General features: G+C 40.7%; 49 protein-coding genes and 1 pseudogene (1 of these 50 running past the window's edge). 12 read left to right on the top strand and 38 right to left on the bottom strand.

Going from position 1 to position 57,671, the window contains the following annotated elements; all coding sequences use genetic code 11:
* The 3 genes from ACT3QR_RS00250 to ACT3QR_RS00240 all read right to left on the bottom strand — a co-directional run.
* Positions 1 to 3,152 carry the 5' portion of a hypothetical protein gene (locus ACT3QR_RS00250; RefSeq protein WP_444519410.1) on the bottom strand. 1,522 nt of this gene lie to the left of the window's left edge, so 3,152 of the gene's 4,674 nt are visible here — the first part of the coding sequence; the start codon lies at positions 3,150 to 3,152; the stop codon falls past the left edge of the window.
* Positions 3,153 to 3,643: 491 nt separating this feature from the next.
* Positions 3,644 to 3,922, bottom strand: coding sequence for a hypothetical protein (locus tag ACT3QR_RS00245; RefSeq protein WP_296173466.1), 279 nt, complete (start codon positions 3,920 to 3,922; stop codon positions 3,644 to 3,646).
* A 226-nt stretch (positions 3,923 to 4,148) separates the two neighbouring features.
* Positions 4,149 to 4,358, bottom strand: a complete 210-nt coding sequence (locus tag ACT3QR_RS00240; RefSeq protein WP_020442990.1) for a helix-turn-helix domain-containing protein — start codon at positions 4,356 to 4,358, stop codon at positions 4,149 to 4,151.
* A gap of 136 nt (positions 4,359 to 4,494) precedes the next feature.
* Here ACT3QR_RS00240 and ACT3QR_RS00235 point away from each other — a divergent pair, with 136 nt between their 5' ends.
* The 5 genes from ACT3QR_RS00235 (at position 4,495) to ACT3QR_RS00215 (ending at position 12,294) form a co-directional block, all read left to right on the top strand.
* Positions 4,495 to 4,710, top strand: a complete 216-nt coding sequence (locus ACT3QR_RS00235) for a hypothetical protein (protein WP_021813684.1) — start codon at positions 4,495 to 4,497, stop codon at positions 4,708 to 4,710.
* A 2-nt stretch (positions 4,711 to 4,712) separates the two neighbouring features.
* Positions 4,713 to 5,888 carry an Arm DNA-binding domain-containing protein gene (locus ACT3QR_RS00230; RefSeq protein WP_444519409.1) on the top strand — a complete coding sequence of 392 codons (1,176 nt, stop codon included), beginning with the start codon at positions 4,713 to 4,715 and terminating at the stop codon, positions 5,886 to 5,888.
* A gap of 118 nt (positions 5,889 to 6,006) precedes the next feature.
* The gene (locus ACT3QR_RS00225; RefSeq protein ID WP_444519408.1) at positions 6,007 to 8,562 is read left to right on the top strand and encodes a hypothetical protein; all 2,556 of its coding nucleotides are present in this window, start codon (positions 6,007 to 6,009) and stop codon (positions 8,560 to 8,562) included.
* Positions 8,563 to 8,564: 2 nt separating this feature from the next.
* Positions 8,565 to 11,645, top strand: a complete 3,081-nt coding sequence (locus ACT3QR_RS00220) for a tyrosine-type recombinase/integrase (protein ID WP_444519407.1) — start codon at positions 8,565 to 8,567, stop codon at positions 11,643 to 11,645.
* 1 nt (position 11,646) lies between these two features.
* A complete protein-coding gene (locus ACT3QR_RS00215) occupies positions 11,647 to 12,294 on the top strand; it encodes a hypothetical protein (RefSeq protein WP_100749151.1) in 648 nt (215 codons plus the stop codon).
* Between the two features lie 230 nt (positions 12,295 to 12,524).
* On the opposite strand, the gene ACT3QR_RS00210 is transcribed toward ACT3QR_RS00215, so the two are convergent.
* From ACT3QR_RS00210 to kdpF, 7 genes are all read right to left on the bottom strand, one after another.
* Positions 12,525 to 13,067: a DUF3124 domain-containing protein gene (locus tag ACT3QR_RS00210; RefSeq protein ID WP_100749150.1), complete on the bottom strand. Its 543-nt coding sequence runs from the start codon at positions 13,065 to 13,067 to the stop codon at positions 12,525 to 12,527.
* Between the two features lie 76 nt (positions 13,068 to 13,143).
* Complete coding sequence (locus ACT3QR_RS00205) at positions 13,144 to 13,830, bottom strand: response regulator (RefSeq protein WP_020442997.1); 687 nt, start codon at positions 13,828 to 13,830, stop codon at positions 13,144 to 13,146.
* 43 nt (positions 13,831 to 13,873) lie between these two features.
* Positions 13,874 to 16,624 (bottom strand): DUF4118 domain-containing protein, encoded by a 2,751-nt coding sequence (locus ACT3QR_RS00200; RefSeq protein ID WP_443518049.1) that lies wholly within the window; start codon positions 16,622 to 16,624, stop codon positions 13,874 to 13,876.
* A gap of 88 nt (positions 16,625 to 16,712) precedes the next feature.
* Entirely contained in the window at positions 16,713 to 17,387 is a 675-nt protein-coding gene (kdpC, locus tag ACT3QR_RS00195; RefSeq protein WP_443518047.1) for a potassium-transporting ATPase subunit KdpC, read from the bottom strand.
* A gap of 21 nt (positions 17,388 to 17,408) precedes the next feature.
* A complete protein-coding gene (gene kdpB, locus ACT3QR_RS00190; protein ID WP_443548621.1) occupies positions 17,409 to 19,547 on the bottom strand; it encodes a potassium-transporting ATPase subunit KdpB in 2,139 nt (712 codons plus the stop codon).
* Positions 19,548 to 19,675: 128 nt separating this feature from the next.
* Positions 19,676 to 21,388 (bottom strand): potassium-transporting ATPase subunit KdpA, encoded by a 1,713-nt coding sequence (gene kdpA / locus ACT3QR_RS00185; RefSeq protein ID WP_444519406.1) that lies wholly within the window; start codon positions 21,386 to 21,388, stop codon positions 19,676 to 19,678.
* The gene (kdpF, locus tag ACT3QR_RS00180; protein WP_084674193.1) at positions 21,388 to 21,468 is read right to left on the bottom strand and encodes a K(+)-transporting ATPase subunit F; all 81 of its coding nucleotides are present in this window, start codon (positions 21,466 to 21,468) and stop codon (positions 21,388 to 21,390) included. Before kdpF ends, kdpA begins: the two co-directional genes overlap by 1 nt.
* A 181-nt stretch (positions 21,469 to 21,649) precedes the next feature.
* Between kdpF and ACT3QR_RS00175 the strand changes: the two genes are divergently transcribed.
* The gene (locus ACT3QR_RS00175) at positions 21,650 to 21,910 is read left to right on the top strand and encodes a hypothetical protein (RefSeq protein WP_444519405.1); all 261 of its coding nucleotides are present in this window, start codon (positions 21,650 to 21,652) and stop codon (positions 21,908 to 21,910) included.
* Positions 21,911 to 22,410: 500 nt separating this feature from the next.
* On the opposite strand, the gene modB is transcribed toward ACT3QR_RS00175, so the two are convergent.
* From modB to surE, 12 genes are all read right to left on the bottom strand, one after another.
* Positions 22,411 to 23,112: a molybdate ABC transporter permease subunit gene (gene modB, locus ACT3QR_RS00170; protein WP_444519404.1), complete on the bottom strand. Its 702-nt coding sequence runs from the start codon at positions 23,110 to 23,112 to the stop codon at positions 22,411 to 22,413.
* Positions 23,113 to 23,158: 46 nt separating this feature from the next.
* On the bottom strand, positions 23,159 to 24,022 hold the full coding sequence (modA, locus tag ACT3QR_RS00165; protein ID WP_444519403.1) for a molybdate ABC transporter substrate-binding protein: 864 nt from the start codon (positions 24,020 to 24,022) through the stop codon (positions 23,159 to 23,161).
* Complete coding sequence (locus ACT3QR_RS00160) at positions 24,015 to 24,506, bottom strand: molybdenum cofactor biosynthesis protein MoaE (RefSeq protein ID WP_444519402.1); 492 nt, start codon at positions 24,504 to 24,506, stop codon at positions 24,015 to 24,017. The genes modA and ACT3QR_RS00160 overlap by 8 nt, the downstream gene beginning before the upstream one ends.
* A 76-nt stretch (positions 24,507 to 24,582) precedes the next feature.
* Positions 24,583 to 24,852 (bottom strand): MoaD/ThiS family protein, encoded by a 270-nt coding sequence (locus tag ACT3QR_RS00155; RefSeq protein WP_444519401.1) that lies wholly within the window; start codon positions 24,850 to 24,852, stop codon positions 24,583 to 24,585.
* A gap of 81 nt (positions 24,853 to 24,933) precedes the next feature.
* A complete protein-coding gene (gene moaC / locus ACT3QR_RS00150) occupies positions 24,934 to 25,440 on the bottom strand; it encodes a cyclic pyranopterin monophosphate synthase MoaC (protein WP_444519400.1) in 507 nt (168 codons plus the stop codon).
* A 30-nt stretch (positions 25,441 to 25,470) separates the two neighbouring features.
* A complete protein-coding gene (gene mobA / locus ACT3QR_RS00145) occupies positions 25,471 to 26,199 on the bottom strand; it encodes a molybdenum cofactor guanylyltransferase (protein ID WP_444519399.1) in 729 nt (242 codons plus the stop codon).
* Between the two features lie 18 nt (positions 26,200 to 26,217).
* Entirely contained in the window at positions 26,218 to 26,748 is a 531-nt protein-coding gene (gene moaB / locus ACT3QR_RS00140) for a molybdenum cofactor biosynthesis protein B (protein WP_444519398.1), read from the bottom strand.
* Between the two features lie 128 nt (positions 26,749 to 26,876).
* Positions 26,877 to 27,977: a GTP 3',8-cyclase MoaA gene (gene moaA / locus ACT3QR_RS00135; RefSeq protein WP_444519397.1), complete on the bottom strand. Its 1,101-nt coding sequence runs from the start codon at positions 27,975 to 27,977 to the stop codon at positions 26,877 to 26,879.
* A gap of 130 nt (positions 27,978 to 28,107) precedes the next feature.
* Complete coding sequence (locus tag ACT3QR_RS00130) at positions 28,108 to 29,403, bottom strand: molybdopterin molybdotransferase MoeA (RefSeq protein ID WP_444519396.1); 1,296 nt, start codon at positions 29,401 to 29,403, stop codon at positions 28,108 to 28,110.
* 406 nt (positions 29,404 to 29,809) lie between these two features.
* Positions 29,810 to 31,108 carry a lytic murein transglycosylase gene (locus tag ACT3QR_RS00125; RefSeq protein WP_444519395.1) on the bottom strand — a complete coding sequence of 433 codons (1,299 nt, stop codon included), beginning with the start codon at positions 31,106 to 31,108 and terminating at the stop codon, positions 29,810 to 29,812.
* A 69-nt stretch (positions 31,109 to 31,177) separates the two neighbouring features.
* Entirely contained in the window at positions 31,178 to 31,966 is a 789-nt protein-coding gene (locus tag ACT3QR_RS00120; RefSeq protein ID WP_444519394.1) for a peptidoglycan DD-metalloendopeptidase family protein, read from the bottom strand.
* A 135-nt stretch (positions 31,967 to 32,101) separates the two neighbouring features.
* Entirely contained in the window at positions 32,102 to 32,920 is an 819-nt protein-coding gene (gene surE, locus ACT3QR_RS00115) for a 5'/3'-nucleotidase SurE (protein ID WP_444519393.1), read from the bottom strand.
* Between the two features lie 532 nt (positions 32,921 to 33,452).
* Between surE and ACT3QR_RS00110 the strand changes: the two genes are divergently transcribed.
* Positions 33,453 to 33,887, top strand: a complete 435-nt coding sequence (locus ACT3QR_RS00110) for an MCR_0457 family protein (RefSeq protein ID WP_444519392.1) — start codon at positions 33,453 to 33,455, stop codon at positions 33,885 to 33,887.
* A gap of 492 nt (positions 33,888 to 34,379) precedes the next feature.
* On the top strand, positions 34,380 to 35,546 hold the full coding sequence (locus ACT3QR_RS00105) for a D-alanyl-D-alanine carboxypeptidase family protein (protein ID WP_444519391.1): 1,167 nt from the start codon (positions 34,380 to 34,382) through the stop codon (positions 35,544 to 35,546).
* A gap of 197 nt (positions 35,547 to 35,743) precedes the next feature.
* On the opposite strand, the gene ACT3QR_RS00100 is transcribed toward ACT3QR_RS00105, so the two are convergent.
* The 12 genes from ACT3QR_RS00100 to ACT3QR_RS00045 form a co-directional block, all read right to left on the bottom strand.
* A complete protein-coding gene (locus tag ACT3QR_RS00100; RefSeq protein ID WP_444519390.1) occupies positions 35,744 to 37,702 on the bottom strand; it encodes a sensor histidine kinase in 1,959 nt (652 codons plus the stop codon).
* Between the two features lie 217 nt (positions 37,703 to 37,919).
* Positions 37,920 to 39,341, bottom strand: coding sequence for a ribosome biogenesis GTPase Der (gene der / locus ACT3QR_RS00095; RefSeq protein WP_444519389.1), 1,422 nt, complete (start codon positions 39,339 to 39,341; stop codon positions 37,920 to 37,922).
* Positions 39,342 to 39,724: 383 nt separating this feature from the next.
* A complete protein-coding gene (gene bamB, locus ACT3QR_RS00090; RefSeq protein WP_444519388.1) occupies positions 39,725 to 40,933 on the bottom strand; it encodes an outer membrane protein assembly factor BamB in 1,209 nt (402 codons plus the stop codon).
* Positions 40,934 to 41,079: 146 nt separating this feature from the next.
* Positions 41,080 to 41,874, bottom strand: coding sequence for a YfgM family protein (locus tag ACT3QR_RS00085; RefSeq protein ID WP_444519387.1), 795 nt, complete (start codon positions 41,872 to 41,874; stop codon positions 41,080 to 41,082).
* 70 nt (positions 41,875 to 41,944) lie between these two features.
* Positions 41,945 to 43,234 (bottom strand): histidine--tRNA ligase, encoded by a 1,290-nt coding sequence (gene hisS, locus ACT3QR_RS00080; protein ID WP_444519386.1) that lies wholly within the window; start codon positions 43,232 to 43,234, stop codon positions 41,945 to 41,947.
* A 123-nt stretch (positions 43,235 to 43,357) separates the two neighbouring features.
* Positions 43,358 to 44,473 (bottom strand): flavodoxin-dependent (E)-4-hydroxy-3-methylbut-2-enyl-diphosphate synthase, encoded by a 1,116-nt coding sequence (gene ispG / locus ACT3QR_RS00075; RefSeq protein WP_444519385.1) that lies wholly within the window; start codon positions 44,471 to 44,473, stop codon positions 43,358 to 43,360.
* A 116-nt stretch (positions 44,474 to 44,589) separates the two neighbouring features.
* Positions 44,590 to 45,402, bottom strand: a complete 813-nt coding sequence (locus ACT3QR_RS00070) for a helix-turn-helix domain-containing protein (protein WP_444519833.1) — start codon at positions 45,400 to 45,402, stop codon at positions 44,590 to 44,592.
* Positions 45,399 to 46,334 (bottom strand): type IV pilus biogenesis/stability protein PilW, encoded by a 936-nt coding sequence (pilW, locus tag ACT3QR_RS00065; protein WP_444519384.1) that lies wholly within the window; start codon positions 46,332 to 46,334, stop codon positions 45,399 to 45,401. Before pilW ends, ACT3QR_RS00070 begins: the two co-directional genes overlap by 4 nt.
* Positions 46,335 to 46,545: 211 nt before the next feature.
* Positions 46,546 to 47,775, bottom strand: a complete 1,230-nt coding sequence (rlmN, locus tag ACT3QR_RS00060) for a 23S rRNA (adenine(2503)-C(2))-methyltransferase RlmN (protein WP_444519383.1) — start codon at positions 47,773 to 47,775, stop codon at positions 46,546 to 46,548.
* A 423-nt stretch (positions 47,776 to 48,198) separates the two neighbouring features.
* The gene (ndk, locus tag ACT3QR_RS00055; protein WP_057759031.1) at positions 48,199 to 48,630 is read right to left on the bottom strand and encodes a nucleoside-diphosphate kinase; all 432 of its coding nucleotides are present in this window, start codon (positions 48,628 to 48,630) and stop codon (positions 48,199 to 48,201) included.
* A gap of 333 nt (positions 48,631 to 48,963) precedes the next feature.
* A complete protein-coding gene (locus tag ACT3QR_RS00050) occupies positions 48,964 to 50,253 on the bottom strand; it encodes an adenylosuccinate synthase (protein WP_444519382.1) in 1,290 nt (429 codons plus the stop codon).
* A 198-nt stretch (positions 50,254 to 50,451) separates the two neighbouring features.
* Positions 50,452 to 51,750 (bottom strand): ATP phosphoribosyltransferase regulatory subunit, encoded by a 1,299-nt coding sequence (locus ACT3QR_RS00045; protein ID WP_444519381.1) that lies wholly within the window; start codon positions 51,748 to 51,750, stop codon positions 50,452 to 50,454.
* Between the two features lie 273 nt (positions 51,751 to 52,023).
* Here ACT3QR_RS00045 and ACT3QR_RS00040 point away from each other — a divergent pair, with 273 nt between their 5' ends.
* From ACT3QR_RS00040 to corA, 3 genes are all read left to right on the top strand, one after another.
* Complete coding sequence (locus ACT3QR_RS00040; protein WP_444519380.1) at positions 52,024 to 52,290, top strand: hypothetical protein; 267 nt, start codon at positions 52,024 to 52,026, stop codon at positions 52,288 to 52,290.
* Positions 52,239 to 52,628: a DUF2237 family protein gene (locus ACT3QR_RS00035; RefSeq protein WP_444519379.1), complete on the top strand. Its 390-nt coding sequence runs from the start codon at positions 52,239 to 52,241 to the stop codon at positions 52,626 to 52,628. Before ACT3QR_RS00040 ends, ACT3QR_RS00035 begins: the two co-directional genes overlap by 52 nt.
* Before the next feature lie 145 nt (positions 52,629 to 52,773).
* Positions 52,774 to 53,928: a magnesium/cobalt transporter CorA gene (corA, locus tag ACT3QR_RS00030; RefSeq protein WP_444519832.1), complete on the top strand. Its 1,155-nt coding sequence runs from the start codon at positions 52,774 to 52,776 to the stop codon at positions 53,926 to 53,928.
* Between the two features lie 90 nt (positions 53,929 to 54,018).
* Here the strand turns inward: corA and ACT3QR_RS00025 are convergent, their stop codons facing one another.
* Both ACT3QR_RS00025 and folD read right to left on the bottom strand, forming a co-directional pair.
* On the bottom strand, positions 54,019 to 54,537 hold the full coding sequence (locus ACT3QR_RS00025) for a phosphate-starvation-inducible protein PsiE (protein ID WP_444519378.1): 519 nt from the start codon (positions 54,535 to 54,537) through the stop codon (positions 54,019 to 54,021).
* A gap of 100 nt (positions 54,538 to 54,637) precedes the next feature.
* On the bottom strand, positions 54,638 to 55,516 hold the full coding sequence (gene folD, locus ACT3QR_RS00020; protein WP_444519377.1) for a bifunctional methylenetetrahydrofolate dehydrogenase/methenyltetrahydrofolate cyclohydrolase FolD: 879 nt from the start codon (positions 55,514 to 55,516) through the stop codon (positions 54,638 to 54,640).
* A gap of 322 nt (positions 55,517 to 55,838) precedes the next feature.
* Between folD and rluB the strand changes: the two genes are divergently transcribed.
* Positions 55,839 to 56,765, top strand: coding sequence for a 23S rRNA pseudouridine(2605) synthase RluB (gene rluB, locus ACT3QR_RS00015; RefSeq protein ID WP_444519376.1), 927 nt, complete (start codon positions 55,839 to 55,841; stop codon positions 56,763 to 56,765).
* A gap of 140 nt (positions 56,766 to 56,905) precedes the next feature.
* Here rluB and ACT3QR_RS00010 read toward each other — a convergent pair whose 3' ends face one another.
* A complete protein-coding gene (locus tag ACT3QR_RS00010) occupies positions 56,906 to 57,451 on the bottom strand; it encodes a hypothetical protein (RefSeq protein ID WP_444519375.1) in 546 nt (181 codons plus the stop codon).
* A gap of 40 nt (positions 57,452 to 57,491) precedes the next feature.
* Positions 57,492 to 57,671, bottom strand: a pseudogene (locus ACT3QR_RS00005) (hypothetical protein); the annotation flags it as partial.

Genomic DNA, 57,671 nt, shown 5'->3' with positions numbered 1-57,671 from the left:
GAGTTTCCAGAGAAAAAATTTCTCGTATTAAATTTCTCAAATCGTCTTTCTAAAACATTATTTAAATCTATAGACTCCTCACTAACTCGATTAACATCCAGTTTTTTTAATAAAAAGTATTGCGCTTCTCCCCAATAACTACTATCAAAATATCCATGTCGTCTAGATTCAAAATAACAGCCAATACTCTCTATCTTTTTACTAATACCAATATTTATTATATTCTTTTCAAGAACATTGAAAAGTTTATTAGAACAATGTGGCGAGAATTTTTCAATTAGTTTGCCAGTCAGTACCCATTTAGGTTCTTCATAATTATTTCCACATGCTAACCTAGCTTCTGGATTATCGAGTAGCCATTCAATAATACGGTCAGAGTACTCAACGGAGAGGTTCAATAGTAAGTGAGCCATTACATATTCAACTATTACATCTCTGTTTAATAAATGTGTACTTAATAACTGATATAGTCTTTGCTTATTATTTGTAAATTGTTCACCTGCTAATATTAAGATATCGAGTATATTTTCAATTAAGTGCTCTCGAGGTTTATTAGAGGAAAAACGTGACTTGTCGAGCCAAAAATACTTTTTTTCTGTAGGCACAACTTGGTTACTGACAATGCCAAATATTTTTGGCATTGTCTCAGCTAATAACTCTTCTGCTGAAGTTACTGAAAGCTCTTTTAAACCTTCAAGTTGATATTGATGCCAAGATTGTCGTAAAAGCGAAAGACTTGTCTGTTCAGTACTATTAGCTTTAGAAGAAGTTACGTTATTTTTATATTCTTCAAGCATTATGTTCAAAATGTCGAGCATTCTATATGGTTGCTTTTTTATTAAGCTTTCCCAAGAAATATTCCTTACACTACAACTCAACATCCAGAGTCTTTTCCGTACTGCAAACATCTCTTCTGAATCATCCTGAATGTTCCAGTTTAAAGCAGAGTAGCATCTATTATTCCACTCCTCAGATACGCCGATAAATGGGTTAATCTCCTTGATAACTATGTCGGACGCTTTGCCAGCTACAGAACTTAATAATCGAATAGCTAGATCAATTTGCGAGTCAGATCCATTTAACCATTCAGAAATCACATTTTTTTCTGATAGTATCTCAACCATTTGCGGGTTTCCAAAACAAGCATGGTCAATAAAAGGTTGACTTAATTCTTCATCGTTTATAAGGTTCATAATCAAATTACGCATAGGTGCTTTAATAGTTTCGACCTCACCAATCACATTTATAGCTAAGTACTTAATATGGAAACGAATATCAGTACTATTAAGCAAAGCTAAAACGTTTTGACAAAATAAAGATTGTCTATACTGAGATAACAATTTTAAAGCATATTTAATATGTTCTCTTCGAGTTAATGTCTGTTCAGACTTAGAACCAATCTCTTCAAGCAGCGCATCATTTGACTGTCTAGCAGTATCAAAGAGACGTTTTCCTAAGTGATAATCGAATAAAGCTTGATGCTGAAAGCTGATTTGATTCTCATGCTTATGCAATATACCTACAGAGATTAGTGCCTCTAATGCATTAGGGTTAGGATTGCTAAGCAAACTTATAGGTATAGAAAACTGCATGTTTTGGCTTGCTTTTTCTACAAAATTATCAACAATTGAGTTAGCCAAACTCATATCAGTTAATATTTTACTCAGCTGTTTTATTCTATCTTCCCAGTACAAGCGAGTAAGGTCTATCTTACTGGTGAAGTCTGGATTGTCATGATTATCTTTAATAATTCGTAAATATAAATTTAACCATATCGGAATTCTCAGAATAGACTGTTTAATAGGTGATAAAGAGTCATAGTTCTCATAAGGGTCTAAAATTTCTTTGACTTGCTCAGCAGGTAACTCTGATAATTCTATATGAGCAACCTTATCATTGAGATCCAATATCCAATGTTGCAACTGTGGATCTTCTTTTAAGTCAAAATCTCTACAGGCAAGTACCAAACAGATATCATGATTACTTTCTCTTAATTGAATAACTTGTCTAGCAATCTCCTGACATACTTGCAACGCATTACTAGAGTGATTCGCTGTCCAACGTATTGCATCCAACTGATCTAAGATAATGACTGCTTTTGTATTACCCGCAAAAGTATTTAAGCAGAATACAGGTGAATGAGTTAATCCTAAATCACGCCCAAATGTGTCCGCGTTTTTTTCAGGGCGATTTCTATCTAGTCGTATAGGCAAAGATATGTATTCTTGCTCATTAAGGTAATTACAAAGCTGTAGTAGAAAAGCACTTTTACCCATACCTGCTTCTGCTTTGAGTAAGGTTATAGGATAGCTATTCATGAATTCAAGGCATTCTTCGAGTTCCGAACGTTTAATTAAGCTATCCTCAATGAGGAAGGGTTTTATAGTGGATTGAAAGTCACAATTAATCCTTTTTATCTCGGAAAACACCCTTTCATCATTTTCATAAACTCTTAGATTAAATCCCCGCATCTGCATATCATTCAGTAGTTGGGATGTAGTGATTGGCAAACGGAGTCTATTAGAGCTTATGGGATAGTTTTCTATGAAATCAAGAACATTATTTGGTGTATCAAGAAATAACCGTTTAGCTATTTTAACGAGTTTGTTCTGTGATTCAGAGTTGTTATGAAAAGCAACAACTTCGAAGTATTTTAAAAAATTAATAGCTTTAAGAATATCAGGTTTTTTATCAATGTCTAAATCTAATCTATAACATAACTCTCTAAAAAGTTTACGACGTCTTTCACTTTGGTTTACCTGCTCTTTGATAAAATCTTGAGGATCATCAGTCGTATTTTTAGCACTCAAACTTAGATGAGACAATTGTGTGAAAGACAATGGAGAGACGATCTTAAAAGTACATTTATCTCTTTTAATTTGATAAAACGCTTTTTTTAGCACGCCAGCTTGATCAAGTCTTGATAATGTCCATACATCTGCATCACTATTGCTAGATTTACATTGATGAAACTCTCTGTGACCATCTATTGCGCGGATAATCAAATCTACGCCTATTTCATCTTTACCCAATGGCTCAATGGTAACAGAAGCTATTTCTTCTTCAGCTAGCCTTAATAATTGCTCAGCAACCCAGTTTGACTCATAGCTATTGCCAAACTTATCTGCGAACCCACCACCTTCTAATGCCATAGCTGAATTACCTTCATTAATACCAGTATGTTGAAAATAGTAGCATGAAAGGATGTTTAAAGAAGATAAATGTAGAAATCTTCAATCAAAAAAAACCAGAGAGCATTAGCAATCTGGTTATTAAGTACTCTTTAAATTATTACCTACCAACTGTAAGCTGCCCGCCAGAAAAACTGATACATGATTCGCAGAACCAAGATGATTGTTTTCTGATGTAAGGTATATCCGCTGGCACATCAAGTTGATACGGCCGTCCACAGTACTCACAGTGCACATTATCTAAGTAAGCCTGGCACTCCGCTAGTACGCCAAACAAAATATGATAATCGATATGGTATTGTTTGCAGAGTATTTCTATATGCTCTACATACCGCCCATCATGGCCGTATGCCCAATAGTCTTCACATAGTTGTATGTCGGACTGATCTGCATTAGCGCTAAAAATAAGTTTTAAGCTCATGGCTATCTCCAAACCAAATAATTAACGTTAATCACAACGAATAAGAAATCTCGTAATGATTCATAATGGCCAAAAATTTGGTCTCAAGATTCGTTAAGGTATAACGATTCAGCGCTAATCCTTCATTTAGCTCTCGTTGCACCCATATCCTAACCGCTTCATCATTATAAAAAATGGGGTTAACACCTAGCATCTTTGCTAACTGTGAACCCTGTTGTATTTGCAGGTTTACCATAAGTTTGGTAGATAGCGATATCGCTTCGGCGCTTAGCCAAATTGAAGCATGCGGCGGTTTAATAAATGTGTTCATGGATAATCTCCTGTAGATTAATATTCATTTCCGTTAGTCGTAATGACTTTCTACAGATTAAATTATACATACATTTTGAGCTATTACAACTTAAAATAACCTTCTATAGAGCTTTTTATTACTTAATAGAACCTTTAACTTATTTGAGAGCTATAGTTTGCTGCGTATTATTTGGCGTAATAACTGATAAGCGCAGTATTATCTTGTGTTCTAAAAGGAGGAAGGTTTATTGTTCTTCCTTAACTATCTCATAAAGGTCGCCCACTTCAATATCCAAATATAAACATAGCTTCTCTACAACTTCTAGATCCACTCTTGTCGCTTCTTCGTTATACATACGTGTGATTGTGCCTCTATTTACATCCGTATCCCTAGACACATCAGCAATCTTTAACCTTTTCTCACCCATAATTCTAGATAAATTACACTTCACCATAACCTCCTCCATAATAAAATTACCTACTGTAGATAAAAATGTCTTGTAAAAGATTATTTTTAGTGTAAATTATGTTCTATAGCAGGTCATAAAGCTATCAGATAATAACACTTTAATCTTTAGTAAGGATTTTACTATGAGTTATACCTATTTAACAACCGAAGAGCTGTCACAACGCATTAAATATGACAGCAAGACTATACGCAATCAACTTAAGGATGCAGTATTCATTGAGGGCGTTCATTACATCAAACCATTTGGTGGCCGCAAGATTCTTTTTATTTGGCAAAAAATAGAAGAACTCATGCTGACAGGCTATGACGATAACATTCCATTTGCAGCGGGAGCGTAATCATGGCGAGTATCAATAGCCGTAATGGCAACCTGTATATAGATTTCCGATATATAGGTCAACGTTGTAGAGAGCAAACCTTACTGGCAGACACTAAGCCTAATCGAAAGCGTCTAGAAAATTTCGTTAGCAAGATGGAGGCAGACATTCAATTAGGTAGTTTTCGATATGAAAACTATTTTCCGCAAAGTAAAAAGCTTGAGCAGTTTCAAAGCTTAGAGCTTATGAAGTCAACGAATAGTCATAAGGACTCAAGCTCAGGCTTTGATAGTTTTAGCAAAGTTTGGTTAGAGGAGAAAAAGCCAGAATGGCGGGACTCTCAAATAAGTAATGTGGAAGATATATTTAGAATTTACCTAATTCCTCATTTTAGCAATTTACCGCTAAATACCATCAGCAAAGCCAAAATCATGACTTTTCGAGGCAAGTTAGTCAAAGATGGTAATAACGGACGAACTTTATCAGCGTCTCGCATTAATCATATCATGACGCCATTACGTATGGTGCTGACCGAAGCCTCTGAGCGTTTTGATTTTGACAGCCCTTGGAAGAATATAAAACCACTCAGTGAGCCTAAAAGTAATGTCAGTCCTTTTACTCTAGAAGAGGTCATGCTGATTATCAATAACGTGAGAGCAGATTATAAGCCTTACTATATCGTACGCTTTTTTACAGGTATGCGTACAGGTGAGATTGATGGCTTGCCTTGGAAAAATATAGATTTTGAGCGCCGACAAATCATCGTTGATCAAGCAGTCGTTAATGGTGTAATAGGCGAAACTAAAACCTCAGGTTCGAATCGTATCATTCAGATGAACCAACTGGTTTATGATGCATTAGTTGGTCAGCAGAAACTAACTAAACATCAAAGTGAGTTCGTGTTCTGCACAAAAGCGGGTACTCCTTTGAATCATCGTAATGTGACAAAGCGAGTTTGGTATCCGTTACTACGATATTTAGAGCTTGATAAGCGAAATCCTTACCAAAGTAGACATACGGCCGCGACGCTTTGGCTTGCTGCTGGTGAGTCGCCTGAATGGATTGCTGCGCAAATGGGTCATAGCAACACAAAAATGCTATTCACAGTGTATTCTCGCTATGTGCCAAACCTAACTCGTCAAGACGGAAGTGCTTTAGATAAGCTACTGATAGCACGAGGAATATTACAAAACATATGAACAACCCTATATTTAACAAAAAGACATCCAAACAGGTGTCTTTTTTTTGTTTTATCGCTGGATGCTTTATATAAATGGAGCTACAGTTAAGGAAATAGTTTGTAATGGTTACAGAACAATGGCTGATGAAGATAATCGCTCTAAAAATATCGAAGAATGGCTACAAAAAAACATTGTTGATTTTTCTGATCCTAATAGCGATGAAGCTTCATCCTTACTAATTGAGCTAAGGTTCTTGAAAAACACTTTGCCTGTACAATTTAAATCTGCCTTTAACAGGCAGTATAGTGCTTTAACTGAATGGATAAAAACAAAGGACATGGTTTCTACCTTAACTGAATCAGAGAAAATTCAGACATACGAAAGCGGTATTGACCAGAAAAACTTCCTGAAAAACTTAAAAACACGTCATAAATATCTCAAAAGTCTCTACCTCATTACTTTTTTAGCCAGTCGTTCAGACTCACCAAAAATAAATAGCATTCGTTCTCTCTACCTCTTTCTCTGTCTTAAAATGGTTGAGTTGACTGACTATGACAGTAGGATTGAAACCACACTTGATGAATGCCGATTTTTAACTAATAAAACCCGTGAGTTTTTGATCCCTTTCTTACCTGATTTAACGAAAATGGATAGCTTGGAGGATGTTCAGGATAACCTTATCCAAGCTCAAAATAACGATAATTACACCAGATGGCTTGATAACTCCCCTGATACCTTTAAGTCAGAAATAAAAAGGTATGGAAGCAAGTTACTGGATAAAAATACATTATTTCCTTCCAACGATGCTAGAAATGATATTAATGAGCGTATAGCCCAATATCTTTATGAGTATATTCTACCGATTGAAAACTACTTCAAAAATGATTCTGGTATTACTCGAGTAACCAGCACCCCTTATCAGGTTGTTAGTGGTCCCTCATATTATGACGACACGACAGGAAACATAATCAATGATCTAGCAAATATCTCTGAATCTACAAGTAATACAGATGCTTTTGAAGCTGGTGAACGCCAAGATAATGAGCAGGAATCCTTTGAGCAAGTAACTATAGATAATCCAAGTAATTATTATTTAGATCTGGTAAAAGCAGAGGGCCAATCAAACAGTCGTCGAAAAAATGCTATGAATCAGGTCACTGATGTTAATACGGCACATGAAGACGAAATAAAAAGGTTGGTCGAATATATAGCTAGCAAACTAAGCAGACTTGATTTTTTATCTATTGATAAAGAGTACGAATATGAGCATGAATATGAAGAGGGAAAGTTTAAATTCGATATATCTGATCAATCCGCATTATATTTATACATGCTCTTACTGACAGGTATTCATGATATATATACTTCCGAACAGCTAAGGCATGGAGCTAACGGTTATCGCTACCAACTCACGTTTTGTCCAGTACGTAGCCATATCGATGATGACTGGGATAAATCGTTGTGTACCTATAAATTAAATAAGTCGAATAAGCCAGACAGGCTGTATCTTTTTATGCCGTCCCCGTTAGGTGCAATGCATATTGAAATGATTGAAAGTACTGATGATAAAATAAGAGACTCTATTCACGAACAAGCAAAAGAGGATCTCCGTAAACTCAATAAAGAGTTTGGAATAAGACTGAGCATAAATAAGGTTAGAAACTACTTACCGCACTATTTAGCTCAAAAAAATATAGATAAAGCGCTCATAGAGGTGTTGACTAACTGTCCTGTTCATCACCTCTCAGCACTACCTTACTATAATGTCAGTCAATATGATTTATATCGATGTCAACGAGATTATATGGATCACTTGATAGAGCTACTTGAAGATAAATATGATCCAAATCAAACTAAAATATATATGCTTTTTGAATTACCCGATGAGATATCAACAAATTATTGGAATAAGACTATAGGGAGCGCATTAGCTGTTAATGAGTTTAGACTAGAAGATATTGTAGTTAAACTAAGACAAAAAGTAGAAGCCGCTACTGTAGATTTAAAGTTAAACAACTTAGACTCATTGGTTTGTCTTCATAACGGCTTTATGGACTATCTATACGTTTTGATGTCTGTTGCAAGTGGTTATCGACCTGTTACTGAGCCATTTGGCAGGTTGTCAGATATAGATACCAGAACTGGAGTCTATTTTATTAGCGATAAGGAAGTGCAAGCTGACACTATTGGCAGATTCATCTATCTACCAAACACCGTATGTCAGCAAATCAAGGAGTATGAAAAATTTATTAAAAGTAATGGCATTCTTTTTAATAAGTTAGGAAATAATATTGGTCAAATATACATGGGTATTTTGGATAGTCATATTGGACTGATAAGTTATCTAAAATTAGATGAGATAACCAATACTGTTATTCAGTTGAAGTTAAACAAAGTATTCATAAAAGAGCGCATGTCACAATATATATTGCTACCTCTTAATTGGCATAGACATTTTATACGCTCGCTAAAAAATATACATATTGGCAAATATTCATACAACTCAGACCTCAATGAAAGACCAATTGGATATGACGTTATTAGTGCTTGGATGGGACATTCTGATGAACTGGGATTCAACTTTTACGACCCTTTTAGCGGTTTGAAACGATCTGAACTTAGAGAGTTTGCAAATACACTAGATGAGCTTATCAAAGGTATTGGCTTTACAGTCATTCAATTGGAGCGCTAAAGATGGCACGTCAAAAATCTGGTATCAAGATACGAGAAGAAAAACGAGATAAACTAGAAGAAAAGCGCTTTTCGTTAGCTTGCGAACTAATAGACAAACACATCGACCTGACAAAAATTGCAGCTTCTGAAGATAAACAGCGAGCGTTTGACCTAATGTGGCTAAAGTTTGATACTAATTTATCTACTAATAAATATTTTAAAGATGTTAAGAGATATTCTACCTCATACAATCACGCCGTAAAATACTGTCAAAGTCGAATAGAAGATAAAAATATTGATATAGGTTTTCCTAAACTTATCATTCAATCATCTCGTGCCAAATCTTTTCGTACACAAGAATGGTTCAATGATGGTAAGCGTATACTAGATTTTTATCTAAACTGGGCTAAAGGTTTAGAAAATAAAAAAACTGTTGATATAACTGTAAGTGATATCTTATTCACTCTAATCTTTCACAGTGCAATCCTAAAGGCTCCTGTACTACAGGAGATATTAGATCAAATAATTGGGAAACGTCTAAAAATTGAACAAATTTCAGGTTTGCCAACCATCACTGTGATCGTTAAGGACAAGGCTTATCATACAAATACTTATAAAGAGTCAAAAGCAGTACATCAAGCACAGGTTTTTATTTCTCCACTATCAGCTCATATTATTCAGTCTTATATCAAAGAGCAGAAAAATAACGTTATTGATCGTGATAGAAATCTCACAATATACAAACGGTATCAAAGCATACAACTAATACAAGCAAATCAGGGAAATAATATAGAACTTGGTTTGAAACGTTTTTTGATGGGTGCAGTCTATGTGCTAGAAAATCACTTCCTCTTCGATCTCCCTGAACATACTTGGTACATTATAACGGGTAAAGAAAACACCTATAGCTTGCCAACTTCCAATTGGCAGTCTCTGATCTATAATATTCAACATAATGAAAATCAGAAACAAGAAGAATTTAATAGCGTTTTGACTAACATGGATAGTAATAGCCATGTAGAAAGTAGTCCTTGCTTAGTAGTAGAGATAGCGAAGTTACTTAGGAAAGACGTTAAAGAAAATAATGCCAAATTATCTGAAAAGAAATTAATTAAAGAGCTAGATGAAATTTATAATCGATTAAAAAGTGATCAAAGCTCTTTACAAGAAAAGGCAATAGTTGGCTGGCTATTATTGAAAGCACGTACCTGTAAAGTAAGCAGTGTTCAAACCTATAGTAATACCATCACTAGTCGCTGGCTAGCACTTACTCAAGATGCAAACCTACAAAGTTATCAGGAAGAAGATTTTATAACGCTATACAGTGAGATGACTGAACTCAGTAAGACCACGAAAGCAAAGAATTCAGTCGCTACATTAATTAATGAAATACACCAATACATGGTTAAACACTACCATATAGAACCTATAGCTCCATTGATTACAAGCGATAAACCCCATCATAAAGTTGGTTATATATCAGAGCAGATGTTCCAAGCTATCCTTGATAGGATTAATAGCCTTACTACAAATGTAGATGAAAAACAGGCTTTGAGCTTAGCGTTAATATTAGGACATCGGTGCGGGCTGAGAATTGGTGAAATAGTTAAAATAAGATTGCGTGATGTAGCCGAAACTCAGAATTATCTAGAGATTAGAAATAATAAGTTTGGAAACAATAAAAGCCTCTCTGCTTTACGTCGTGTATTACTTGCACAACTCTTAACAGAGTCTGATATTAAGTTAATTAAGCGTATTTACATCAAACGTTCAGGCGATAAAGGTCAAACGCTTATAGCCAGCCAAGATGGCATGTCTTACAACGCTCAAACAATATCAAAAATGCTTACACATCTTATAAAAGAGGTTACTGGCTTAAGCTATCTTACTACACATCATCTACGTCATAGTTGTCTAACTAATTTTCAGTTAATGTCATTTTTATACGATAAAGACTATCAATTTAATGGCCATCCAGGTGCAACGTTTTTAAAAGGCTTGCTACCCTACGAATCAGCTCAAGCTGCTAGCATCATCAATCATTTCGAAACGAATCTTGCGTACAAGAAAATATATGCTTTGGCAGGAATAGCAGGCCACGCTACCCCTAGTACAACATTTTCATCATATGTACATTTTACGGACATTCAGGTGGGATTATTATTATGGCAGACCAATTTTAAACTAGCTATGAAGCACAATCAGATACTAAAAATACCGAGAAGACAAAAATTTGAAACTAAAAATATGCATTTAAGACTAAATGAATATCTCATTGATAAGCTTAAACTGCCTTATTTTCCGAAACCTATGCACAGTAAAATACTGAATGATGATTTTGATGAAAAAATTGTAAAAGTTAAGAAATATTCTTTCGATGAAGTACATCAAGTTCTTGAAGCTTATACTCAGAAAGGTGATTATGAGAACCTCATGCATATCTATGATGTCAGTCAAGAAACTGTTGAAACATGGCATCGTAATGCAAAGCGACTAAGAGACGATTTAGAGTTTCAAACTAGGAAAGGCAACCCTAGGTTGTTTGATATCAATAATAAAGGAGGCTTATTACCTGTTAAGGATAGATATGATGATGATAGAAGAATCATGATGCAAATGACGGAAAAATTTCGTAGCCTTTACTTAGAGAGTGAGGACAAAAAACATATCCATCAATTTATATATCATACACTTACTCACTCTCAATATAATAAAAATTTTATTATATTTAACTGCGCAGTAGACCTCTATAACTACCTTCAAGTTATTCGTAAACTAGTCTATAAAAAAGATATTCGACTGAGCTACTACAACTATGCACAAGCTGCCGAAAAAGATCAGAATAATTGGAACGACGCTTTAAAAGATATACCTATTTCACAGAGAATAAATATGGATAATGAGCAAGAAGAGAATTTTTGCCAAAATCGAAGGCAGATCCGAGTAGAGCTCTCACTCGCTAGTCAGACTGAAGTTACAAGAATTCAAAATAGGGCAAACTCTGTTATACCTATAAAGCAGTGGAATGTGAGGACAATACAAATATTTTGTCACTATGTATTCATTATGATGGGTGACAGAATTAATAAGGAAGTAGCGTAATATGAAACTATCTGCTAAAACGATTAGTTTAAATAGCAACTCAATCGTAAAACTCCATCCTTTAGCCAGTAGGCTTCATCAAGTACTGATCAAAGCCTATATTAGTAGTGATAAGAGTACCTATCTCAAAAACGTACCTAACTATTTTGGCAGCAGAGTTGACATACCTATTCATAATATTTCTGTCATATTTAAAGACGGTTTATACGAAATCATCGGGGGCTGTTTTTCTCCTATATTTGATCTAAATGATATTTCTAATGAAAATACTGTGATTCTAAGTTATACAACATCTCAAGGTCATGATACAAAGAATAAAACTGATGAACAGATAAACAGAGTAAAAAAAAGAATTCAAGATAAGTTTGACCAAGACGTAATAGACTTTATATATATGGATTATATTAGGGCGATTTCTATTCTTTCACTTTCAAAACCAGGTGTCATGTATTCCGAAATTAGAGAGTTATCACAGGCTAAAGGCAAATATAGTAGCGCTATTTGGAACGAAATATTTGGTAATGAAGATGAATCTCCAATAAACTATCTTAGTCAGAAAGATTTTTCAATGCTTATCGATAAGACTCGAGGTACTGTGAATAATCATAACAAACTTAAAGGTTTCACATACCAAGCAAAGGATTCCTGAATTACTGCCAGATGTATTATTAATGGATACATTGCTACAATCTTTAGTAATATTCAAATAAAGAAGTCTTTTGAACATGCCTAAGTTCAGGTTAGAACAGAGCTATCAGATGAATCGTTATTGATCAAATGGACAATTTAAAGATAAAGAAGGTCACTTTTAAAATGTATTTTTGTGTTCCACCTTATGAGTTAACGAACGATATACATTGAATATAAAATGATTTTTTATCAGTGCATAACTGGTGTCCCTTGCGTGTTAAAAGCAAAAGCTTTATTATTAAAATTACCAATCATTACCGCCTCAATCACTGGTTTAACCGTATCATCTAAAGCTTCAACCTCAATGATAAAGTCTGCACCAGGACCCCCTTTATTTTCTTCTTTTTCAACGATATAGTTGAGGGTTGCCATAGGTGGCAGCTTAATTGAGTTCTTGATATATGATTTTATTAGCTCTCCGTTAGTACCGTAGTAATCAATTTTATTGATATATAGTGATTTTTCTAATGTGGTATTACGAATGCTCAAAGTCGCCGATAGCAATACTTTTTCATTGTACCTATCAATATAAATGTCTGAATAAATGGGCACATAAAAGGTTTGTTTATAACTTAATTGACGGGGATCGACGGCTGAGGTTATTTCAAGCTCTTTCATAGGATCTTTATTATTTTCTGAAAATACTATATTGGGATCTTTTATTGATTTATCACAACCTGATAACAGCACCAATATAGCAATGGCTATGGCGGACATATTGAGCTTGTTCATGATATTTCCCTCTTTTTTTTGCATCTTACCATCAGCTTAATATTCTAGTTAGGAGACTAAATACATTCATGTATTGTCAGTCTTTAGGTATATGTAGCTTGTAGCCGACACCGATTTCGGTTAAGAAGAAATTTGGTCGAGAAGGATTATCTTCTAGTTTCTGGCGTAAATTTGACATAAATATGCGAACATAATGTTCTTGATGGTTATGACCTTTACCCCAAACTTCATTAAGCAGTTGTTTATGGGTCAGTACTTTTTCCGCATAACGGATCAGGACAGTCAGCAAGCGATACTCAATAGGTGTTAAATGGACGTCTTTACCATTTTTCTTGACTTGTCTCTGCGTGAGATCGATGCTGACATTGCCAAGCTCTATCTGACTAGGTGCTTCGTAGCCAACCTGCCAGCGGCGCATATGTGCATTAACACGCGCAACCAATTCGCCCATACTAAAAGGTTTCACTAAATAATCATCCGCACCTAAATTGAGCGCTTTTATTTTATCCTGTTCATCACTGCGAGCTGATAATACTAAAATAGGTAATGAGGACCACGTCCTAATATCTGCAATGACGTCACAGCCATCACCGTCAGGTAAGCCAAGATCTAATATAAGTAAATCAGGACGGCGCGTCGCAGCTTCTATTAAGCCCCTGTGCGAGCTATCAGCGATATAAACTTGATAGCCTTCTTGCTCCATCGCTGTTTTAATAAATCGCGCAATATGGGCTTCATCTTCGATAATTAGTATGGTCTTCATTAGTGTGTTTTTCGCTATTAGTATTAACCTTATGATATAGCACTTATCGTGCTAAGTTTGCTGAATCAATGTTTGGGCTGCTTGCTATAAAGTCGTCACTCAATAAATCTTGTTCAGGCAAAGGTTGCCAAGGTAGCGTTATAATAAATTGTGCACCGTGAGGTTGTATATTATTAGCGCTTAACGTGCCACCCAGATGCTCAACTAAATCTCTGCTCAAAGCTAAGCCTAAACCCAATCCCGTTGTAGTACCTTCCGAATTCCCTCGAGTAAAGCGCTCAAATATTTGCGTCTCCATACCTACAGGTAGACCTTCTCCTGTGTCTGTCACCGTTATCAGGTATTGCCGATTATTATCAAGCATTGCTTTGATGCAAATACAGGCATTGTCTAGGGTATAATTGATTGCATTGGTTATTAAGTTATTTAAAATACGCGACAAAATCAATTCGTCGGTATAAATAAAGTCAATATTATGGGGAATGTCTATTTCTATCTGGCGCTCTTTTAAATAGTGCTCAAGCTGACGGATATTACTACCAACGATTTCTTCTAAGCTCACCCATTGCTTGTTTAGTTTCATGCCGCCAGACTGTAGCGAGACGTAATCTAAAATATTAATGACTAAACGCTGAATGACGTTTGCTTGCTGCTCAATATCGACTGCCAGTTGCTTCTGCTCACTTGCCGTTAAACTCTGGATAGCAAGAGAAGATGCTAAACCAGATAATACCGTTATTGGCGTTCGGATATCATGAGACAGGGCCGATAATAAAGTCCCACGCAGCCGCTCTGATTCTACCTTTATGAGCGCGGTTTGAGCCACTTTTGCGTAATATACCCGCTCTAAGGCTAGCGTTATTTGGGCAATGGCCATATCAAGGGTTCTTTGTTGTTCGGGTTGATTGAAACTCTCACTATCTGTAGGCATCAGTGCTAAAACACCGAGCACCTGATTTGATGTAGCGAGTGCCCGATAGTGCATCGTATTGGCGGTGAGTGTATTAGTTCCTAGTCCCGCGCTTTCGTTATGATCAAATACCCATCGGGTGACAACCCAGTTGAATTCTGCAGGTATCGTACAGTCAGTCATAACGACCAGTTTATTTTCCACGTCTGGCATCACTATAATTGCAGTGCTAGCAATATGCTGTGTTAGCCATGCTGCAGCTTGGCTGATGATGTCATTGTTTTTACGAGCAGCACTTAGGCTTTGAGCAAGATAGCTCATGGATATGGCCTGTTGTTCACGTTTACGGGCAGCTTGTGCCTGAAATCGCAGGCCAACTGCTAGGTTGTTAATGATTAAAGAGACGATAAGCATAACGGCAAAGGTGACTAAGTATTGGACATCACTGACATTAAATGACAGCTTAGGTTCAACAAAAAATAAATCAAAACTTAACACACTTAAAAAAGCAGCTAATATACCAGGCGCGCGTCCAAAGCGTACTGAGATAAAAACAATCACTAACAAGTACAGCATGACTACGTTGGCTAAATCAAACCAGCGCGTGAGAGCCACTAAGGTAACGGTTACTAATCCGCATCCCAAAATTGCCATGAGATAACCATTACGGTTATCTACCGATGATAATTCTGCCATGTTCCAAGACGGGGATTGACGCTCATTAATAGTTTTACTTAACTGCTTAGTTTGATTGACTAATATCAAGTCTAAATTAACATCCTGTTGTGAGATGCGCTTTACCAGCGATTGTCCCCAGTGATACGGTCTAGAGCGGTTAGCATGGTTTTGTCCAATAATAATACGGCCAATATTGAATTGATGGGCATAGCTGGCCAAACCCTCTGCCACAGTAATGGCACTAATCACTTCAGTTTTTGCACCCAAATCATCCGCTAAACGCAATGCCTCCAAAACTTTCTGCTTATTATTAACTGAACGATTTAAACCGCGTGGCGTATCGACATGTACCACATACCACTGTGAATGTAGACTACTGGCCAGCCTAGCAGCATGACGAATGAGGCGTTCACTGTTTGCCCCCGTACTGATTCCTACCAATAGCTGATCTGCGGTATTCCAAATAGGTGAAATTCGAGCTTGGTTACGATAATCTTGCATATCGGCATCGACCAAGTCTGCGGTTCGGCGTAATGCCAGCTCTCGCAGCGCGATCAAATTACCTTTACGAAAGAAGTTATTAATAGCGTGCTTGGCTTGGCTTGGAATGTATACTTTACCTTCGTGAAGACGCGCCAATAATTCATCTGGCGGTAAATCAACCAATACCACTTCATTTGCCTGATCAAAAAACCAGTCGGGCAAGGTTTCTTGAACCACGACTCCAGTAATTTGATTGACAACATCATTTAAGCTTTCTAAATGCTGAACGTTTAGGGTCGTGTAAACACTGATACCTGCTTTTAGTAACTCTTCAACATCGTGCCAACGTTTAGGATGGCGAGATCCTGGAATATTACTATGTGCCAACTCATCAACCAGCAAAATATCTGGATGACTGGCGAGAGCGGCATCAATGTCAAACTCTTGCAGCATCTGTCCACGATATTCAATCTCGCGTAGCGGCAGTACTGATAGCCCTTGTACCAGCGCTGCCGTTTCACTGCGGCCATGGGTCTCTACAATGCCAATCAATATATTACGGCCATGCGCTTGTGCTTGGTGGGCAGAGGTCAGCATGTCATACGTTTTACCAACCCCGGCCGACGCCCCAAAAAATATCTTTAACTTACCTCTATTGACCGTATACTCTTGCTGCTTGATTTGCTGCAATAACGCATCTGGGCTAGGGCGGTTAATATTCATAATGACCCTCGATAGCTCTTCAATAAAAGTAATTTAGGTAAGGTAGCGGCTTTTGGTTAATCCGATAGTGTTGGCTAATACTGTCTTACTATTTAACCGAGAGAGTAGATATCTCGTCTAAAGTTAAGTTAACTGCCAGCACATTGACACGCGGCTCGCCAAAGACATTAAACTGCTTACTATCGGTATTATCATTGATCGCTTTTTGTACTTGTTCGATACTTATCCCGCGTATACTTGCCACTCTATTGGCTTGCCACTGTGCCGCCGCAGGTGAGATATGTGGATCTAAACCACTTCCCGACATGGTCACCAAATCAATCGGTATCGGCGCTTTGTTCTGTGGATCAGCCGCCTTAAGCTTTTGCACTTGCGACTCAACATTGCTGGCAAGTTCAAGATTTAAAGGTCCCAAATTACTACCTGAAGATTGGGTGGCATCATAACCTTCACCCGCAGCAGAAGGTCGTGTCCATATATATTGTGGTTGGTCAAACTGTTGACCGATAAGCGCAGAGCCAACCAGCTGCCCCTCTTTTTCTATTAAGCTACCATTTGCCTGATTGGGCATAGTCACTTGCCCGACGCCAGTCATCAATAATGGGTAGCATAACCCTAAAATGATACCTAATAGTATAAATAGTAATACAGCAGGTTTGAGCATTGGCATATAAGTAGCAGCGTTATCTAGTGTGTTGCTGCTACCTGTTGCATCTTGTAGTGATGGCTTGGAGTCAGTATCTGGATGAGAATGAGTGTACATAGTAATATTCCTTATGAATGATTAGACCAATTGCAATACGTTAATGAGCATATCGATAACCTTTATTCCCACAAACGGTAGCAGTAGTCCGCCCAATCCATATATCAAGAGGTTCCGGCGCAATAGGTTAATAGCAGAGTTTGGACGATACTTGACGCCTCGCAGCGCTAGTGGAATTAGAAATACAATGATTAAAGCATTAAAAATAACCGCTGATAAAATAGCGCTCTTTGGGCTGCCCAAATGCATAATATTTAAAACGTTTAAGGCGGGATAAGTACCAGCAAAAGCTGCTGGAATAATCGCAAAGTATTTAGCGACGTCGTTAGCCAAGCTAAAAGTCGTCAGCGCCCCACGGGTCATCAGCATCTGCTTGCCGGTTTGCACCACTTCAATAAGCTTGGTCGGGTTTGAGTCCAAATCCACCATGTTTGCCGCTTCTTTGGCCGCTTGAGTCCCACTATTCATAGCAACGGCAATATCAGCCTGGGCAAGTGCTGGCGCGTCATTGGTACCATCACCAGTCATCGCCACCAGCTTACCTTGGCGCTGATAACTACGAATCAATTCAAGTTTTTGTTCTGGGGTAGCCTCCGCCATAAAGTCATCAACCCCAGCTTCAGCAGCGATAGCAGCAGCCGTTAAAGGGTTGTCACCAGTAATCATCACGGTAGTAATACCGATTTTTCGCAATTCAGCAAAGCGCTCTTTGATACCAGATTTCACCACGTCTTTGAGCTCAATAACGCCTAATATCTGTTGACCATCTGCAACTAACAGTGGTGTACTACCACGGCGAGCAACTTCTTCTACTTGTTGCTCTAGATTATTAGGCAGCGTACCACCTTGTTCTGTCACCCAATTTACAATGGCGTCATAAGCGCCCTTACGGATGCAGCGTTGCTCAATATCGGTACCACTCATGCGAGTTTGTGCGGTAAATTCGATAGTTTTAAATGGCTTTGATTTCCAGACATTCTCATCGATATCAAAACGGCTTTGGGCCAGTTTGACGATACTGCGACCTTCGGGCGTCTCATCGGTTAGCGAGCTAATCAATGCCACTTCAGCTAGCAAGTTCTCCTTAATACCGTTAGAAGGCAGAAATAAAGAAGCTTGACGGTTACCATAAGTAATAGTGCCGGTCTTATCGAGCAATAGTACATCGACGTCGCCAGCAGCTTCTACCGCACGTCCAGAGGTCGCAATGACATTGGCTTGCATCATACGACTCATACCTGCTACGCCAATAGCCGATAATAAACCGCCAATCGTTGTTGGAATAAGGCAGACCAGTAATGCGACTAAAATAACAATAGAGATGGGTTCGCCTTGACCTGATGCGAGCACTGCAAACTGAGAGAATGGCAACAGGGTGACGCAAACCATTAGAAATATCAGGGTTAATGCAATAAGCAAAATAGTCAGTGCAATCTCATTGGGCGTTTTAGTACGTTTGGCACCTTCTACCAAGGCAATCATACGATCCAAAAATCCTTGCCCCGGCGCTTGGGTGATACGAATAATCAGCCAGTCAGACAAGACCTTAGTACCGCCAGTGACTGCGTTAAAATCACCGCCACTTTCACGGATTACAGGAGCGGATTCACCAGTAATGGCTGATTCATCGACTGAAGCAAGACCTTCTATCACCTCACCATCCGCTGGAATGATTTCTCCCATTTGCACTAATACAATATCATCTTGATTAAGCTCAGTCGCCTGCACTATAGTAGCTGCGGATAATCGCTCGCTACTAGCAAGCTTACGCGCTTGCACATCTTGACGTGCCTGCTTAAGACTCGATGCTTGCGCTTTACTGCGACCTTCTGCCAAGGCTTCAGCAAAGTTGGCAAACAATAAGGTAAACCATAGCCAAAAGGTAATTAACAAAGTAAAGAGTAGTCCCGTTTGACCTTGGATTAACATGTTAATGGCTAATATGGTCGTCAACCATGAGCCGATATAAACGACGAACATCACGGGATTACGCCACTGAACGCGAGGATCAAGCTTGAGTAGCGCATCTTTTAGCGCCGGTTTAATCAACGCCGGATCTAGGAGGCCTTGGGAAGGTTTTTCGGGTAAATCAGAGTTATCAGGCTCTTGCTGAGGGGGCACATCTAAGTCTTTATTATTAGCATCTATTGAAACATTCATGGTCTTTATTCCTAACATAATCATAAAAAGGGAGCAATTCACCACTAAAAAGGTAAGTGTCTATTTATCAAATTATCAAATCTATCGACTTTGGCAAATTTGCTGAAGTCTAGACAAATAGGCAGCGGCTAACCTTTCATCATCCATATATGCTCTACAATAGGTCCAAGCGCTAACGCAGGAATGAAAGTCAATGCGCCAATCATCAGCACAGTTCCGACTAATAGACCCACAAATAATGGCGTGGTCGTCGGTAAAGTACCGCTATTGACTTCAAGTCTTGGTTTTTTCGCCAACGATCCTGCCAAAGCCAGTACTGGAATGATGACCCCAAAACGCCCAACCACCATCGCAAGCCCAAGCATGGAGTTATAAAAGACCGAATTGGCCCCCAACCCTGCAAAAGCAGAACCATTATTATTGGCAGCAGAGCTAAAGGCATACAGCACTTCACTGAAACCATGGGCGCTAGGATTAAAAATCCCTGCTTGACCATTCGTAGTCATCACACTAATCGCCGTTCCCATTAGCACCATAGTGGGTGCTGCAAGTAATGCTAATACAACCATTTTCATCTCAAATGGTTCAATCTTTTTACCAAGATATTCTGGTGTCCGTCCAATCATGAGCCCTGATACGAATACCGCCAATATCGCAAAGAGCAACATGCCGTACAGTCCAGCTCCGACACCGCCAAATACCACTTCACCTAACTGCATCTGTAACATCAAACCAAAGCCGCCCATGGGCGTAAATGAGTCATGCATCGCATTTACCGCACCACATGATGCTGCAGTAGTAATAGTGGCAAATAACGATGAAGCCACAATACCAAAGCGCACTTCTTTACCTTCCATATTTCCACTGACATCAGCAGCGGTTAGCCCTGACACTTGTGACGTTAACCAAGGATTACCAGTAAGCTCGCTGCTCACCGTTAATGAATACATACCGACAAACAATACGGTCATGGCTGCTAATATCGCCACCCCTTGCTTCAGGTTGCCGCTCATCTTACCGAGACAAAAACACAGTGAAGTAGGAATAAGAAAAATAGCGAGCATCTGAATTAAATTAGAAAAAGGCGTTGGATTTTCAAACGGGTGGGCAGAGTTAGCGTTAAAGAAACCACCGCCGTTAGTACCTAACATTTTAATCGCTTCTTGTGACGCGACTGGTCCTAAGGCGATAGTTTGGGTATCACCTTGAAGGGTTTGCACGTCCATATAGGTCGATAAGGTTTGTACGACACCTTGACTCATTAATAGAAGCGCGATGATTGTCGCTATCGGTAATAGGATATAAATATTACAGCGCCATAAATCGACCCACGCATTACCAAGGTGAGCGCTTTTCTTAAATATCAAGCCACGCATCAAGGCAAAAGCGACGGCAATACCTGTTGCTGCTGACAAAAAGTTTTGTAGCGACATACCCATCATTTGGGTGAGATAACTCATGGTGCTTTCGCCACCATAAGCCTGCCAGTTGGTATTGGTCATAAAACTGATGGCCGTATTCATGGCCAAGTCCCAAGTAACTCCGGTCATCGCTTGCGGATTGAGCGGTAGATTGCCTTGCACCAGTTGCAATATAAATAGCGCCAAAAAGCCAATGATGTTAAATAAGACAATAGCGAGTGCATACTGTTTCCAGTTCATCCCCGACGCAACATTACCTTTGCTATCTCGTCCAAGCATACCGAGTGTAGTAAAACTGCGTGATTCAAGACGGGATATCGGTGCCTGCATACGCTGCATGATGTAACCGGATAAAAAATAGCCCAAAGTAAATAAGATGAGAAGATAAATAATCAACTGAGATAAGGCCTGGATGGTCATTAGAACGCCTCCGGTTTAATCAGTACGTATAGCAAATAGACAAATAAACCTAGGGCGATAAGCCCTGAAAATACTTCCATAGCACTCTCCTAACACCAAGATCAGTCAATTAATTGCCGCAAGATTACTAAGACCTTGCTGCTCATTGGATAATGTCATTAGTATGCTGAGAGAAGTATAAAAGTGTTATTAAGATAAATAGGCAGGATATAAAGAAAGTATAAAGATGAGAGTTAGCTAGTAGATAGGCAGATATTAAGTGTGGATAACTGTCTTGCTTTAGCTAGGGACAATGAAGAGGTAACGACTAAAGACAACACTTATTTACTGGCACTGGAAGACACTTCTTTTTCTTGGGATGCGGATACAGAGATTCTGACCTTTGAAGAAAAACCGTATAAAATCGGAGATGAGCTTTATCTTGGCGGTACTGTATTTACTTATCCTAACGCGAATATTACCGATCAGATAAAAGTAAAATGGATAGATTATGGTTTGGATAAAGGGTGGCTTGTTGGTTGAACTGGATAGACCATTCCTTAAACTTTAGAAGCTAATTTTCCAGATATATCTAATAGATAATAATCTAAAAACGGTAATACAAATAATAAACGCAAAAAAAATATGTATAATTATTATACGTTTTTTAAATACTAATGTGCAATAATTACACATTTTAAGTGACCAAAATATGGAATATAGCTCACGTAAAATGTCTTGAATTGCGCTAAATGTCATAGCTATTTATTGACTTAAGATATTGATATGTATATTTTTATAGGTTAATATAACTTAATAACGATTTATAAAGTTTAGTGGTTCTAGCCTGTCACGCCGGGGGTCGCGGGTTCGAGTCCCGTCCGCTGCGCCATATTTAAAACGAATTTAGACTTTCGAGTTTAAGCAAGTTTCGCCTCAAGCATTAGATTGTTTGAGGTTTTTTTGTGTCTGCATATTCTGTTTAGGCATTATTTATATAGCTTTGCTAGCTAATACTTAACTCGCATTCAAATACTTCAGCCCTATGAGCGCTGACTAACTCGACTCACACTAGCGATCAACGCTACCATCACTATACCCATGATAATCAAAATACCAGACATCATGTGCGCTGCCTCATAGTTGAGCGCCTCTACTTGCTCATATATCGCAATCGATACCACCTTAGTCTTGCCTGAGATGCTGCCGCCTATCATCAGTACGACCCCAAACTCCCCAATGGTGTGAGCAAAGCTCACCAAACTCCCCAAAATGATGCCCACACGCGCTTGCGGTAAGGCCACTTTCATAAACCGTCGCATACGGCTTGGTTCTAAAAGATGAGCGACCTCCGTGACACTTTTCGGAATACGTAAAAACTGTGCATACACGGGTTGTATATAAAAAGGTAATGAGTAAATAATTGAACCGATGACCAGACCTTCAAAGGTAAAAATCAATGGGCTGATGTTATGCTCGCTCAACCATTTACCAATGCCCATGCTAGGACTGAGCAATAACAATAGATAAAAACCAATCACGGTAGGTGGTAGCACCAGAGGCATTGCAATGATGCCCATGAGCAGTATCTTGAGACGTCCTATTGCTTTTATACGACTCGGCTTAGCCAACCAATAAGCGATAGGCGTCGCAAATAGCAATAGACATAAAGTGGTCACACAAGCTAGCTTGATGCTCACCCAAAATGGACTGAGCATATCTGACATAAGAGACTGGTCAATCATATAATGTCACTGCTCGTTCTATGATGAGAGGGGTTAGTCTAACGTATTACTGGACGGCCAGATAGCCTGCTTGTAAGAAGTGCTGCTGCCCTGCTTTTGAGCGCAGGTAGTCGGTGAAGTCTGCTGCTTGGTCAGTGTTATGAATGATTATCCCATCTTGTAAGATAGCTGGATAAGACTCTGGCAGCAAAGTAATAAATTGCTCAGGCTTGGCTTTAATTGCAACAAGCTGAGACTGTGCGACAAAACCATAGTCCACACTACCCGTATGCGCATATTGAAATGCTTGACCGATATTCTCTGACTGTATCAAAACTTTTTGAGCATTCAACTTATCATATATATTCTGTGATTGCAGATAGGCTTTTGCAGAGGCACCATAAGGAGCAAGGTCAGGGTTAGCAATAGCTACCTTGCTGTCCTGAGTAAAGTCAGCACTGGTAAACACATCACCTAGCGATGTTGGCGTAAAATTATTTAAAGGTTTGGTGACACTATAGAGCGCTAATTGACCTCTGGTATACGTAAAAGGCTTGGTTAGTTTACGTTCTTCACTAGTAGCACCAGCTGAATTTTCATCGGCCAATTTAGCAGGGAAATCTTGATTGGCAGATAAGAATATATCATAAGGTGCCCCTGCTTTGATTTGTGCATATAACTTACCAGAAGAAGCATAAGTAACTTCAATCTCTGAAATATTTTGGGCAGGCGAGCTATTATCAGTCTGATAGCTGTCAATAATATGAGGTAGTACATCAGATAAGTTAGCGGCCGCAGCAATACGCAAAATCTGGGCTGGTTCAGTGATATCAGCAGCAAGCGTCGTATTGGCGTCTTTGTCTTGCGTACAAGCATTTAGTGACAATAGAAAACAAGCAGTTACACAGACAGTAGCTAATGACTTAACCATTATTGCTGAGCCATTTAGACGAGTCGTCTTCGTAGTATTCTTGCTTCCACACAGGAATGTCCGCTTTGATGGTATCTAATATCCAGCGACAAGCATCAAATGCTGGATAACGATGCGCTGATACTACCCCAACCCACACAGCCACATCGCCAATCTCTAGTGCACCAATTCGATGTATTGCAATAGCATGTGTAATTTCAAAACGCTTTTTGGCTTCTTCTATAATGGCACGGCCCTGATTGATTGCCAAATCCTCATAACCATAATAGGTAAGACGATCAACGCTGGTGGCATTATTATGATTACGCACTCGCCCTTCAAAGCAGACAAATGCACCGCAGCTGTCATCGTCTAACGTGCTTTTTAGCCTATCCTCATCTATAGCAATATCTAGTAGCGCAAAACCATCGCGCTCAGCTGTTAGGTAAGCTTCGTCAGTACTACGTTTGATGGTCATTGAATGATCGTGGACGTTGTCGGGCATTTTTTTCTCTATTTATTATTTTTTCTTTGTAACCACTAAATAGCTACTGACAAAATGGACACTAATAAACGCTTATCTAACCACCAGCGACTGGCGTGATGAAAACCACGCTATCACCATCATTTATCTGGTCAGTCCATTTAGCAAAGTAGTCATTTACTGCAACGCGTAGCTCTGACTGCGGACGGCTAAAGCGATGCTTTTGGTTAAGCTGTTCGTATAGTTCAGTTAGTGACGTATCCTGCTGTACGCTAACTGTCTCTTGCTGACACTTGGCCTCGTCAGCCAAACTGGCAAAATACATGACATTGATATTCATCGTTGATTCGATATCGATAGCACTCATAAACTTCTCCATCTTATACAAGCTTCCTTGCTTATTATTTAGCATACTTTTATTGATGACGCACTCTACAATTTTATCATTTTAAGCATGACTGTAATCTGACTTGCCACCTGTCTTTTTCACCAGATGAATATCATCTATAACGATGTCATGCGATAGCGCTTTGGTCATATCATAGATAGTCAAGCAAGCAACGCTAACCGCTGTCAACGCCTCCATCTCAACTCCTGTTTTATGCGTGACTTTGAGCACCGCACTGACCGTGATGCTGCTGAGCGCGTCGTTGTAATCAAAGCTTAAGCCTATCTTATCTAGCGGTAGTGGATGACAAAGCGGTATAAGGTCATGAGTGCGCTTGGCCGCCATAATACCAGCGATATGAGCTGTTTGTGTGATGCTGCCTTTTTTAGTCATTCCATCAGCCGCTTTAATCTGCGCATAAATCTCATCAGGAAAGCGTACCTGACCAGTAGCATTAGCTTCTCGCGTCGTTGCTGTCTTACCACTGACATCAACCATGGTAATATCACCATCACTGTCTAAGTGAGATAAAGTAGATTGCTGATTTATCTGAACGCTGTCACTCATTTATATAACCTTTCTTATGTGATATTTTTATTATTTTGGTAGAGCGGCACATGCCTGCTCAAAATCTTCAGGCGTATTGAAGTTGGTTAGGTTTTGCCACGCTTTGCTAAATGGTACAGGTTGCACAGTCGGCTCAATAAACTGCATTACCTTACGCTGTCCGCTATCTATATAGACCTTTAAATCAGGTTCGATGTTTAACTGATACAGCCCTAACAATGGATATAGGTGACTGTCGTCTTTTAGGCAAATTACTTTCTCATCAGCGGCAAGGCTTATTTTACCTTGTAATTTCTGCCACAAGTCAGTTGCTGGTATTAAGCTATCACAGCTGATAACCAGCAACCACGATACTTGTACATTTTTTGATACGCCTGAATCATTCAAACCGACCAATGTTTGTAAGGCTGATTCGATAGCGACCAATGCGCCGCCGGTATCGATCTGCTTATCAGAATCAGAGCCGTAATCACTAATATGTATAACAGGCAAATTAGAGTTCTCTAGATTTATATCTGAACCAACTTGAAAACCACGCCCATTATCTGCAATCAATATAGGAGTATTTAACTTGCTCGCATGACGAACATGATAATCTAGCAGCTGCTCACCTGACGGTAGCGTCAGCATAGCCTTGGCCGTTCCCATACGTCTAGATGCGCCGCCTGCCAAGATAACCACGCCTGCCAAACTATCCAGATTATTTGAGCAATCTGTCACTATGCTATTACCTGTCAAGCTTGATGGTATATCACTCATAGCTCAATTACTTATAACTCAATCATGGCTAGGATTTTGTGCCAAAAAATGCGGCACGAAGTTACACGGACGAGTACGACTATCAAACTGATCTTTTAAGATATTTTCCCAACCAGTACGGCACGCACCAGAAGAACCTGGTAGACAGAATATACCCGTACCATTGGCCATGCCAGCAACTGCTCGTGATTGTACGGTAGACATACCGATCTCATCTTTTGAGATTAGACGGAACATTTCACCAAAACCATCAATTGATTTATCAAATAGTACACTCACAGCTTCTGGCATGCTATCTCTAATAAAGAACCCTGTGCCACCAGTGGTAATAACCGCATGAACGTCTGAGCTAGCAATCCAACCACTAATGACTGCGCGAATTTGGTAAATATCGTCGGTGATTAATTGACGATCTGCTAAACGATGACCTGCTTCGGTCAAGCTATCTACTAAGTACTGGCCTGACGTATCTTCTGATAGCGTACGGCTATCAGAAACGGTCAATACAGCAATATTAAGCGGTGTAAATTGTGCAGCAGGCTTACTCATAAATAATCCTTTATAGATGTCATTTTATAATTGTATTAAAAGTGGTTGTATCAAAAAAAGCTATGTTGAAAAACGATTGCGTTGGAAAACAGTCTCTATCAGCGTCATGATTGCAGACTCAAGGTGTTTTACCCACCGATTATCGATAGATTGTGCATGATGCCACTGTTAGAGTCATGCAAATGATGATGCTCAGGTTTGATCGGCATAAAGCTATGTAAAGTGTTCACCAGTCCTTGTATATCGTCTTGCTGTAAGTATGGACGGATATCGTAGTTGCCTTGATCAAACAGACACAAATGCACCTTGCCTTGACTGCTTACCCGCAAGCGATTACAGGTATCACAGAAGTGCGCCGCATATGGGGCAATCATACCGATACGACCGACATACTCAGGGTGGCTGTACTCTACTGCTGGGCCATCGGCACTACCGCGCTCGTGCGGCTGCCACCCATTCTCTAACAAGTAATCGGTGATAATATCAGACTGAGCATGCTGAGCAAAAAATAAATCGCTATTATCACTGGTCTGCATAAATTCGATAAAGCGATAAGTCACTTGTCTATCTTTGACATAGTCGATCGCCGTGACTAAGTTCTCAAAGGCAGTCTCTGCCATTAGGACACTATTTATTTTCAGTTTAATATCAGTCGTTTCTAGCAATGTATCCATGTCAGCCAATATTTGCGGCAAGGTATCAAAGCCTGTCATCTTGTGAAAAGTAGCGGCATCGAAGCTGTCCATACTGATATTAAGCTGATCGAGTCCAGCAGCTTGCCAGTTGGCTATATGTTTACCTAATTTGTAGCCGTTACTGGTCATCGCAACCGTCTCAATACCGTCAGTTTGTTTAATCGTTTTGATAATTTCGACAACATCACGACGAATAGAAGGCTCACCACCCGTGATTCTAACTTTCTTGGTACCTACTTGGGCAAAGCCGCGCACCAAGGTCGCAATTTCAGAGATACTCAGCTCATCATCAGGGCGCTTACCTTGATAACCATTTGGTAAGCAATATTCGCAGCGAAAATTACAGAAGTCAGTAATCGACAAGCGCAAATAAGTCAACCGGCGTGAAAACCCATCGGTCAACGGCTGGTGGTATTCACTCATCTTTTCAATAGGCACGACTGAGAAAGGCTCTATATAGCTATCAGATAATGCAGGTTCCAAGCTCGGTGAATACAGTTGTGGGCTATCTATTTTATGTTTGTCATCAATCATATGTTACTGCCATCAGTACTGCTTACTATAAGCACTACTTTGTTATTCGTGTTTAGCATACCAGTGTAAGGTTATAGAATGGCTCTTTCACTTTGTACAACCACCTTACAATAAATTGGCAAACGATGAATTAGCGATGTAGCCAAGGAAACGGTTGTACAACGACGTCATGACTAGCTGCTACGTTCCCACTGTCTTTGTCCAATACAATAAAGCAATTGGCGCGGCTCAGCTGCTTGATTCTATGTGACTGCTGCCTTGAGAAGCACTCAACTTGATAATGACCTTTCTCGTCTCGTGACAATATACCGCGCTGAAAGTCTTTGCGACCAGGAGATTTTCTGATTTCACTGATGAGTTTGGCTTTGATAGTTAGTGGCATCGGCTGCTCCGACACGCTAGCACCTGACATTTGCCATAATGCAGGTATCACAAACTGTAGCGTACCCACGACCGTAGAGAGCGGGTTACCTGGTAGACCAAAATACAATACTGGCTTATCGAGGTGTTTGTTTAATTCACCAAATACAAAAGGCTTACCAGGCTTCATTGCCACTTTATAATGGTTAATCTGACCTAACATTTCAATTACAGTCGTTAAAAAATCATAATCACCAACTGACACACCTGCAGTAGAAACCAGTACATCACAGTCTTGCATGGCTTCATGAATCGCGATCGTTGTCTGCTCTAAGTTATCAGGAATAATGCCATAATCACGAATGGTGATAGGCAGATCTGATAGCAGGCTTTTGAGCGTTGGGGTATTAGAATTATATATTTGGGCGAGGCTTTGCAGCTCATTACCAATAGCTACAAGTTCATCACCTGTTGCCAACACACCGACGACGAGCGGTTGAAACACGTTAACTTGGCTAACACCAAGGTTCGCAAGTAAGCTAATATCTGCAGGATTCAGGCGCTTGCCAATTTTTAAAACGGCTTCACCAGACTCAATTTCCTCACCTTGTGAGCGAATATTGTTGTCAACTTTAGCAGCCTGTGTGAGCGTGATGTTGTAAGGTCGAGATTTATCAACGGTCGCTCTGATATCTGCAAAGTTCGTATTCTCTTGCATAATAACTGTATCACAGCAATCTGGTACGATTGCACCAGTAAAAATGCGCACCCCTTGCCCCGCTGCTGTTTCACCAGTATAAGCACTGCCAGCTTGCGACTCACCAACGATTTCTATCGTACTTTTTTCTGATAACTCACTACCTATGGCAATCGCATAGCCATCCATCGCAGACAGGTTTTGTCTCGGCACATCGAAGGGCGAAGCAATATCTTGAGCCAGTATATGATTTAGGCTGTCTAGCAACTCTAGAGTGTAAACGGCTCTTTTTTGTAGCGGAAAGTCGGTAATATGATAATTATCTATCCGTTGCTGTATCGCAGCTTGTAATTCTTCCATGGTAATCATAAGGTCACGCTCTTTCTGTCGTTCTAATTATTCGTAATCGAAACTGTTATTAAAAATGGTCTTTGTAAAATGTCATTGGAAACTATGAGTAAAAGTCATCGTTAAAGAACACATTATCTAGAGTCTATCATTCAAAGTATCAACTTTCTTGTATTAACCTTGTCCTGATAAGTTTTAGATGAAATCAGATTGAACTGGTCTCAGTATTTGATATTTATTGCATTATTCATTGAGTTAAAGATGTCGGTAAAATCAAACATAGATTGAGACAAAAAAAGCACCTAGGCAAGGTGCTTTTTATAGAACAAAGTAAACTAACGCCTAATGACCAGTGGCTAATAAACAATGACTAAGTACAATTAAAAATAGTCACCTTTATCCACTGTATCATCGCAGCTATCTTAGCTCACCAAGACGCTAATGAAGACGCACTTTTTTGAGTAATGAATCCATCTGGCGTCTGACCATTATCTGCTTGCCAGCGCTGGAACGCCATGCGAGTATTGGTACCTACGATACCATCAGCACCTTTGGTATCATAACCCATACTAGTCAAACGACGTTGTAAGTTAGTCACTTGCGTGGTCGATAATGGACGCTCATAACGAGGCCATGACTTTCGTAGACCGCTTTGTCCATCAATTGACTTACCAAGCAAGCTTACTCCTAGTGCATAGCTAGATGAGTTGTTATAGACTTTAATTACATCAAAATTTGGGCTCAACAGCAATACTGGACCGTCCTTACCGGCTGGCAACCATAGCTCCATTTGAGTATTGGCATCTAAGTAAACATCCTCTATCGTATCGACGCCCATCGCAGCCCATCTGGCAGCAGGTTGTTTGCTACCAACTACTGAGTAATCAAACGAAGCTGGTACGGTTGCCTCGTAAAATGGCGCTAAGCCACGAACCCAACCTGAGTTACTGAGATAGTTGGCCGTTGACGCTAGTGCATCACCAGTGGCCCAAGGGTTACGATGTCCATTGCCATCACCATCGACACCTTGTTTGAGCCAAGTCTCAGGGATAAACTGTGTTTGCCCCATACCGCCAGCCCAAGAGCCATCGAGCTGTGACCATGATACGTCACCACGTTGTAGCAGGGTCGCTAACGATAGTAGCTGCGTTTCAGCGAACGCTTGACGACGACCGTCATAAGCAAGGCTAGCAAGCGAACTTGGCAAATCACTATTACCCGTCACAGCACCAAACGATGACTCCATACCCCATATCGCAGCGATAATCTCTGCATTAACCCCATACTGAGACTCTAGCTGAGACAAATAAGCACGCTGCTCGGCAAATTTTCGCTTCCCTACACTAACACGTCCACTTGATACAGCAGAATCTACGTATTCCCATGGCATCTTAGAAAACTCAGGCTGGCCCGAGTCTAACGATATCACTTGCTGATTTAGATAAGCAGAATCGAGTAATCGACTGATCACTTGGGTATCATAGCCTGACGATACGGCACGCGTAGAAAAGTCTGACTTCCAATCAGAAAAGCTAGTATAGCTAGGTTTGGGTGCAGGCTGCGGCTTGACCACTGGTGCAGGTGTTGGCTTGACCTGAACGGTTTGAGTTTGAGTAATCTCAACGCCGCCTTGACGAACAGGTTTACTCTGCATTGCTTGCTGACTCGTACACCCAACCATCACTAATGCTGGTACAAAGGTGAGGTATTGCTTTTTTAATCTCATAAAAAATCTCAAACATGAATAAATAAAATGGCTCACAGTCGCCAAGCTATCCGTAGCTATTATTTAAATCTAACGCCCAAGTACGCTACGCGGGTCAATAGGATTACCATTTAAGCGAACTTGAAACTCTAAGCCTACCTCATTGGTTTGACCACTGCTACCCATACTAGCAATACGTTGACCACGCTGTACTGTATCGCCTTCTTTTACTAGCAATTGACTGTTATGCGCGTAAGCTGTGATGTAATCATCGCTATGACGAATCATAATTAGATTGCCATATTCTGGTAAACCATTGCCTGAGTAAAGCACAGTTCCCGATTGGCTGGCAAGTACTGGATCACCAACTTTACCTGCAAACCACATACCCATATTACCTGCAGCAGGGTCAATATTACGCGTCACTGGATTGCGCGTAGGATAGTCATAACCAGAGGTTGAGTTGGCAGTGGCTTCATAGGCTGGTGTTTGAGATTGGGTCACAGGTGGCGTATAAGTTGGTTGAGATTGAACTGGGGCACTGTAGCGATTGTTGCTTGCAGTAGTTGCCGCATTGCCTTGCCACAGTTTAAGCCATTGACCACTATAAATCGTGTATTTACTATCTAAATTGTTCATCGCCCCAATTTGACGATAGTTCAATCGATAGCGCCCTGCAATTTGGCTGACCGTATCGCCGCGTTGTACACGATGATAGTTAGGGACGCCTTGCGCGTTAGTAATAATCTTAGGACCTGCCTGGTTCGCTGATTGATAGGTAGGCTTAGTTGCACAACCGACTACAGATAGAGTAGCGACTGCCATAGTACCGATCAACGCGGCTTTAACAAGGTGCGCTCCAGCTATGATTTTTTTCATACAAGGTTCCTATTCTTTGTGTTGCTCTTTCATGGTTTAATCATTCAAAAGCTCTTGATATCACTCAAAAGTTTTTTGACATTCTCATAACACGGTTGTGTTTAGTAAGCTGGTGTGGATGATATCTTATAGTGTTTATAGCGCAAGTGTTGATAATCTATCTAGCGCTACCGCTGGCGTATGATGTAGACGTACTGGTGACAAGCTGACACACCCTGCCTCTATGGCTTGATAATCCGTCATTGCATCCTGATTCACCTGCATCGTATCAACTGACGTCTCTAATGGTCGCGCACTTTTACATTTGCGTAGAGACAACCAATACGCATCCCGGCCCCGAGGATCTATCATGTGACGTACTGGCTGAGCAACTTGCTTATGACCTAATGAGGTTATTTTTTGACCTTTGATATCATCGGTATGCTGCACGTCAGGAATATTAACGTTTAATACATGATAGGGCAAATTTTTGAGAGCCTCTAAAATCGAAGTTTCAGTAAGCAATTTGACAATTTCATGTGCGGCCACTTTATAATCACTGGCTGATTCTTGTCCGCCATTTTTGACGCCCCCACCTACCAAAGACGTTGCAATAGCAGGAATACCAGATAGTTGCGCAGTCAATGCAGCACCGAACGTACCAGAGAACATCACATCTTGCCCCAAGTTAGCCCCTGAGTTAATGCCTGTAATTACACAGTCAAAATCAGTATCACGATATAACTCATGTAATGCTAAATAAATACAATCAGCTGGTGAACCGTTTACCGCTACAAACTTAGAGGGCAGCTGGTGCGTATGCAGTGGTCTTGAGACACTCAACGCGCTAGCATAACCGCTTTGTTCATCATTGGGGGCGACGACGATTACTTCACCAATAGCTGATAATGCTTGAGACAGTGCCAATAACCCTGGCGCATATACACCGTCATCATTACTAATTAAAAATCTCATTTCTACTCAATATGTGGTTAATATTTTATTACTTACATTTCTATTGAATGATTCTGCTATCGTACAGTCTCTGATTAAAACAGCCATCAAATGACGATAACCATATTCAAAGTAAAAACATATTACTTTAATTTTCCAACAACATGACGCTTCAGTCTAGTAAAAAATAATCATTTTGATGGCATAGGCGATTATAACTGAATAATATAAAGACACGAACCCTGTCTTGAGCAAAGTATCATTCTTAGTATTACGCTGATGATTATATGATAAAAATGACGTGACAAAATCTGTGTCAAATAGACAGTAATCACTCGATTAAGCATCGCGTTACAATACGCAACACCCTACAACAATACAAACCGATGTAATGATACTGAAGTAACGTCATTAGGATATGCTACTGATATGTTGCTAAAAAATGGTTTTGGCTCACAAGATATCTACACATAAATCAATATTTTATGTGACTTTTGTTTTCTTACCGATTAACATATGACCATTAAATAAAGACGAGCGAGTGTAATACTGAATGAATAAACAATCGATATTATCTATAGCTTCTGTGATAGCAAACACTGCCTCAAAAGTTGGGATTGCAGGATTGATAACGTCTGTTGCTATGCTGTCTCAAGCTTCTAATGCTGCAAATGATTCTGGTACGACCATTCCGCTAGACCTATCTGGTATCAACATTACTAAGCACGAAATTGCAGTAATGCAGGTGCTATCAGAAATATGCCCACCAATGCTAAACGGCAAGCAAAAACAGCGGTTTTATAAGTCGTATACTGTCCAATTGCATGAACTGATGCCGACTTTAGAAGATCCAAAAGCGGCTATTCAATATTTGTCTACACAACAAGACTATCGTCAGATACTTCAAGGTATTCGCGGTTGGACGATGGGATTCTCGAAGCAAGAAAACAAAGCACTATGTCAAGATTTAGCGAACGCAGACTACTAAACACTTAGTTAGCTTGGTTCTGTTACTAGCATTATAGTTTTCGAATGACGATATCAATAATAACAAAACAAACGCTATATACCTTTTATAACGTTGACTAGGCAAACCTCATCAACTAATTATTTAAGTATTTATAGCATCAAAGCTTGCTGTCACTTCACTTGTTAATCACAAGCAGTGCAGCAGGCTTTTTTATGAGCGTTAAATTTTCTGTCATAGAAATTAGTCAGATTATAGTTACGACGAATATATGATAGGCCTTTGTTTTTCTTTTCAAGCTGATCTTATTTTTGCATTTATCGATTCCCCATCGGTAGTCATTTTGCTAAGATAAGGCGTTAATTTTATGTCTATTGTGTAGGCGTCACTATTTTTGCTAATACATTATTTTAAACACTGCATCTAAGACATGCTGCTTAAAATAATGTATGAAAATAGGTACAAAACATAAGCGATAAATACATTTGGTTCCATGATGCGGTGTAATGATATATGACAGTAAAGCGTGTGAAAAACCAGCTGATACAGCTGGTAATTGGTGTAAGTATCTCGACGAGTGCAGTAATGGCAAACGCAGCCATACAACCACCTGAGATGGATAATACAGCCTACGTGTTGATGGACTATAACACTGGCGAAATTTTGGCCCAAAAAAACGCCAATGAGGCATTGCCGCCAGCATCTCTAACTAAGATGATGACCAGTTATATCATTGAGCAGCGCTTGGAGTCAGGTGATCTGAAAGAGGATGATCAGGTATTGATGAGTCCAAACGCATGGTGCCGTGGTAGTAGTAGCCAATCTTGTATGTATGTGCCTGTGAACAAAACCGCCAGCGTCATCGACATGCTACGCGGTATTATCATTCAATCAGGTAATGATGCATCAAAAGCCATGGCTGAACATATCGCTGGCAGTGAGGAATCATTTGCAATCCTGATGAACGAACAAGCAGAAAAAATTGGCATGGAGAACTCTAACTTTGTCAATGCTACTGGTATGCCTGATGAAGGCCATTTAGCATCCGCTTTGGATTTGTCTAAACTTGCTCGCGCTATTATCAAAAACAGTGGCGACTACTATAGTATCTACGCAGAAAAAGAGTTTACCTATAATGGCATTACTCAAGGTAACCGTAATGCTTTGCTCATTACTGACCCAACAGTTGACGGCCTAAAAACTGGCCATACAAATGCCGCAGGTTACTGCTTAGTCGCCTCTAGTAACCGTGAAGGCATGCGCTTAATATCTGTCATTATGGGTACAAAGAGCCAACAGGCGCGCGCTGATCAATCACGTGAGCTACTTAACTGGGGCTTCGGGCACTTTACAACCGTTACCAAAGCACCCACTGGACAGTTTGTCAGCAAGCTTCCAGTATGGTTTGGAGAAGCTGACGAAGTAGAATTGGCAACTGGCGACAACTTGCAAATTCTAACCAGCAAAACACAGAAAAATAAAATTACAACGGTGGTTGACGTTCCTGAGAGCTTAGAAGCACCGATCAAGAAAGGTCAGGAAGTTGGTAAAATGATGGCTGTCATTGATGGTAAAGCGGTAGCTTCAGTTCCTATCATTGCAACCAATGATATCGAACAGTCAGGCTTTATGAGCCGTACTTGGGAACATATCGTACGCTGGGTCAAGAATCTTTTCTAAGAGGATTTTTAGAAAGTAATACTGGTCAAAAACCGTTTAAAAAGACGCCGCAAAGTAGGCGTCTTTTTTCTTTTTATATGTATTCTAATGAGAAAAAGCATTGGTAGTGAGGTGATAGTGAAAAGACGAAAGACATTCTTAGTAGAATGTCTATAACTGACGACCAGAGAAAACGGATTTTATAAATAGTAATACGACTAAACCAACCACTGTTTTAATAGGTCGCTTAACGCTTTTTCTTTATAAGTAGCAATATGACAGTAATCAACGCCAGCTGCTTTTAAACCATACTCAAAACTATCTACATAGCGCGCTCGATGCTGTGGATACCAATATACTAATAACGCGCGACGCTCACTCTGACTATCCTCATTACGTTCATACTGACGTACTCGCTTGGCCAGTAGTTCTGCATTTTCTGGAAAAACATCTTCAGCAAACATCACCATGTCAACTTTTTGCTTACGCATTCCCTCTATGACAAGTTGAGAGCTTTGACGACAAATAATCGTAGCCCCTAGATACTCCAGTTCATCCAATAAAGAGCCTGTCTCATGATAGTAATAATAAATAATTGTTAGACCAGACAATAAGCGCTGCTGTTTTGATTGCTGTTGATTGGGCATCGCTATGGTCAGCGTAAATTGTGTACCTACGCCAAGTATACTATCAACATCAATAGTGGCGCCCATAAGCTGCACCATTTGCTTAACAATCGGTAAGCCAACTCCCGAGCCTTCGTACTGGCGAGTTTGCGACGAATCTACCTGAAAGAACGGATTAAATATATCGTCTAGGTGTTCATTATCGATACCAATACCCGTATCCTTCACGCTAATCTGCCACCGATTACTCTTATTAAAGTGTGTTAGTTGCGACGTAATCGTAACTTCTCCGACAGGCGTAAATTTAATGGCATTATTGAGCAGTATTGATAGTATCTGATATATTTTTTCTGAATCACCGTATAAGCTATAGTCTATATGATGAATATTACTGATTAATCTCAAACCCTTTTGATTAGCTGTATTTTCAAACTTGGCTAGCAGATCAGCGATTAACTGTAACGGGTTAAACTCATTTTTATGGATTTTTATCTGACCTTTTTGGATTTGGTTTAACTGTATAATATGATCTAAAGACAATACCAATTTGTCACTGCCACTACTGATAATCTCTATCGCGTCTTTTTGCTCTGTGCTCAGAGTCTCATGTTCCAATAGTTGTAAACCGCCTACAATTGCATTCAATGACGTTTTTAACTCATGAGAAATCATGCTTTGAAAATTGTGCAACTGCACATCAAGTGACACATCTTTGTTGTGCAATTGCTGTTCAAAAGCCGCAAGAGTCTCATAACCTTGTCTTGCTTCTTGCAGACGATTAAACAACACGATCAATGCTTTTCTAATTTGGGTCAGTTCTTGAAAATTGAATTGCTGTTGAATAACTGGAAGTTGCTCTAGATCTGCGTTATTTGTGACAATATCACAAACATGAGTCAATGCTTCAATATCCTTAACTGGCCAATTAAGCTTCCTAAATATATATAAAGCAAAAGCAACAATCATCATCACTATTGCCAGCCATAACCAAAGGATATTCTGGAACCAATGTAAACGTAGCAACTCTACATCCATCGTAATATTGATATAACCAATCAACGTACTATTTTCAGTCACCACCCCAGACGACGAATCTGGCGCTGATGATTCGCTCATAATATCTGATATAGCCACTGTGATCTGTTGATTAGAGTCAGAATTACTAGAGACTACACTACCAATATCTTTGCTAATCACTGGATAATTAAAGCTGACAGTATGCGCAAATAGAGCATTTTTCCAGTCATCAAGCGAGGGATTTACCTCTCCGATTGCCTCAGAAGTTGCATAAAATACAATACTTTGAATAGTCGGCTCGCTTTCCAACAAGATATTAACTTGTTCAGCCACAACATCTGCCCCATCAGCAGTCGATGCGCTAATCGTTAATAAGGATGCTAGCTGTTGAATATGCTGGCTTTTTTCTTGATAGTGATGCACCAAACCATAAATAAAAGGCAATAAAAAACCTGCTAGCACTGCCAATACGACAGCTTGTATGACAGAACGCCAGATAAGTACAGGAATGGTTTGAGACGAACGGTTGTTCATATCACTCTACTGAGTCGCGGGCAGCTTTCATTTATAGTACAGGTATTTTAAAGATGTGATAAGTAAAACATTTGAATAATTTTTAAGGCGCTAAGGCTAAGCAAGATAACTACTTAAGAGCTCAAACTATAGCGTGTTAATAGAAAAATGTCATCACGCTATCGAACGCAATGACATTAATCACAAAAATTAAGATATAAAGCCTAAAATAATAGGATTAACGAGGCTTTTTGTCCTTGGTGGTAAATTTCTGTGATCGATTACGCTCACGTTGACGCAATTGCTGTGCTTTGGCTTTAGTCGGCGTATCGCTCTTGTTAGCATATGGATTATCATTTTGCTTCAAAATCACGTTAAGCGGTGTGCCTTCTAGCTTAAATACTTGACGGAATTGATTCTCTAAATAACGTTGATAGCTCTTAGGAAGCGCGCTGGTTTGGTTCCCGTGAATCACAATAACGGGTGGATTGTGGCCACCAATATGCGCATAACGCAACTTAATACGACGACCAGCAATGGTCGGTGGCGGATTGGCTGTCACAGCATCTTGCAAAATCTGGGTCAAACGGTTGGTCGATACTTCAAACATCGAAGATTTATGTGCACGCAAGATAGACGGGTATAAATTACCGACACCTGTACCATGCAATGCTGAAATCAAATGTATTTTCACATAAGGAATAAAGCTGAAACGGCGATCCATTTCAAGTTTGATATAGTCTCTTTGATCTTGCGTTAGACCATCCCATTTATTGATCGTAACGACCAATGCTCGACCAGCATCAAGCGCATAACCAATCATGTGCAAATCTTGATCAACGATACCTTCATGCGCATCAATTACAATGACGGTTACGTTAGAGTCTTCGATCGCCTGCAAAGTCTTGATGACAGAGAATTTTTCTACTTTTTCATCAATTTTACCACGGCGGCGTACACCAGCAGTGTCAATTAAGACATAGTCTCGACCTTCACGCTGATAAGGAATATAAATACTATCACGCGTCGTACCTGGCATATCGTACACCACTACTCGGTCTTCGCCTAACAAGCGATTTACCAGCGTCGACTTACCAACGTTTGGACGACCGATAATGGCAAGCTTCAAGCCTCTTGGCTCTACTACGTTATCTTGCTCAGGCATATCAGCCGTTAGCACTTCAAGCAAATTGCCCACACCGCGACCATGACTGGCTGCCATTGGATACGGCTCGCCCAAACCTAAGGCATAAAACTCAGCAGGCGCAGCATCGTGTACGCCATCGACTTTGTTGGCTACGACATAGACAGGCTTGCCTAATGTATGCAAAAACTTACCAATTTCAGCATCAGCACCAATCATACCCGCACGAGCGTCAACGACAAATACAATGATGTCGGCTTCATGGATCGCTGTATGCGATTGCTCAGACATATAGTCATCGATATTGCCGCTACCATCGTCAGCTTCACCGATACCACCTGTATCTACAACGATAAAGGATTTGTCCTCATAAACTGCATCACCGTACTGACGGTCACGAGTCAATCCTGAAAGGTCGGCGACCAATGCCTGCCGACTCTTTGTGAACTGATTAAATAAGGTGGATTTACCGACGTTTGGACGACCAATTAAGGCGACCACAGGCTTGATACTCATGGGTTACTCTCAGTGAAAGACACAATGACGGGCAGTACAGTTACTCTTATAACCAGTGACATAACAATAGTAATAGATATGCTGCAATTGACCGTGAATTAAAATGAATGATAGAACAATACCAAAAACAATAGATGGCTATTTTAAGATTAGAAATAATATATAGGATGGCTCATTATACATAAATAAGTAGTATATATGGATAACACATCGGTCGCATAGAGTACGCGAAAGCCTGTGTTTAAACAAGCAATTTACACAAGGCACTAAACGCTGACTAAGCAGCGTTTGTTTTTCATAAATGACAATCAAGAATAGGCTTAACAGTTATAATGCAATATTACACTTCGTTAATTACCAATAAGAACTCATTTGTACAAGTATTAGCGTACTAACTGCCAGATGGCAACTTGTCCTGAAGTACTTTGAGTCATTAAGCGACTACCTTGAACCTGCAAGTTGGTCAGCTTACCTTTTGTCTCTACGCGGCTAACGATACTACCCGTAGCAGGATCAAATAAATGCACCACACCATCGAGGTCGCCAATGGCGATATAGCTTCCAATCATCACAGGATTGGTTAGGTCACGATAAGCCAATTCGTCACTTTCCCATAGTGTCTCGCCACTGTTGCGATCATAAGCAACTACTTTGCCTTCTAGACTAGTAGCAATGACTTGCTGAGTATTTACTGCAAGTGATTTGAGGCTCGCAATTTCATTAACAAACATCACTTGACGCGAGGCCAAATCAATACCTAATAGCTGACCACTATAACTAATCGCAAACAACTGATTTTTATCTACGATAGGTTTGCCATCGACATCACTCATGCGCTCAACTTCACTACTACCAGTGCCTACACCAACACGTCTTGACCATAGCGGAAGACCATTATCGACGGTAATTGCATGCAGACGACCATCAGCGGTAGCCAAAAGTGCTGTTTCATTGTCTAATAGAGTTGGCGCAGCGCTACCGCGAACGCTAATAGCAGGTACTTGAGTCGCAAACTGCCATACTGATTGTCCAGTTTGTAGCGACAAACCATGTAAGAAACCATCGTTCGCTGATAGTACGACACGGTTATTAGTAATCAGTGCTGGCGTCAAAACCGAACCTGACAACTGCTGCTGCCAACGCTTTGCACCAGTCGTGCTATCAAACGCCATGACCTTGCCACCACGAGTACTAATAATAGCTGTCTGACTCAGCTCGTCCACTGCAACACCGCCAGTGATTTGGTCTTCAATATTGATTGACCATATACGCTCGCCTGTACTATTAAATCCTGATAGCTCACCACCGCGCGAGGCAGTAACGATTTGACTACTAGCGTAACCAACTTGCAAATCTAACGGATCTTTTTTACTGGCTTTTTTGTTGCCAACATCTGTACTAAAAACAGGCTGTAGTACGCTAATCGGCTGAGCGATTTGTACCAACTCTACTGGATCATTAACAACAGGCTTAATACCGCGATTACATCCAATCACTGCTGTGCTCATGACTGCCAGTACAGCCATATGCATGACTGTCTTTTTGATAGTTTTCGTGTTTAACATTTTGCTAGAGCGAATAGATTGAGTCATTGTATGTTCTCACTACAGATAAATTATTATTAATTGGTAAATTGGCCAACAGCAAATTAGTAATCATTAGGTTATATGAAAAAAGAGCTTTGGGTGATTACCAACTCTCAATAATATACTACTGACTTAATGTCTAGCCTGCTAACTTACTGTCCTGCTTCGACAGCGACTTCATTCGAACTATCCATCACCAGCGACGGCTCAGGAGCAGATGGTTCTTGAATAAGGCTGGTCTGCTCAGCAATTGGTTCAGCCGTGATACCCAAGCTCTCCATCTTTAATGCCAATACTGCACGCGTTTCTTGGCGACTACGTAATAGCTCCCACGCGTTACTATAAGATTTAATCGCTGAGTCTTTATTATCTTGCGCTAAGTAAATATCCCCTAGTAGCTCCTGCTGACTTGCTTCGAACGAGCTTGGCATGTCATTGTTTGCTTCTGCCAGTGCAGCATCTGTATCGCCTGCGGCCAACAGCGTCTTTGCATAGCGTAGACGAGTAATCGCTTCTAAACCAGCATCACCCAAATCGATAGCCAATGCTTTTTTGAAGGTCTCAGTCGCTGCTACAAAATCATCGCTGTCGACTTGTTGACGTGCTTTTATCATCAGCGCTTGCCATGCATAAACCGACTCACCATGCGTGTTGACCAAAGTATCGATATCTTTGTCTAGCTGGCTACGACTCTGGGTAAGCGCTTCTTGAGCTTCTGCTTCCAAATCTGGATTTTGTGAAGCTAAGTTGACTTCTTCATTTAGCTGCTGAATATCAGCATACTGATCGGCGGCGACGGTATCTACTCGCGCATGATTGTCTTGCCAGTATGTCCAGCCAAAATAGGCGGCCAATGCTAACAAGATCGCAGTGACGATATAACTACCATATTGCTTTAAGTTTTGCATGGAGTTATCTGCATTCGGCGAATTAGGTGTCAGAGCCATATATATTTACCTGATAAAGTTTACATTAAATTGCTGATGCCACAAATAAAGCTAATTGGTCAAAAACCGACTAGTGACGAGAAAAGTTATCTGTAGTCGATAGCCAATCTTGTGCGACCGTCTTTTGCTCACCTGTCTGCATATCTTTAATACTAATCGTATTATCATCCAGCTCTTGCTGTGCAATGATGACTGTCAGTGCCGCGCCTGACTTATCCGCCTTCTTCATTTGTGCCTTTAGACTCGTAGCACTAGCCATCTTTACTCGTACGTCTGGACGACTGTGACGCAAGTTTTGTGCATAGCTTATACCAGCACTGTATACCTCAGGATGAGCAACAACAAATACATCACAAGCTGGTATATCAGCAATCGGCGCTACTGCTTCTATCAGTAGTAATAGACGCTCAAGTCCCATTGCAAAACCAACACCAGGCTCAGATTTGACTGGCTTATTACCATCTGTACCGATTGATTTCAACTGACCTACTAACCCATCATAACGACCACCAGCACAAACGGTAGCTTGGCTTCCAAGCTTATCTGTAACCCACTCAAATACCGTTTTATTATAATAATCAAGGCCGCGCACCAAGTGCGGATTGATTTCAAAATCGATATTCAGCGCAGTCAGATAGGTTTTGACCTGCTCAAAATGCACCACACTCTCTTCACCCAAGAAGTCAGCAAGCTTTGGCGCATCCGCCAATACTGCTTGCGTACTCGAGTCTTTACTATCCAAGATACGCAAAGGGTTGGTCGTTAGACGGCGTTTGCTATCTTCGTCTAGCTGGTCCTTTTTATCAGTCAAATAAGTGACCAATGCTTCACGATAAGCATAGCGTTCATCCAGCTCACCCAAACTGTTCAGTTGCAAACGCATCTCGTTGTTAAGACCTAATTCTTTCCACATCAAATGAGTCATCGCAATCAGTTCAGCGTCAGCATCTGGTAATGCACTACCAAAACTCTCGACACCCAATTGATGGAACTGGCGATAGCGGCCTTTCTGTGGACGCTCATAGCGGAACATCGGGCCAATGTACCAAAGCTTGGGCGTATCACCACGTAGCAAATTATGTTCAATAACTGCGCGTACTGCACCTGCTGTACCTTCAGGACGTAGTGCTAATGGTGTTGGTGGCTCAGACTTGTCAGTGAAACTATACATTTCTTTTTCGACGATGTCCGTAGCGCCGCCAATAGCACGGGCAAACAAATCAGTTTGTTCAACGATAGGCAAGCGAATATGCTCGTAACCATACCTACCAAGTACATCAGCCAATATCGCTTCTAGATGCAGCCACTTTGCTGATTGGTCAGGCAAAATATCATTAAAACCTTTGATAGCTTTGATCATGGTACGGTCGTATCCTTAAATGTTTAACAGGTATTCTATTATTGTCGTTTGTATACTCAGATAAGCGTTATATCTTACTGATATTGTGACGGTATAATCTGACGTATCAATCTATTCTATGGCTTATTTTACGCGAATGATTTCATTCTCACGCTTTTTCGCCAAATCTTCTGCATGGGCGCGAACCATACCTTCTATTTCATCGACCAGATTGCCTGTGTCGATAAGGTGGCTTTTTTCACCCATACGATAGACCAATGATCTAGGTGCAGCACCAACGATACCAATATCCGCTTCTTTTGCCTCTCCTGGACCATTAACCTTGCAGCCAATCACAGATAGGTCCATCGGTTCACGAATATCTTCTAAACGCGACTCTAATGCTGTCATGACTTTAATCACATCAAACTCTTGACGTGAGCAGCTTGGACAGGCGATAAAGTTTACACCGTTCGAACGAATATTAAGCGATTTTAAGATATCAAAACCAATCTTAATCTCTTCTTCAGGCTCGGCTGCCAAGGAGATACGGATAGTGTCGCCAATACCATCTAGCAATAACCCACCTAGTGCGATAGCTGATTTAACGGCACCAGTACGATAGACACCTGCTTCTGTCACACCCAAGTGTAATGGGTTATCAATTTGCGCTGATATTAAGCGATAAGCATCCAGTGTCAAAAACACATTGCTAGCTTTGACAGATACTTTGTACTGGTCAAAATTCAGACGCTCTAAAATATCAATGTGGCGCATTGCCGACTCTAGCATTGCCTCGCCAGTTGGCTCAGTATATTTACGCTGTATGTCTTTTTCTAAAGAGCCAGCATTCACGCCAATACGTATCGGAATATTGTGATATTTGGCACAAGCGACCACTTCACGTACCTTAGCATCGCTACCAATGTTACCAGGATTGATACGTAAACAGTCAGCGCCCGCTTCAGCAACTGCCAAAGCTATTTTGTGATCAAAATGCACATCAGCGATCAAAGGAACGCTTACCAGTTTGCGAATTTCGCCAAATGCTTTGACGGTATCCATTGTTGGTGTTGATACGCGCATCAGATCCGCACCTGCCTCGACACAGCGCTCGATCTGAGCGACCGTCGCTGCTACATCACAGGTATCAGTGTTGGTCATGCTCTGTACGCTAATTGGTGCATCACCACCAACCGCGACATCACCGACATAGATTTTTTTGGTCTGACGACGATTAATAGGCGATGGCATTGACATACATAAATCCTTGAATCAAAAATAGAAAAGCCCTAGGCCTTTGTATATATAATATAAACCAGCTCAATCAACACATTCATATGTGATTTACTCAAATTTGGCGCTTATATAACTGACTATGGCGCCAATTCGAAAGTAGCCTGCTTATCTGTTGCATACATATCTAGTGCAACTGGTTGTTGATTGAGCATCAAACTCACATTGTCGATATTATCAATTTGTACATTAAACGGTGGCATACCAGATAAGTCGTAATTACCCGCAGACTGGGCACCATTTATAAGACTGTTTTCGTCAGCATCCGTGATGCTAACCACAGCGTCATCTGTCAATATAAGGTTTAGGTTAGCAGTCGTTGCAGCATCACCTAGATTCAATGCAGAGCCAGAAGCACCAACGCCACTTGCATCATTGTTTATGGCGGCACCTTGTGCTTGCTCTATTGCTGACATATCCTCAACAGCTGATACAGGCTCTTGGGTATTTTCTTTGCTAGCGTTACTCACCATGCGGAATAGGAATACCGCCAAGATAATCAATCCGATAACACCTATGATCAGTAGAGGGTTAAAGCGGATGCGGTTGTGAGTGTCACGCTGCAAAGTTCCCATTGGACGTAGTGGCGTGTCGATATTGCTGGCTGACTTGGCCTTTAACTCGTTGGGATAAGCGGCATCAAAACTACTAGCAATTTTAGCTGAATCTAAGCCCAAATACTTGGCATAGTTAATCGCAAAACCACGAGCAAACGCAGCCTGTGGTAGCTCCGCGAAGTTTTCATTCTCTAGTGCTTCTAGATGACGCTTTAGAATAAACAGCTCGGCCGCCGCTACCTCTAAAGTTACTTGCTTATTTTTACGGGCTTGCTGCAACACGGCACCAAATGATCCCTGCGCGTTAGATTGAGTGTTAGATGATGGGGTGATCATTTCCATGGTGCCTCTGGATTGTTAAGCCAAGTCTTAAGTTGTTTTGCTTCATCACTTAACGGGTAAGCGGATAAAAGCTGCTGTGCCAATTGCTGGCGCGTAGTTATGTTGTTTTGTGCTGCTGCAAGCTTGATACCTTGTAAAAGCAAGCGCGGACTAACACCCTGCCCCTGCACCAATATCAGCGTCTCATCATACAGTCTCTGTGCCTGCGGTACACGCTGTTGTTCAAGCAATAAATCTACCAATTCGATATGAGCAATAATACTATTACGATTGCCATCAAGTGCACGTAAAAATGCTTTTGAAGCGGCACTATTATCACCTAATTGTAGATAAGTACGACCTAGGTTCTCTAGCGCACCAATACGACCTTCATAGCCTAGCGACGCGCCTGCAATCTCGAACTGTTCTGCCGCTTCACGGTAGCGCTTTGTCTGTGACAGATATACGCCATAATTATTGTGTGCTTGTACAAAGTCTCTATCTAGCGCGATAGCTTTTTTGAAGTACTCATCAGCTTTGGCTAGATTAATACGGCTGCCTTCTTGCTGCAACAAAACGCCCATCATATCATAGGCTGGCGCATAACGGCTATCAGCAGCAAAGGCTTTTTCAAGCTGCTGCTGCGCAGTGTCGAGTTCATTTTTGCGGATGTATTGCGCGGCAAGTGAGGTACGCACACGGGCGATTTCCTGCTGATCTAAATTTCGATCATTGCTAGCGCGCGTAGATGTTTGATAAGGAGAGTTGCCTAGCAAATCATTAGTCGGTGTGTTCTGGCAACCACTTAATAAAAAGACGCCAAACACTGCCGATAGTGCTGCACGCTTTGGCAAAGCGGTGTAAACAGCACTGATACTTAACTGCTTATAAGACTTAGAAAATGATTTTTGATGTTTGAACTGACAAGAATTTTTAGAAGTCATCATAGCCGCCATCATAAAACTGGGATTCAATGCGTTCGATCAAAGAAACATCAGTTTAATAGATTTAACCCCTTTAAGTACAATTTAGTTGTTATTAATTGCCGCATTCTATAGTCTCGACCGTCATTGCTACATTTTCTTACCATTGCGACAGAAAAAAGACAGTTAAAATGCAATATCAGTCAGATATAACGCTCATTTGCTAGAAAACTTACTAAACACTTTCACGATCTTTGATACTCTGCTGCCATGCGGCTGAGCGTCTAGTGCGATCGGCAACTTGTCCAACCAACTGACCACAAGCGGCATCAATGTCATCACCACGGGTTTGACGAATCGTACAAACAAAACCAGCTTCGCTTAATATATTACTAAACGCATGGATGCGGTTGTTGCTTGATTTGTCATACGGTGCATGTGGGAACGGATTGAACGGAATAAGATTAATCTTGCTTGGTAACCCGTCCAATAACGCAACCAACTGATGCGCATGCTCATTGCTATCATTGACGCCGTCAAGCATCACATACTCAATCGTGACGTGTTTCTTATGACGTGGATTAACATCATAAACATAGTTTTTTGCCGCTGCAATCAGCTCTTCTAGCGGATATTTTTTGTTAATAGGTACTAGCTCATTACGCAGTTCATCATTTGGTGCATGTAATGAAATAGCCAATGCCACATCGATGTCTTGTGCGAGCTGATACATTTTCGGGACAACACCAGAAGTCGATAATGTAACACGGCGCTTTGACAATCCGTAAGCATGATCGCTTAGCATCAGCTCCATTGAGCCAACCACAGGTTTATAGTTCAATAGCGGCTCACCCATACCCATCATCACCACATTGGTAACGTTATTTTCCCATAGGCTATGATCAACGTTTTCTAAGCTTTCATTTTCATCTGTCATATATGACGCATTAGCGACCCATAATTGACCGATAATTTCAGCCGCACTCAAGTCACGCTCAAACCCTTGCTTGCCTGTACTACAGAAGCTACAGTCTAGTGCACAGCCTACTTGCGAAGACACGCATAGTGTTTTGCGACCATTTGACTTACTGTCATCTGCAGGAATAAGTACTGTCTCAACCAATGAGCCACCAGTAACTTCAAATACCCACTTACGCGTACCATCATCACTATATTGACGATGAATCACTTTGGGCGGAACCACACAAGCATTAAGTGACAGTTTGTCCCGCAATGACTTGCTCAAATTCGTCATTTGCTCAAAATCTGTCACGCCATGCTGATATATCCACTTAATTACCTGAGTGGAACGAAATGGTTTTTCACCAATGCTCTTGAAGTAATCAGCCAGTTGCGCTTGTGACATACCCAATAGATTGGTTTTGGCATGTGCCTCATCTACTAGCTTAATACTATCAGTAATCTTAGCAGGTACGTGCTGAGTAGGTGCTTGAACAGTTGACATAATAGGTAACCTTTTTGCAGAAGCTTAGATAAGCGGTGCAATTATTTATATGGGCTTTGCCATACATACATGGGTGCATGAGCAATCCGCTATGAGCGCAGTTTTCCAGTTTGACAAATACTAATTAATAAATTGTCCATTGATCAAAAATATGCTGATAAGGGATTGATAACGCTAAGTAAAATTAATAATGAGGTAAGTCATCGACAATTTCAATGAATAATAGCTAAAACGGCCTATACCCATAAGATATAAGCCGTCTCGCAAACCAATTACAAACAACCAATGTTGTCAATAATTCGTCTATATCCAAGTAAACATAAAACTTATACAAGCAAGATTAGCTTAAATCGTAGCTGTCTTATTATAGCAGTTACTACAAACAAATCGAACGCCGTAAAAGCTTATCGTTTATTTGCTATATTAGCGTGTACGTGCACAAACTTCATCATCGCTGAAGAAGTAGCTGATTTCACGTGCTGCTGATTCAGCTGAATCTGAACCATGTACTGCGTTTTCGTCGATGCTGCTAGCGAAATCAGCACGGATAGTGCCTTCAGCAGCTTCTTTTGGGTTAGTTGCACCCATGATTTCACGATGCTGAGCGATAGCATTTTCGCCTTCTAGTACTGATACCAATACTGGACCTGACATCATGAAAGATTTTAGATCGTTGTAAAATGGACGCTCAGCGTGCTCAGCGTAAAAACCGCCTGCTTTTTCATCATCAAGTTGTAACATTTTAGCTGCAACGATTTTTAGACCAGCTTGTTCAAAACGGCTATAGATAGCACCGATGTGGTTGCCAGCAACTGCGTCAGGTTTGATGATAGATAAAGTACGTTCGTTAGCCATGAGAAGCTCCTAATAAATGATAAATTTAATAAAATATATAAAAATTAATGCGTTGTTTTTGCTTTGGCCACAATGTTGACTTGGACTGTTTTGCACAACTCATGGTATATCAATGTATAACCATAAGCGCCAACATAGGATTGCTGCCTATTATAATGATTAAGGCTACAAATGATAGGGTTAATTTATGACCATACCTTGCAAAAAAGTAAATTTATTCTGCATTAGTCGTTGATAATGCTATAAGTTCTAACAAAAGCAAAAACCCCAATGCTCGGCATTGGGGTTTTATCACTAATACTAGAAACTATTTAATCAAGTTTATAGTAAAAATTAAGCGTCGTACGGATCACGTAATACGATTGTCTCTTCACGATCAGGACCGGTTGAGATGATATCAACTGGGCAGCCGATCAACGCTTCAATGCGCTTGATATATTTTTTAGCGTTTTCTGGAAGCTCATCATAGTTCGTAATACCAACGGTAGACTCGCTCCAGCCTTGCATTGTTTCGTACTTAGGCGTAACTGATTCATAGAATTCAGCATCATGTGCGCCTGCACACTCAGTCTCAGGTAAGTTGTAACCCACACCGATTAGAAGCTCTTCAAGACCATCTAGTACGTCAAGCTTGGTCAAGCAGATACCTGACATAGAGTTAAGTACTACTGCACGGCGTAATGCTTCAGCATCAAACCAACCACAGCGACGAGCACGGCCAGTTGTCGCACCAAACTCATGACCGACTTTAGCTAAGTGAGCACCAACATCATCGAACAGTTCAGTTGGGAACGGACCACTACCAACGCGCGTGGTATATGCTTTCGTGATACCAAGTACGTAATCTAAATATAGTGGACCAATACCAGTACCAGTAGACACACCACCAGCGGTTACGCTTGAGCTAGTAACAAACGGATACGTACCATGATCGATATCTAGCAATGTACCTTGAGCACCTTCAAACATCAGATGTTTGTCAGCTAGACGCAACTGATTTAGGTCTTCAGTTACATCAGTAACCATACCTTTAATTTCTTCTTTCCACTCTTTACAAAGCTTGAGTGTCTCATCAAAATCAATTGCTTCAACTTTATAGTACTCAGTTAGTTGGAAGTTATGATACTCGATTAGGTTACGTAGCTTTTCTTCTAGATCTTCACGGAACAAATCAGCCAGTTTAATCGCACGACGTGCTACTTTGTCTTCGTATGCAGGGCCGATACCGCGACCTGTTGTACCGATCTTACCAGTGCCGCGCTTGGCTTCGCGAGCTTGGTCAAGTGCCACATGGTAAGGCATGATAAGTGGGCAGTTAGGAGAGATACGTAGGCGCTCACGTACAGGTACGTTGTTTGCTTCTAGTTCTTTCATCTCTTTTAGTAGTGCGTCAGGTGCTAACACCACGCCATTACCGATGAAGCAAGTGACGCCTTCACGCAAGATACCTGACGGAATCAAATGCAAGACAGTGGTTTTGCCATCGACAACCAACGTGTGACCAGCATTATGACCGCCTTGAAAGCGGGCTACTGCTGAGGCTTTTTCGGTAAGTAAATCAACGATTTTACCCTTACCTTCGTCGCCCCATTGGCTACCCAAAACTACAACATTCTTACCCATGATCAATCCTTACCTTATGTATTGAGGTGTGTGCAATAAAAGCTGGAAAACTAAACTAACTTTCTTAGCTATATCTTTGTATCTCAGTGATTCATGAAATAGAAACCCTGAGATATCTAACGAATAATTCTGCGTTCTCGTAATGTGTACTGAATACTTTTGGCTGTGTGTGCCATTCAGTGGTCTATTATCAGAGCGCTAAACAGTCTGTAGTTGCCATTGATTGTCATCAGACATACTCAAACAATGCGTAACATCATCTGGACTGTCCTGGGCATCTAACGGCATAGTGACGCGATAACCTTGCTGACGTAGACTTTCCACTTGCTGTAATAGCGTCTGCATCTCATCTGTATTTGCATTAGTCAAAGCGGCGAAATCAACCAAGACAACGGTTGGCGCATCTAGCTGTGTATGCGCCAGCAAGCGGCTGACATCCATACTGAAGCCCGTGGCCGCGCGTAACGTTTGCGTCTGACTTTGCATACCATCAAAACGACCACCACGTACTAATGGCTGCGTTTCGCTATTGATATAACCATTAAATACGATACCAGTATGATAGTGATAACCTGATAGCTCAGTCACATCGATACTGACTGGGCACTGCCATTGATCTTGTAGATAGATTTTCAAACGCTGTAGCTCGTCGATTGCTGTCGCAATCTGACTGTCTTGCTGCGCTGTATTTGATAATTTGGTCAATAGGTTTGCGATATCGTGACCAAAGCGTGCCAACACATAAAAATCATCACCCATTGGTAAGCTACGGCAAACACGCTTTAGCTCTGGCAAGTTTTTATTGGCATATAAGTACATCAATTGCTCAGTATCACTATCTGACAACTCGGCCAATTCAGCCAAGCGTTTGAATATCGCTACGTGACCCAAATCGATATGAAGCGCTGCACTCATATTGAGCTTATTCACCATCGTAAACAGCACGTCTATCAGCTCTATATCTGCCGCTAGTGACGCACAGCCAAATATCTCAGCACCCAATTGCAATGGCGTACGTGAGCCAAACAGACCTGATGGCAAGGTATGAATCACATCACCAACATAGCAATAGCGCGCAATACCCGTACCGCCCCAATGCGCATCTATACGCAAAATCTGCGGCGTAATATCAGCGCGTACGCCCATTAGACGACCCGTCAACTGATCGATAATTTTAAAGGTTTGACGTTTTAGATCTTCTGATGCATCACTTAGCAAAGACTCAGTAAACTCAATCATCGGTGGGCAAACCAACTGATAACCATGAGTAATAAGCTGCTCGATTAACTGATGTCTAAGCACTTCTTGCTTATGCGCATCTTCAAACAGGACATCAACTACCCCATCAGGTAACAGCCAACTATTGGCAACATCACTGCCAAAGTTGCTCAGGTATGGCATGCGATTGGGTACAGCACTGTTTTCGACAGGCTGAGACACTGTTTCGTTGGTAGAATTTGGCTGGGCAGGTTTTGCAGAATCAGAACTAACAGACACAATAAATCCTTGTTTGGCGTATCGCTTACCAAAAACGCGGTACTGATGCGGTACTTAAAGAGTGATTTTCCGGGTATTGACGCTGTATATGTTTATTTTTAACGCGCAACATCATTGACCCAATTATTTATAAACAAACCAGGTAACCGCAAAAGGGTGAATAATAAGTATAATTTAGAATGATAAGACGAGTATCTTTATGCGCTAAAAAATCGCGACAAATAATCAAGGCACTTTATGCTTTAGTTTAGCATAGCGCTCAAGGTTCGCCTAGTGACAATTAGCCACAATCACTATCTAATTACAGTTCAATTGCCGCTTATTAGCTTAGCAGATGTAACAGTCATCATTGATGTATTTGGCTCAATATTAGGTGAATGGTCGAGAGGTTTATTTTTTGTTAATCATAAGGTAATGAGCGCGATTACGGCAGCGTCTTCGGTACAGACTCATGATACACTAACACATATTTTTATCTCGGAAGCCTTATGTCATCTGATTACCACCCAAACCCTGCCATCAACCAAACCAATGTCTTAGGCACTGCACTTGCCAGTTGTTGCTTTGATCCTATCACTGGCTATTATCGCAATGGTTTTTGTCATACTGGCAATCATGATGTCGGTCAACATACTGTTTGCGCCAAGATGACCAGCGAGTTTTTAAACTTCTCTGCCAGTCGCGGTAATGACCTGATCACCCCGCTACCTGAGTACAACTTTTCTGGTCTCAAACCTGGCGACTACTGGTGTATCTGCGCCCTGCGTTGGGTTGAAGCATTAGACTTCGACATCGCACCGCAAATAAAGCTAGAAGCGTGTCACGAAAGTCTATTGGCATTGGTAGATATCGATACGCTAAAAAGCTATGCCCTATAGATAATATCGGCATATGATAAAACCATAGCAGCGCTCACGGTATATTTGGATTATTGAAGTTTTTTGTTATATGACAGGAAAGTATATGGAAAATGATAATAATCAACTGATAAAAAAAGCAGCTCATATTGCCCCTGATTCTAATATGAATCATATCTATGCCAATATGAATGACAAGCATCTTTATTTGGACGATGATGATAGTTATATTTATGGGGATGTGGACGCTACTACTGAGGATACTATCGAGACCATGACAGTCTACGATCCTGACTCAGAACGCTATGAAGATATTGATTCATCAAGTGCAGATGAGGTGGTCAATTGCTACGCTTACTCACGTAAAACAGGTGAAAATCTTAATAGAGTGGCACTCAATGATGTGAGTCGTACGCTAGGTAATAATGGCCAATTTATTTGGCTTGGGCTATACGATCCAAGCTTAGAGACTATGGTCAAAGTAAAAGAAGCCTTTGACCTACATGAGCTAGCGATTGAAGATGCTTTTGCCGATCATCAACGTGCCAAGGTCGAAAACTACGACAATGATATGGTTTTTGTAGTACTACGTACAGCCAAACTCGAAGACAATGTCATTCGTTATGGTACGACTGCGATATTCATGGGTAAGAACTACCTCATTACAATTCGCAATGGCCCTTCAAATTCTTATGCGCCAGTACGTGAGCATTGTCACCGTCGCCCCGAAAAGCTACGCATGGGCCCTATCTTTGTACTGCACGCTATCCTCGATTTTATCGTTGATAACTATATGCCAATTACCGATCGATTGGGCCGCTACCTGCGCGAACAGGAGGGCTATGTATTTACTTCTGAGTTTGATAAAGGCACGCTAAAAAACCTCTACGAGCTCAAGTCGCAACTGGTACATATGCGCGCTATTATTTTACCTGTACAAGACATCTGTAGCTTTTTCATCAATCACAAAAAGAGTGAAATTGTTTCTGGCTTTTCTCAAGCAGCTAAGCCTTACTTTCGTGATGTTAACGATCACCTCTTGCACTCAATAGATGCAATTAACGGTCTCAATGAAATGTTGAGCGTGGTGATGAATACCTATATGGCGATGGTCAATATGGGTCAGAATGAAGTCGTGCGTAAGCTCGCTGCATGGGCAGGTATCCTAGCCGTACCAACAGCCATTGCTGGTATCTATGGTATGAACTTTGATTTTATGCCTGAGCTGCATTGGAAGTATTCGTATCTTGTCATCATGGCCATTATTATCGCCTTGTGTAGCTACCTGTATTACAATTTTAAAAGACTTAAATGGTTGTAGTACTAAATACTTCTCATAGGACTAAGTAGCATAAAAAAGAGCAACCACTGGTCGCTCTTTTTTATGCTGCTATCTAATTGTTCACAGCGATTATTCGCGGCGATGCTTGGTATGGCTATCGGGCGATTGAGCATTATCAGGCAATAGTGCTTTAACCGTTAGGTTTGCATGCTGTTTATCCAGATTATCCTCTGGACGACCAAACGTTTTTGCCGTCCAAGTGAGTACTACGATAGCGCCGCTCAATAGCATAATAGCCACAGAAATCGTCGCTAGCAGCCATAAATGAAAATAGTCTGAAACTGCTTGTACATCAACCACCAAATGTCGTGACAAGGCAGTGATAGCAATAAATATCAGAAATTGTACTGGCAAACGGTGGGTTTTAAAATAAATACCTATCATAGCCAGTAGCTCAAGGTAAATAAATAACATCAATATGTCTTTTAGATCCGCTGAGCCTTTTTGGATAATACCAACGAACTCTTTTCCTGCGGTCCAAACGACAACCACACTGATTAGAAATAAAATAACGTAATGACAGACGTCGACAAACCCTCTACCAATACCTTGTAGTCGCTCATGAACACCTACGTTTTTTTTAGCCATGTTTAGGTCCTATCAACTGAAATGTGGTTGATTTAGCCTGAGTCTATGTTACCTCAGGCCCCCTTATATATCGGCAATCAGTATTCGTAAGACTATCTTTTTAGCCGTTGTTCAAACCCGCTGATTTTTCAGCGGCATCAACGGTTTGGCGAATAAGCGTATTGATAGTCATTGGGCCAACGCCGCCTGGTACTGGCGTATAAGCACTGGCAATATCTTCCATACCTTTCATTTCGATATCACCAACACCGCCATTATCTGTCGGATGGAATCCTGCATCAACGACGACGGCTCCTGATTTGACCCATTCCGCTTTAATTAGCTCAGGTACGCCCACCGCACCAACTACAATATCTGCACGCTTAATGTGCGCTGCCAAATCTTGAGTTCTTGAATGGCAAATAGTCACCGTACAGTTAGCATTCAATAGCATCATCGCCATTGGTTTACCTAAAATAGCACTACGCCCTACAACTACTGCCTCTTTGCCCGACAGCTCGATATTATGATGCTCTAATAGATGCATGATGCCCTGCGGTGTACATGAGCCATAAGCTGATTGCTGCATCGCCATACGACCAAAACCAAGACAAGTCACGCCATCAACATCTTTTGCTAGGTCAATCTGCTCAAAGCAAGCACGCTCATCGATATGCTCAGGAACAGGGTGCTGTAGCAAAATACCGTGCACATCTGGATTGCTGTTCAACTCGTCTATCTTTGCCATGAGCTGCTCAGTGGTCGTGACACTTGGCATCTCAACGCGTATAGAGTCCATGCCAACACGCTTACAGGCGTTGCCTTTCATACGGACATAAGTCGCAGAGGCAGGATCGTCACCAACCAATATCGTCGCTAAACTTGGGGTGCGGCCAGTCTTATCCTTAATCGTATCTACGCGCGTGCGCAGATCCTGTTCTATCTGTTTAGCAAGTGCTTTGCCGTCCAAAACGGTGGCGGATTCTTGGGCAGTAGACATAGTAACTCCAATAGAGGGTACGATATAAAAAAATAAAGACAGCGCGCGCAAATACTTTGCATGCCTGTCCTTTGCTTCGTCAATATTTGACTAAGAGTAATATTGTACCTGTGTACGTTACAAAATCCTAGCGTAAGATAAAGCCTGCACGCTGATAAATTTTTATAATAAGTGAATTAAACAGTATTACGTATTTATGGGTAGCTAAGCTATTAAGTAGTAAGGTATTGGTTTACGTGCTAAATTTGTTAAAATAGCGTAGAATAGCCAATCCAATTTTTTACATTGAGAAATGTAAACCCACCGACTCAAGGTTATGATTATGAAAGATGAAAAATTACAGAAAGCACTGGCCCGTATGGGACTTGGTTCACGTCGTCAGATGGAAGAAGTCATTAAATCTGGCCGCGTAACAGTTAATAACGGTCCTGCAACTATTGGTGATCGCGTCTCGCAAGGTGATGAGATTCGTGTTGATGGCCGTCAAATCAAATACACTTCTGAAAATGAGAAGCGTCGCCGTGTTATTGCTTACTATAAGCCTGAAGGCGAAGTTTGCTCAGCTAAAGATCCAGAAGGCCGCCCAACTGTCTTTGAGCGTTTGCCAAAACTGACTCATGACCGCTGGGTAATGGTTGGACGTTTGGATATTAACTCAACTGGCTTATTGTTATTTACCAATGATGGTGAAATGGCACACCGCTTGATGCACCCATCTAGTGAAGTGACTCGTGAATATGCGGTACGTGTATTGGGTGAAGTGACGCCTGATATCGCCCGTGCGTTGACTGCTGGTGTCATGTTAGAAGATGGTGTCGCAAAATTTGAAGACATCAAAGAAGGCGGCGGCGAAGGTGTCAACAAGTGGTACCATGTCCAGCTAAAAGAAGGCCGTAATCGCGAAGTACGTCGTTTGTTTGAATCTCAAGGTCTAAAGGTTAGTCGTCTACTGCGTACACGCTATGGCACAATTGTTCTACCAAAAGAGCTACGTACTGGTCGTTTTTTAGAGCTTGATAAAAAAGAAATCAATACGTTGACGGACTTAGTCAGCTTGCGCCCACGTTATGGTACAGGTCTACATGGCGCAGCCAAAGAAAAACAAGAGCGTATTAGAAATAAACCACTCAAAGCGCGTCGTACTGATACCCGTAGCGATAACCGCAACAGCAGTGCTAAGCCTAAAAGTAGTGCTAGCCCTGCCAGCCGTGGTACACGTAACACCCGTGATCGCAATAATAAGCGCTAGCTGATTTGGTTTAACATTATTCTAAGTCTTAAATAGATTTGGGATAAACATACAAAAGCGGTCAATGATGAATAATCATTGGCCGCTTTTGTATGTCTCTTTTTTCAGGCGTTACAGTTGCTCAGTATAGATATAACAGCTCAGCTATCGTGACTATTAATATAGCGCTTCATAACTCGCAGCTCTTGTAGCTGCTCCTCGTCCATTTGGGCCAGTAGTCTATCCAAACGCTGTTCGATGTTGTCTAAAACACTCTGCAATAGCTCATTACCTTTTAGCCTCTTATCATTGCTCCCATTGTTTGTATTCGTTAATTGGTAATGGGTGGCTAACATTTCAGGTAGCCGTGTTTGCAACATTTTATTCAACACAAACTGCGCTTCTGTTATAGCTGGTGTCTTATGTTGATTGTGTAGGGCTGTTTGATAAGCGTGATAACTATTCATTTTTTCATCGATACATTTTAATTGACGCAGTTGCTGCTCTGATAAATTTTTTAGGTGCTGTTTCTTTAACGTTAACTGCTGCCAACTTAATGCAGCTAATGATAAGGGCGCATCATAATCATGATAAGTGAGCACGCCAGGTGAGATACCGACAGTTTTATGAAAAGCCTGCCAGCTTTTTTTACCTAGATAAAATGTGGTGACGGTCGTTACAATGCCAACGCCTATTAAAATACTCATATACGATTACTCTTTATCCTCTCACCATCCAACTTTATATTTATAGCTTAATGTCTTCAGCGCTCACTTTTTCACCAGTCGGGCTTTCAATCGCTTGGATATTTACCTCACTGCTAGCATTATTATTGGCCTTACTACTGGCATTGCTATCAGGCTTTTGAATATCTGTGTTATTAGCAGGGTTATCAAAACGTTTTTGGAGATAGCGATTGGTTGCAAG

Source organism: Psychrobacter sp. AOP7-B1-25, from assembly GCF_052376195.1.
Taxonomy (GTDB): domain Bacteria; phylum Pseudomonadota; class Gammaproteobacteria; order Pseudomonadales; family Moraxellaceae; genus Psychrobacter.
The sequence above is the reverse complement of the archived record's forward strand: the minus strand, read 5'-3'. Positions and strand labels throughout refer to the sequence as shown.

Coding starts and splice junctions, on each gene's coding strand:
- ACT3QR_RS00155 (WP_444519401.1), bottom strand. CDS start 24,852: ATGAGTGCTATCGATATCGAATCAACGATGAATATCAATGTCATGTAT.
- ndk (WP_057759031.1), bottom strand. CDS start 48,630: ATGGCTAACGAACGTACTTTATCTATCATCAAACCTGACGCAGTTGCT.
- ACT3QR_RS00245 (WP_296173466.1), bottom strand. CDS start 3,922: ATGAACACATTTATTAAACCGCCGCATGCTTCAATTTGGCTAAGCGCC.
- ACT3QR_RS00085 (WP_444519387.1), bottom strand. CDS start 41,874: ATGGCTCTGACACCTAATTCGCCGAATGCAGATAACTCCATGCAAAAC.
- ACT3QR_RS00160 (WP_444519402.1), bottom strand. CDS start 24,506: ATGCCCGACAACGTCCACGATCATTCAATGACCATCAAACGTAGTACT.
- ACT3QR_RS00025 (WP_444519378.1), bottom strand. CDS start 54,537: ATGGCTAAAAAAAACGTAGGTGTTCATGAGCGACTACAAGGTATTGGT.
- ACT3QR_RS00220 (WP_444519407.1), top strand. CDS start 8,565: ATGGCACGTCAAAAATCTGGTATCAAGATACGAGAAGAAAAACGAGAT.
- ACT3QR_RS00205 (WP_020442997.1), bottom strand. CDS start 13,830: ATGAAGACCATACTAATTATCGAAGATGAAGCCCATATTGCGCGATTT.
- moaB (WP_444519398.1), bottom strand. CDS start 26,748: ATGAGTAAGCCTGCTGCACAATTTACACCGCTTAATATTGCTGTATTG.
- ACT3QR_RS00240 (WP_020442990.1), bottom strand. CDS start 4,358: ATGGTGAAGTGTAATTTATCTAGAATTATGGGTGAGAAAAGGTTAAAG.
- mobA (WP_444519399.1), bottom strand. CDS start 26,199: ATGAGTGATATACCATCAAGCTTGACAGGTAATAGCATAGTGACAGAT.
- ACT3QR_RS00120 (WP_444519394.1), bottom strand. CDS start 31,966: ATGAAAAAAATCATAGCTGGAGCGCACCTTGTTAAAGCCGCGTTGATC.
- ACT3QR_RS00050 (WP_444519382.1), bottom strand. CDS start 50,253: ATGGGTAAGAATGTTGTAGTTTTGGGTAGCCAATGGGGCGACGAAGGT.
- moaC (WP_444519400.1), bottom strand. CDS start 25,440: ATGAGTGACAGCGTTCAGATAAATCAGCAATCTACTTTATCTCACTTA.
- hisS (WP_444519386.1), bottom strand. CDS start 43,234: ATGATCAAAGCTATCAAAGGTTTTAATGATATTTTGCCTGACCAATCA.
- pilW (WP_444519384.1), bottom strand. CDS start 46,334: ATGATGACTTCTAAAAATTCTTGTCAGTTCAAACATCAAAAATCATTT.
- ACT3QR_RS00100 (WP_444519390.1), bottom strand. CDS start 37,702: ATGAACAACCGTTCGTCTCAAACCATTCCTGTACTTATCTGGCGTTCT.
- ispG (WP_444519385.1), bottom strand. CDS start 44,473: ATGTCAATGCCATCGCCTATTAATCGTCGTCAGACCAAAAAAATCTAT.
- corA (WP_444519832.1), top strand. CDS start 52,774: ATGAATCATATCTATGCCAATATGAATGACAAGCATCTTTATTTGGAC.
- rluB (WP_444519376.1), top strand. CDS start 55,839: ATGAAAGATGAAAAATTACAGAAAGCACTGGCCCGTATGGGACTTGGT.
- bamB (WP_444519388.1), bottom strand. CDS start 40,933: ATGACTCAATCTATTCGCTCTAGCAAAATGTTAAACACGAAAACTATC.
- ACT3QR_RS00105 (WP_444519391.1), top strand. CDS start 34,380: ATGACAGTAAAGCGTGTGAAAAACCAGCTGATACAGCTGGTAATTGGT.
- ACT3QR_RS00110 (WP_444519392.1), top strand. CDS start 33,453: ATGAATAAACAATCGATATTATCTATAGCTTCTGTGATAGCAAACACT.
- ACT3QR_RS00210 (WP_100749150.1), bottom strand. CDS start 13,067: ATGAACAAGCTCAATATGTCCGCCATAGCCATTGCTATATTGGTGCTG.
- surE (WP_444519393.1), bottom strand. CDS start 32,920: ATGAGATTTTTAATTAGTAATGATGACGGTGTATATGCGCCAGGGTTA.
- ACT3QR_RS00125 (WP_444519395.1), bottom strand. CDS start 31,108: ATGAGATTAAAAAAGCAATACCTCACCTTTGTACCAGCATTAGTGATG.
- kdpA (WP_444519406.1), bottom strand. CDS start 21,388: ATGACCATCCAGGCCTTATCTCAGTTGATTATTTATCTTCTCATCTTA.
- ACT3QR_RS00235 (WP_021813684.1), top strand. CDS start 4,495: ATGAGTTATACCTATTTAACAACCGAAGAGCTGTCACAACGCATTAAA.
- ACT3QR_RS00215 (WP_100749151.1), top strand. CDS start 11,647: ATGAAACTATCTGCTAAAACGATTAGTTTAAATAGCAACTCAATCGTA.
- modB (WP_444519404.1), bottom strand. CDS start 23,112: ATGATTGACCAGTCTCTTATGTCAGATATGCTCAGTCCATTTTGGGTG.
- folD (WP_444519377.1), bottom strand. CDS start 55,516: ATGTCTACTGCCCAAGAATCCGCCACCGTTTTGGACGGCAAAGCACTT.
- der (WP_444519389.1), bottom strand. CDS start 39,341: ATGAGTATCAAGCCTGTGGTCGCCTTAATTGGTCGTCCAAACGTCGGT.
- ACT3QR_RS00035 (WP_444519379.1), top strand. CDS start 52,239: ATGTCATCTGATTACCACCCAAACCCTGCCATCAACCAAACCAATGTC.
- ACT3QR_RS00200 (WP_443518049.1), bottom strand. CDS start 16,624: ATGAATATTAACCGCCCTAGCCCAGATGCGTTATTGCAGCAAATCAAG.
- ACT3QR_RS00230 (WP_444519409.1), top strand. CDS start 4,713: ATGGCGAGTATCAATAGCCGTAATGGCAACCTGTATATAGATTTCCGA.
- moaA (WP_444519397.1), bottom strand. CDS start 27,977: ATGATTGATGACAAACATAAAATAGATAGCCCACAACTGTATTCACCG.
- ACT3QR_RS00225 (WP_444519408.1), top strand. CDS start 6,007: ATGGCTGATGAAGATAATCGCTCTAAAAATATCGAAGAATGGCTACAA.
- kdpF (WP_084674193.1), bottom strand. CDS start 21,468: ATGGAAGTATTTTCAGGGCTTATCGCCCTAGGTTTATTTGTCTATTTG.
- ACT3QR_RS00070 (WP_444519833.1), bottom strand. CDS start 45,402: ATGATCACCCCATCATCTAACACTCAATCTAACGCGCAGGGATCATTT.
- kdpC (WP_443518047.1), bottom strand. CDS start 17,387: ATGTACACTCATTCTCATCCAGATACTGACTCCAAGCCATCACTACAA.
- ACT3QR_RS00130 (WP_444519396.1), bottom strand. CDS start 29,403: ATGATTACCATGGAAGAATTACAAGCTGCGATACAGCAACGGATAGAT.
- modA (WP_444519403.1), bottom strand. CDS start 24,022: ATGGTTAAGTCATTAGCTACTGTCTGTGTAACTGCTTGTTTTCTATTG.
- ACT3QR_RS00010 (WP_444519375.1), bottom strand. CDS start 57,451: ATGAGTATTTTAATAGGCGTTGGCATTGTAACGACCGTCACCACATTT.
- rlmN (WP_444519383.1), bottom strand. CDS start 47,775: ATGTCAACTGTTCAAGCACCTACTCAGCACGTACCTGCTAAGATTACT.
- kdpB (WP_443548621.1), bottom strand. CDS start 19,547: ATGAATGTTTCAATAGATGCTAATAATAAAGACTTAGATGTGCCCCCT.